At 65.8% G+C, this 54882-nt stretch carries 53 protein-coding genes and 13 pseudogenes (2 of these 66 only partly in view); 30 read left to right on the forward strand and 36 right to left on the reverse strand.

Annotation, left to right across the window (positions count from 1 at the left end; translation table 11 throughout):
• From pheT to KZO24_RS17330, 7 genes are all read right to left on the reverse strand, one after another.
• Nucleotides 1–2144, reverse strand: partial view of a phenylalanine--tRNA ligase subunit beta gene (gene pheT, locus KZO24_RS17300; protein WP_271180781.1) — the 5' portion only. Its footprint begins 247 nt before the window's first position; 2144 of the gene's 2391 nt are visible here — the first part of the coding sequence; it begins with the start codon at nt 2142–2144; the stop codon falls past the left edge of the window.
• 19 nt (nt 2145–2163) lie between these two features.
• Entirely contained in the window at nt 2164–3252 is a 1089-nt protein-coding gene (gene pheS, locus KZO24_RS17305) for a phenylalanine--tRNA ligase subunit alpha (protein WP_271180782.1), read from the reverse strand.
• Between the two features lie 56 nt (nt 3253–3308).
• Nucleotides 3309–3641: a GIY-YIG nuclease family protein gene (locus KZO24_RS17310; protein ID WP_036529909.1), complete on the reverse strand. Its 333-nt coding sequence runs from the start codon at nt 3639–3641 to the stop codon at nt 3309–3311.
• Nucleotides 3642–3863: 222 nt separating this feature from the next.
• Nucleotides 3864–4229 carry a 50S ribosomal protein L20 gene (gene rplT, locus KZO24_RS17315; protein WP_008829612.1) on the reverse strand — a complete coding sequence of 122 codons (366 nt, stop codon included), beginning with the start codon at nt 4227–4229 and terminating at the stop codon, nt 3864–3866.
• Nucleotides 4230–4242: 13 nt separating this feature from the next.
• Nucleotides 4243–4446 carry a 50S ribosomal protein L35 gene (gene rpmI / locus KZO24_RS17320; RefSeq protein ID WP_008829613.1) on the reverse strand — a complete coding sequence of 68 codons (204 nt, stop codon included), beginning with the start codon at nt 4444–4446 and terminating at the stop codon, nt 4243–4245.
• A gap of 149 nt (nt 4447–4595) precedes the next feature.
• Entirely contained in the window at nt 4596–4988 is a 393-nt protein-coding gene (locus KZO24_RS17325) for a gamma-glutamylcyclotransferase family protein (RefSeq protein WP_271180783.1), read from the reverse strand.
• Nucleotides 4989–4991: 3 nt separating this feature from the next.
• Nucleotides 4992–5792: an inositol monophosphatase family protein gene (locus KZO24_RS17330; RefSeq protein WP_486486673.1), complete on the reverse strand. Its 801-nt coding sequence runs from the start codon at nt 5790–5792 to the stop codon at nt 4992–4994.
• 178 nt (nt 5793–5970) lie between these two features.
• Between KZO24_RS17330 and KZO24_RS17335 the strand changes: the two genes are divergently transcribed.
• The gene (locus KZO24_RS17335) at nt 5971–6915 is read left to right on the forward strand and encodes a helix-turn-helix domain-containing protein (RefSeq protein WP_271180785.1); all 945 of its coding nucleotides are present in this window, start codon (nt 5971–5973) and stop codon (nt 6913–6915) included.
• Between the two features lie 152 nt (nt 6916–7067).
• Here KZO24_RS17335 and KZO24_RS17340 read toward each other — a convergent pair whose 3' ends face one another.
• Both KZO24_RS17340 and glpX read right to left on the reverse strand, forming a co-directional pair.
• A complete protein-coding gene (locus KZO24_RS17340) occupies nt 7068–8003 on the reverse strand; it encodes a ribose-phosphate pyrophosphokinase (RefSeq protein WP_008829617.1) in 936 nt (311 codons plus the stop codon).
• A gap of 505 nt (nt 8004–8508) precedes the next feature.
• Nucleotides 8509–9489 carry a class II fructose-bisphosphatase gene (gene glpX / locus KZO24_RS17345; protein ID WP_271180786.1) on the reverse strand — a complete coding sequence of 327 codons (981 nt, stop codon included), beginning with the start codon at nt 9487–9489 and terminating at the stop codon, nt 8509–8511.
• A 231-nt stretch (nt 9490–9720) separates the two neighbouring features.
• Here glpX and KZO24_RS17350 point away from each other — a divergent pair, with 231 nt between their 5' ends.
• Nucleotides 9721–10008: a hypothetical protein gene (locus KZO24_RS17350; protein ID WP_271180787.1), complete on the forward strand. Its 288-nt coding sequence runs from the start codon at nt 9721–9723 to the stop codon at nt 10006–10008.
• Between the two features lie 90 nt (nt 10009–10098).
• Here KZO24_RS17350 and KZO24_RS17355 read toward each other — a convergent pair.
• The 3 genes and pseudogenes from KZO24_RS17355 to KZO24_RS17365 form a co-directional block, all read right to left on the reverse strand.
• Nucleotides 10099–11405: pseudogene (locus KZO24_RS17355) on the reverse strand (homoserine dehydrogenase).
• Nucleotides 11406–11478: 73 nt separating this feature from the next.
• Nucleotides 11479–11718, reverse strand: a complete 240-nt coding sequence (locus tag KZO24_RS17360; protein ID WP_486486674.1) for a hypothetical protein — start codon at nt 11716–11718, stop codon at nt 11479–11481.
• On the reverse strand, nt 11715–12323 hold the full coding sequence (locus tag KZO24_RS17365) for a hypothetical protein (protein WP_486486675.1): 609 nt from the start codon (nt 12321–12323) through the stop codon (nt 11715–11717). The genes KZO24_RS17360 and KZO24_RS17365 overlap by 4 nt, the downstream gene beginning before the upstream one ends.
• Before the next feature lie 365 nt (nt 12324–12688).
• Between KZO24_RS17365 and KZO24_RS17370 the strand changes: the two are divergent.
• The 4 genes and pseudogenes from KZO24_RS17370 to KZO24_RS17385 all read left to right on the forward strand — a co-directional run bounded on the left by KZO24_RS17370 (nt 12689) and on the right by KZO24_RS17385 (nt 15317).
• A pseudogene (locus KZO24_RS17370) lies at nt 12689–13350 on the forward strand (TonB family protein).
• Nucleotides 13351–13430: 80 nt separating this feature from the next.
• On the forward strand, nt 13431–14195 hold the full coding sequence (locus KZO24_RS17375; RefSeq protein WP_271180789.1) for a MotA/TolQ/ExbB proton channel family protein: 765 nt from the start codon (nt 13431–13433) through the stop codon (nt 14193–14195).
• A 131-nt stretch (nt 14196–14326) separates the two neighbouring features.
• The gene (locus KZO24_RS17380) at nt 14327–14857 is read left to right on the forward strand and encodes an ExbD/TolR family protein (protein ID WP_008829624.1); all 531 of its coding nucleotides are present in this window, start codon (nt 14327–14329) and stop codon (nt 14855–14857) included.
• A 25-nt stretch (nt 14858–14882) separates the two neighbouring features.
• Nucleotides 14883–15317: an ExbD/TolR family protein gene (locus KZO24_RS17385; protein WP_271180790.1), complete on the forward strand. Its 435-nt coding sequence runs from the start codon at nt 14883–14885 to the stop codon at nt 15315–15317.
• Nucleotides 15318–15390: 73 nt separating this feature from the next.
• On the opposite strand, the pseudogene KZO24_RS17390 reads toward KZO24_RS17385, so the two are convergent.
• Together KZO24_RS17390 and pgmG are read right to left on the reverse strand one after the other, a co-directional pair.
• A pseudogene (locus KZO24_RS17390) lies at nt 15391–17867 on the reverse strand (ligase-associated DNA damage response DEXH box helicase).
• Nucleotides 17868–17924: 57 nt separating this feature from the next.
• Nucleotides 17925–19342, reverse strand: a pseudogene (gene pgmG / locus KZO24_RS17395) (phosphoglucomutase/phosphomannomutase PgmG).
• Between the two features lie 152 nt (nt 19343–19494).
• Between pgmG and KZO24_RS17400 the strand changes: the two are divergent.
• The 5 genes and pseudogenes from KZO24_RS17400 (at nt 19495) to KZO24_RS17420 (ending at nt 24170) form a co-directional block, all read left to right on the forward strand.
• Nucleotides 19495–21028: pseudogene (locus KZO24_RS17400) on the forward strand (peptide chain release factor 3).
• Nucleotides 21029–21137: 109 nt separating this feature from the next.
• Nucleotides 21138–21842 (forward strand): endonuclease/exonuclease/phosphatase family protein, encoded by a 705-nt coding sequence (locus KZO24_RS17405; protein WP_271180794.1) that lies wholly within the window; start codon nt 21138–21140, stop codon nt 21840–21842.
• 161 nt (nt 21843–22003) lie between these two features.
• Nucleotides 22004–22342, forward strand: coding sequence for a P-II family nitrogen regulator (locus KZO24_RS17410; protein ID WP_008832047.1), 339 nt, complete (start codon nt 22004–22006; stop codon nt 22340–22342).
• 14 nt (nt 22343–22356) lie between these two features.
• Nucleotides 22357–23655, forward strand: coding sequence for an ammonium transporter (locus KZO24_RS17415; protein WP_271180795.1), 1299 nt, complete (start codon nt 22357–22359; stop codon nt 23653–23655).
• 177 nt (nt 23656–23832) lie between these two features.
• Nucleotides 23833–24170 (forward strand): annotated as a pseudogene (locus KZO24_RS17420) (P-II family nitrogen regulator).
• 48 nt (nt 24171–24218) lie between these two features.
• On the opposite strand, the gene KZO24_RS17425 reads toward KZO24_RS17420, so the two are convergent.
• Nucleotides 24219–24644: a protein tyrosine phosphatase family protein gene (locus KZO24_RS17425; protein WP_271180797.1), complete on the reverse strand. Its 426-nt coding sequence runs from the start codon at nt 24642–24644 to the stop codon at nt 24219–24221.
• A 285-nt stretch (nt 24645–24929) separates the two neighbouring features.
• Here KZO24_RS17425 and KZO24_RS17430 point away from each other — a divergent pair, with 285 nt between their 5' ends.
• The 6 genes and pseudogenes from KZO24_RS17430 to queC all read left to right on the forward strand — a co-directional run bounded on the left by KZO24_RS17430 (nt 24930) and on the right by queC (nt 30208).
• Complete coding sequence (locus KZO24_RS17430; protein WP_486486676.1) at nt 24930–25724, forward strand: cold-shock protein; 795 nt, start codon at nt 24930–24932, stop codon at nt 25722–25724.
• Nucleotides 25725–25912: 188 nt separating this feature from the next.
• Entirely contained in the window at nt 25913–27103 is a 1191-nt protein-coding gene (locus KZO24_RS17435) for an aspartate aminotransferase family protein (RefSeq protein ID WP_271180799.1), read from the forward strand.
• Nucleotides 27103–28026 carry an ornithine carbamoyltransferase gene (gene argF, locus KZO24_RS17440; protein WP_370424831.1) on the forward strand — a complete coding sequence of 308 codons (924 nt, stop codon included), beginning with the start codon at nt 27103–27105 and terminating at the stop codon, nt 28024–28026. The genes KZO24_RS17435 and argF overlap by 1 nt, the downstream gene beginning before the upstream one ends.
• A pseudogene (gene hslO, locus KZO24_RS17445) lies at nt 28023–28927 on the forward strand (Hsp33 family molecular chaperone HslO). The gene argF and the pseudogene hslO overlap by 4 nt, the downstream one beginning before the upstream one ends.
• Nucleotides 28928–29033: 106 nt before the next feature.
• Nucleotides 29034–29435, forward strand: coding sequence for a DUF3617 domain-containing protein (locus tag KZO24_RS17450; protein ID WP_036529925.1), 402 nt, complete (start codon nt 29034–29036; stop codon nt 29433–29435).
• A 65-nt stretch (nt 29436–29500) separates the two neighbouring features.
• A complete protein-coding gene (gene queC, locus KZO24_RS17455; RefSeq protein WP_271180802.1) occupies nt 29501–30208 on the forward strand; it encodes a 7-cyano-7-deazaguanine synthase QueC in 708 nt (235 codons plus the stop codon).
• A gap of 146 nt (nt 30209–30354) precedes the next feature.
• On the opposite strand, the gene KZO24_RS17460 is transcribed toward queC, so the two are convergent.
• From KZO24_RS17460 to KZO24_RS17520, 13 genes and pseudogenes are all read right to left on the reverse strand, one after another.
• The gene (locus KZO24_RS17460) at nt 30355–31368 is read right to left on the reverse strand and encodes an OmpA family protein (RefSeq protein WP_271180803.1); all 1014 of its coding nucleotides are present in this window, start codon (nt 31366–31368) and stop codon (nt 30355–30357) included.
• A 189-nt stretch (nt 31369–31557) separates the two neighbouring features.
• Complete coding sequence (locus KZO24_RS17465) at nt 31558–31914, reverse strand: DUF2793 domain-containing protein (protein WP_486487191.1); 357 nt, start codon at nt 31912–31914, stop codon at nt 31558–31560.
• 85 nt (nt 31915–31999) lie between these two features.
• The gene (locus KZO24_RS17470; RefSeq protein ID WP_486487210.1) at nt 32000–32503 is read right to left on the reverse strand and encodes a hypothetical protein; all 504 of its coding nucleotides are present in this window, start codon (nt 32501–32503) and stop codon (nt 32000–32002) included.
• A gap of 60 nt (nt 32504–32563) precedes the next feature.
• Nucleotides 32564–33091, reverse strand: a pseudogene (locus tag KZO24_RS17475) (GTA baseplate fiber-binding domain-containing protein); the annotation flags it as partial.
• A 50-nt stretch (nt 33092–33141) separates the two neighbouring features.
• Nucleotides 33142–34341, reverse strand: a pseudogene (locus KZO24_RS17480) (phage tail protein); the annotation flags it as partial.
• A complete protein-coding gene (locus tag KZO24_RS17485) occupies nt 34244–34657 on the reverse strand; it encodes a hypothetical protein (protein ID WP_271180806.1) in 414 nt (137 codons plus the stop codon). The pseudogene KZO24_RS17480 and the gene KZO24_RS17485, both read right to left, overlap by 98 nt.
• Entirely contained in the window at nt 34654–35475 is an 822-nt protein-coding gene (locus tag KZO24_RS17490) for a DUF2163 domain-containing protein (RefSeq protein ID WP_271180807.1), read from the reverse strand. The genes KZO24_RS17485 and KZO24_RS17490 overlap by 4 nt, the downstream gene beginning before the upstream one ends.
• Nucleotides 35472–37812: pseudogene (locus KZO24_RS17495) on the reverse strand (phage distal tail protein, Rcc01695 family). The gene KZO24_RS17490 and the pseudogene KZO24_RS17495 overlap by 4 nt, the downstream one beginning before the upstream one ends.
• An 11-nt stretch (nt 37813–37823) precedes the next feature.
• Nucleotides 37824–38384 (reverse strand): tail tape measure protein, encoded by a 561-nt coding sequence (locus tag KZO24_RS17500; RefSeq protein ID WP_271180809.1) that lies wholly within the window; start codon nt 38382–38384, stop codon nt 37824–37826.
• 12 nt (nt 38385–38396) lie between these two features.
• Nucleotides 38397–38564, reverse strand: coding sequence for a phage tail assembly chaperone (locus KZO24_RS17505; protein WP_486486677.1), 168 nt, complete (start codon nt 38562–38564; stop codon nt 38397–38399).
• Entirely contained in the window at nt 38561–38869 is a 309-nt protein-coding gene (locus KZO24_RS17510; RefSeq protein WP_271180811.1) for a gene transfer agent family protein, read from the reverse strand. The genes KZO24_RS17505 and KZO24_RS17510 overlap by 4 nt, the downstream gene beginning before the upstream one ends.
• A complete protein-coding gene (locus tag KZO24_RS17515) occupies nt 38866–39273 on the reverse strand; it encodes a phage major tail protein, TP901-1 family (protein WP_271180812.1) in 408 nt (135 codons plus the stop codon). Before KZO24_RS17515 ends, KZO24_RS17510 begins: the two co-directional genes overlap by 4 nt.
• Nucleotides 39274–39410: 137 nt before the next feature.
• On the reverse strand, nt 39411–39920 hold the full coding sequence (locus KZO24_RS17520; RefSeq protein WP_271180813.1) for a hypothetical protein: 510 nt from the start codon (nt 39918–39920) through the stop codon (nt 39411–39413).
• 340 nt (nt 39921–40260) lie between these two features.
• On the opposite strand from KZO24_RS17520, the pseudogene KZO24_RS17525 reads away from it, so the two are divergent.
• The 3 genes and pseudogenes from KZO24_RS17525 to KZO24_RS17535 all read left to right on the forward strand — a co-directional run bounded on the left by KZO24_RS17525 (nt 40261) and on the right by KZO24_RS17535 (nt 41951).
• A pseudogene (locus tag KZO24_RS17525) lies at nt 40261–40895 on the forward strand (YqaA family protein).
• Nucleotides 40896–41022: 127 nt separating this feature from the next.
• Nucleotides 41023–41328 (forward strand): usg protein, encoded by a 306-nt coding sequence (locus tag KZO24_RS17530; RefSeq protein ID WP_271180815.1) that lies wholly within the window; start codon nt 41023–41025, stop codon nt 41326–41328.
• A gap of 77 nt (nt 41329–41405) precedes the next feature.
• Nucleotides 41406–41951 carry an NADPH-dependent FMN reductase gene (locus tag KZO24_RS17535; protein WP_271180816.1) on the forward strand — a complete coding sequence of 182 codons (546 nt, stop codon included), beginning with the start codon at nt 41406–41408 and terminating at the stop codon, nt 41949–41951.
• A 40-nt stretch (nt 41952–41991) separates the two neighbouring features.
• Here the strand turns inward: KZO24_RS17535 and spt are convergent, their stop codons facing one another.
• The 3 genes from spt to KZO24_RS17550 form a co-directional block, all read right to left on the reverse strand.
• Nucleotides 41992–43200, reverse strand: coding sequence for a serine palmitoyltransferase (gene spt / locus KZO24_RS17540; RefSeq protein ID WP_271180817.1), 1209 nt, complete (start codon nt 43198–43200; stop codon nt 41992–41994).
• Nucleotides 43201–43206: 6 nt separating this feature from the next.
• Nucleotides 43207–43446: an acyl carrier protein gene (locus tag KZO24_RS17545; RefSeq protein ID WP_008827771.1), complete on the reverse strand. Its 240-nt coding sequence runs from the start codon at nt 43444–43446 to the stop codon at nt 43207–43209.
• 88 nt (nt 43447–43534) lie between these two features.
• Entirely contained in the window at nt 43535–43897 is a 363-nt protein-coding gene (locus KZO24_RS17550) for a response regulator (protein ID WP_271180818.1), read from the reverse strand.
• 51 nt (nt 43898–43948) lie between these two features.
• Here KZO24_RS17550 and KZO24_RS17555 point away from each other — a divergent pair, with 51 nt between their 5' ends.
• From KZO24_RS17555 to KZO24_RS17575, 5 genes and pseudogenes are all read left to right on the forward strand, one after another.
• Nucleotides 43949–44233 carry a DUF3572 domain-containing protein gene (locus KZO24_RS17555; RefSeq protein WP_271180819.1) on the forward strand — a complete coding sequence of 95 codons (285 nt, stop codon included), beginning with the start codon at nt 43949–43951 and terminating at the stop codon, nt 44231–44233.
• Nucleotides 44230–44891 (forward strand): annotated as a pseudogene (locus KZO24_RS17560) (HAD family hydrolase). Before KZO24_RS17555 ends, KZO24_RS17560 begins: the two are co-directional and overlap by 4 nt.
• On the forward strand, nt 44878–45342 hold the full coding sequence (locus tag KZO24_RS17565; RefSeq protein ID WP_008827775.1) for a RidA family protein: 465 nt from the start codon (nt 44878–44880) through the stop codon (nt 45340–45342). The pseudogene KZO24_RS17560 and the gene KZO24_RS17565 overlap by 14 nt, the downstream one beginning before the upstream one ends.
• Nucleotides 45323–46090: a glycerophosphodiester phosphodiesterase family protein gene (locus tag KZO24_RS17570; RefSeq protein ID WP_271180821.1), complete on the forward strand. Its 768-nt coding sequence runs from the start codon at nt 45323–45325 to the stop codon at nt 46088–46090. Before KZO24_RS17565 ends, KZO24_RS17570 begins: the two co-directional genes overlap by 20 nt.
• Nucleotides 46087–47223: a GNAT family N-acetyltransferase gene (locus KZO24_RS17575; RefSeq protein WP_486486678.1), complete on the forward strand. Its 1137-nt coding sequence runs from the start codon at nt 46087–46089 to the stop codon at nt 47221–47223. The genes KZO24_RS17570 and KZO24_RS17575 overlap by 4 nt, the downstream gene beginning before the upstream one ends.
• Nucleotide 47224: 1 nt before the next feature.
• Here the strand turns inward: KZO24_RS17575 and KZO24_RS17580 are convergent, their stop codons facing one another.
• Entirely contained in the window at nt 47225–47560 is a 336-nt protein-coding gene (locus KZO24_RS17580) for an SEL1-like repeat protein (RefSeq protein WP_036526870.1), read from the reverse strand.
• Between the two features lie 325 nt (nt 47561–47885).
• On the opposite strand from KZO24_RS17580, the gene dksA reads away from it, so the two are divergent.
• The 5 genes from dksA (at nt 47886) to KZO24_RS17605 (ending at nt 51192) form a co-directional block, all read left to right on the forward strand.
• Nucleotides 47886–48344 carry an RNA polymerase-binding protein DksA gene (gene dksA, locus KZO24_RS17585; protein WP_036526871.1) on the forward strand — a complete coding sequence of 153 codons (459 nt, stop codon included), beginning with the start codon at nt 47886–47888 and terminating at the stop codon, nt 48342–48344.
• A 204-nt stretch (nt 48345–48548) separates the two neighbouring features.
• Nucleotides 48549–48923 (forward strand): PilZ domain-containing protein, encoded by a 375-nt coding sequence (locus KZO24_RS17590; RefSeq protein WP_008827780.1) that lies wholly within the window; start codon nt 48549–48551, stop codon nt 48921–48923.
• Between the two features lie 65 nt (nt 48924–48988).
• Nucleotides 48989–50509: an ABC transporter substrate-binding protein gene (locus KZO24_RS17595; RefSeq protein WP_486486679.1), complete on the forward strand. Its 1521-nt coding sequence runs from the start codon at nt 48989–48991 to the stop codon at nt 50507–50509.
• A 70-nt stretch (nt 50510–50579) separates the two neighbouring features.
• Complete coding sequence (locus KZO24_RS17600; protein WP_271180971.1) at nt 50580–50969, forward strand: DUF4112 domain-containing protein; 390 nt, start codon at nt 50580–50582, stop codon at nt 50967–50969.
• A 37-nt stretch (nt 50970–51006) separates the two neighbouring features.
• Nucleotides 51007–51192: a hypothetical protein gene (locus KZO24_RS17605; RefSeq protein WP_430098487.1), complete on the forward strand. Its 186-nt coding sequence runs from the start codon at nt 51007–51009 to the stop codon at nt 51190–51192.
• Here the strand turns inward: KZO24_RS17605 and arfB are convergent, their stop codons facing one another.
• The 4 genes and pseudogenes from arfB to pabB form a co-directional block, all read right to left on the reverse strand.
• A complete protein-coding gene (arfB, locus tag KZO24_RS17610; protein WP_271180826.1) occupies nt 51193–51603 on the reverse strand; it encodes an alternative ribosome rescue aminoacyl-tRNA hydrolase ArfB in 411 nt (136 codons plus the stop codon).
• Complete coding sequence (locus KZO24_RS17615; RefSeq protein ID WP_271180827.1) at nt 51600–52274, reverse strand: RluA family pseudouridine synthase; 675 nt, start codon at nt 52272–52274, stop codon at nt 51600–51602. Before KZO24_RS17615 ends, arfB begins: the two co-directional genes overlap by 4 nt.
• 153 nt (nt 52275–52427) lie before the next feature.
• Nucleotides 52428–53594, reverse strand: coding sequence for a pyridoxal phosphate-dependent aminotransferase (locus tag KZO24_RS17620; RefSeq protein ID WP_271180828.1), 1167 nt, complete (start codon nt 53592–53594; stop codon nt 52428–52430).
• 141 nt (nt 53595–53735) lie between these two features.
• Nucleotides 53736–54882: pseudogene (gene pabB / locus KZO24_RS17625) on the reverse strand (aminodeoxychorismate synthase component I); it runs 649 nt beyond the window's last position.

Here is a 54882-nt window from a genome sequence, read left to right on the forward strand (position 1 = left end):
AGGAACGCATAGTCGCGCGTCACCGCCTGCAGCGCCGGGGGCGCGTAGGAGACGCGGGCGAAGCCGGGCGTGCCCTTCTTGCCGGGAATGGCGTCGAGGAACAGTTCGGCGACCGCCACCGGGCCATCGACGTCGAACTGCTTCGCCGTCTTCGGGTGCAGCATGCCGAAGCGCGCCAGCACCGTCTTGGGGCCGAGGCGCAGCGTCGCCGACTGGCCGGGGTGGAACTGGGGACCAGCTTCGCCCATGACCTGCAGCTTGTCGACCGGGGCGCCAGCCTCGGCCAGCAGCGCCAGCACTTCGGCCTTGGCATCGTAGGCGTCGAACGCCGTCGCCTTGCCGGTCGCCCAGCCGCGCGTGGTCTTCTCGCCCGCGAGGACGACGCCCAGCGTCAGCCGTTCATCGCTCGCCCCGCCGGCACCGCGCAGATAGCGGCGGCCGATCTCGAACAGGCGCAGCGAGGCCGCGCCGCGATCGAGGTTGCGCTTCGCCGCCATCAGCAGGCCCGGCAGCAGCGAGGGGCGCATGGCCTTCATGTCCTCGCTGATCGGATTGGCGAGCACCCACAGCGGACCTTCGGCGAAAGCCTCGGCGGCGGGCTCGGGCAGGAACGACCAGGTGACGGCTTCCTGAAGCCCGCGCGCCGCAGCGGCGCGGCGCACGCGCCGTTCCAGTGCCTGCGCCGGGGTGGCGGTGGGCTTGGCGACGCCGTCGGCGCGCGGCAGCGGCACGCTCTCGACCTTGTCGAGGCCGTGGATGCGCACGACTTCCTCGACGATGTCAGGCGCGCCATCGACGTCAGGACGCCAGCCGGGGACGGTGACGGCCCAGTCGTCAGCCTCCACCACCGAGAAGCCGAGGCTTTCGAGGATGCGCTGTTGTTCGCCGGGGGTGACGGTGACGCCGCCCAGCTTCTCGACCAGCGAGGGCGCGAAGTGGACGATCTTGGGCGTGCCCGGAGCAGCGCCCGCGCGCACGATCTCGGACACTTCGCCGCCGCACAGCTCGACGATCAGGTTCGTCAGCAGCGCAAGGCCGGTGTCGAGGAACTGCGGGTCGATCCCGCGCTCGAACCGCCCGCGCGCGTCTGACGTGAGGTTGAGCTTGCGGCCCGTCTTGGCGATACGCTCGGGATCGAAGTAGGCGATTTCGAGCAGGACGTCGGTGGTGGCATCGCCACAGCCCGAGTGCTGGCCGCCCATGATGCCTGCGATGTCGTGGACGCCACTGCCGTCGGCGATCACGGTCATTTCGGCGTCGAGGGTGTAGGTCTTCTCGTTCAGCGCCTCGACCGTCTCGCCGTCCTTCGCGCGGCGGGCGACGACGGCGCCGGTCAGCTTGGCGAGGTCATAGGCGTGGGCCGGGCGGCCATACGTGAGCATCACGTAGTTGGTCGCATCGACCAGCGCCGAGATCGGGCGCTGACCCGCAGACTTGAGCGCATCCTGCAGCCACTGCGGCGAGGGGCCGTTCCGCACGCCCTTGATGACGCGGCCGTAGAAGGCCGGGCAGCCCTCGGCATCATCGGTGCGCACCTCGACCGGGCAGGGGAAGGTGCCTGCGGCCTCGGGCGCGACGATCGGCTTCAGCGTGCCGAGGCCCGCTGCCGCGAGATCGCGGGCGATGCCGTAGACGCCCATGCAGTCCGGGCGGTTCGGGGTGATCGACACGTCGATGACCGGATCGGCGCCGTGATACTGCGCGAAGGGCGTGCCGACGGGCGCATCCTCGGGCAGTTCGATGATGCCATCGTGGTCCTCGCCCAGCTCCAGCTCGCGGGTGGAGCACATCATGCCGTTCGATTCGACGCCGCGCACGGCGGCAACCTTGAGGGCCATGCCGTTCACCGGCACCACCGCGCCCGGCAGGCCGAGCACGCCGACCAGCCCTGCGCGCGCATTGGGCGCACCGCAGACCACGGTGAGCACCTTGTCGCCGGTGTCGACGGTCAGCACCTGCAGCTTGTCCGCCTGCGGGTGCTTTTCAGCCGTGAGCACCTTCGCCACGCGGAAGCCTTCCAGCTTCGCGGCAGGGTCTTCGATGCCTTCGACCTCAAGGCCGATGGCGTTGAGGGTGGCGGCGATCTGCTCGATCGACGCATCGGTTTCGAGGTACGTCTTGAGCCAGGAGAGCGAGAACTTCATTGTCTAAATCCTTCCCGCCTTATGCCGGCGTACCGACGCCGCCCGAAAGGGTCGGCACGTCGAGGGCGGAGAAACCGTAGTGGGAGAGCCAGCGCACATCGCCGTCGAAGAAGGCGCGCAGGTCGTCCATCCCGTACTTGAGCATGGCAAGGCGATCGACGCCGATGCCGAAGGCGAAGCCCTGCCATTCGTCGGGGTCGATGCCGCCCGCCGCGATGACGCGGCGGTTGACCATGCCTGACCCCAGCACTTCCATCCAGGCGTGCCCCGGCGCATCGCCCGAACCGCCGACCACGCGGCGTCCGCCCTGGCTGGAATAGCCCACGTCCACCTCGATCGAGGGTTCGGTGAAGGGGAAGTAGCTGGGGCGCAGGCGCAGGACGATGTCGTCCCGCTCGAAGAAGGCCTTGAGGAAGGCTTCCAGCGTCCACTTCAGGTGGCCGAGGTGGATGCCCTTGTCGATGACGAGGCCCTCGATCTGGTGGAACATCGGGGTGTGCGTGGCGTCGCTGTCCGAACGGTAGACGCGGCCCGGCGCGATGATGCGGATGGGCGCGCCCTGCTGGATCATCGAGCGGATCTGCACCGGCGAGGTATGCGTGCGCAGCAGCATCTCGCGGCCGTCGTCATTACGGTCCGGGAAATAGAAGGTGTCATGCATCGCGCGCGCCGGGTGGCTTTCGGGCATGTTGAGCGCGGTGAAGTTGTGCCAGTCGTCCTCGATCTCCGGCCCGGTGGCGACCGCGAAGCCGAGGTCGGCGAAGACTTCGGCCAGCTCGTCCATCACCTGCGAGACCGGGTGGACGGCGCCGCGCGGAGTGGCGGGCGCAGGGAGCGATAGGTCGATCGTCTCGGCCGCAAGGCGCGCGTCGAGCGCGGCGGTTTCGAGGGTTTCCTTGCGGGCGGTGATGGCGGCGTTGGCGTCGCGCTGGTAGCCGTTGAACAACGGCCCCATCTCGCGCCGCTCCTCGGGCGACATGCCGCCCAGACGCTTCATCAGCCCGGTGATCTCGCCCGCCTTGCCCAGATACTGAATGCGCAGCGCTTCGAGAGCCTCGAGCGTTTCGGCACCTTCGATCGCCGAGATCACCTGATCAAAATCGAGCACGATACTAAACCCCAAAAACTCGTCATTCCCGCGAAGGCGGGAACCCATCTGATGCCCTATCCCCTGACGATCCGGGGCGGTGGCAGCGGCACGAAGCCGAAATCCACCGCAAGGTCGCGCCAATCGGGATTGGCCTGTTCGATCAGGGCGAGTTTCCACGCCCTGTTCCACGTCTTGATCCGCTTCTCGCGCAGGATCGCGCTTTCAATCGTCGCGTGCCGCTCGAACCAGACCAGTCGATGCACGCCGTAGTCGCTCGTGAACCCTTCGATCAAGCCCTCGCGGTGCTGATGGAGGCGACGAAGCAGATTCGATGTGACTCCGACATAGAGCGTACCGTTGCGATGTGACGCGAGGAGGTACGTGCATGGATCGAAGGTTTCGCGCATCGGAGGGGCCACCAGCTGGGTTCCCGCCTTCGCGGGAATGACTGGGAAGAGTGATGCAGCGGAATCGCTTCAATCGGCAGTTAACACCCTGTCGTCATTCCCGCGCAGGCAGGAACCCAGCTGGTGCGCTATCCCAACACGCGAAAAGGGCGCGGACGGCACATGCCATCCACGCCCTTTGAAATCGCGCGATGAAGCTGAGGAGCTTTACGCGTCGGTGGCTTACGCCGCCGCGGGCAGAGCTGCCTTCGCCTGCGCGATGACGGTGCTGAACACGCCGCCTTCGTTCATGGCGAGGTCGGCCATCGTCTTGCGGTCCAGTTCGATCCCGGCGAGCTTCACGCCATGGATGAACTGCGAGTAGGTCAGGCCTTCAGCGCGGACGGCCGCGTTGATGCGCTGGATCCAGAGAGCGCGGAAGGTGCGCTTCTTGATCTTGCGGTCGCGGTACGCGTACTGGCCGGCCTTTTCGACGGCCTGGCGTGCGACGCGGATGGTGTTCTTGCGGCGACCACGATAGCCCTTGGCCTGGTCCAGAATCCGCTTGTGCTTTGCGCGGGTGGTGACACCCCTCTTGATACGGCTCATTCGTCAGTACTCCTCAGTTGAGCCCGTAGGGCGCCCACTTCTTGATGACCTTGGCATCGGCGTCGGAAATGACTTCGGTGCCGCGGTTCTGGCGGATGTACTTGCCGTTATGGCTCATGAGGCGGTGGCGCTTGCCGGCTACGCCGTGCTTCACCTTGCCGGTGGCGGTGAGCTTGAAGCGCTTCTTCACGCCGCTCTTGGTCTTCAGCTTGGGCATTTTCGTCTCCTTTGATCGGGACACGTCCCGCCGGCCTTGGCAGCCCTTTTCGCCAGGCCGACCCGCGAATCTCCCCAGGGGCAGACTCGACCGTGTCGATTGAAGGACGCGCCCTTAGTGGCTGGATGCAGGAAAGGCAAGCGCGCGGTTCACGAGTAAGCCATGCCGCGAACGCTGCGCAGCCATTCTGGGAAGTCCGGCCCGATCGCCCGGCCCTGCGGCAATCGCCCGCGCCATACATAGACCTGTGCGCTGACCCGCCCTGCGCCGGTACGAACCGGAAGCGCCACCCGCCGGTACTCCCGCCCTTCGTACCGGTCGAGCCGCGCCAGATCGCCGGGTCGCAGCTGCAGTTCGCAAAGCATGCCCCGCACCCGGCCTGTGCCCGGCATCAGCGCCGGATACCAGCCTTGCGCGTCCGGGACCGCGTAAAGCCGCCCCGGCACCTCGCCCGGCTCGGCCACGACCAGCCGCGCTGCGATCCACCGCGCCATCGGCGTATCCGCATCTGGGCGAAGGGTGCCGTAGAAGAACAGCCTCAAGGGTCAGTCGTGGTGATGGCCGTGATGATGGCAGGCCATCGCCTCGATCACGTCTTCCAGCCGCGCGGGGTCGCCGATCGCCAGCACCTCGCCGCCGGACTGAGCGTGAAGGGGCTCGCCGTTCCAGTCGCACATGATGCCGCCCGCGCCCTCGACGATGGGGACCAGCGCGGCCCAGTCGTGCAGCTTGAGCCCCGCCTCGCAGACGAGGTCGATGTGGCCGCTCGCCAGCAGGCCGTAGTTGTAGCAGTCACCGCCGAACATCATGCGCTTGTGGTCGGTCCTGGCCGCCAGCGCCATGAAGTGGGCGCCCTGATGGTCGTCGAAGTACTGCGGGCCGGTCGTCGCCAGCATCATGTCGGAGAGTTCGCGGCAGGGACGAGTGCGCACTTCGCTGCGATTGAAGGTGGTGGCGTGGCCGCTGGCGCCGACCCAGCGCTCGTTCAGGATGGGTTGGTCGATGATCCCCAGTACCGGCCAGCCGTCGACCAGCAGCGCGATCAGCGTGCCGAAGGTCGCGCGACCGCCCATGAACGAGATGGTGCCGTCGATCGGGTCGAGCACCCAGGTGCGGTTCGAGCCGCCTTCCTCGGTGCCGAATTCCTCGCCGATGATCGAATCGCGCGGCACTTCGGCCTTGAGGATGCGGCGCATGGCTTCTTCTGCCGCCCGGTCGGCCACGGTGACGGGCGAGGCGTCGGACTTGCGGTCGGCGGCGAGGCCGGTGCGGAAGTGGGGGCGAATAGCTTCGCCCGCCGCATCGGCAAGGCGGAGCGCGAGGGCGATGTCGTGGTCGAGTTTCATGCCGCCTGCTCTGCCTTCCGGATGGTGATCCGGTCAAGTTCCTTGGGTCAGGGGTATCCGGGGGCATTACCTGCAAGAAAATACTAGGAATCTAACAGCCCTTGTAGATTTTCTCGCATTGCTCCCAAGCCATTGCGCAATTATCGCTTTTCAAGGGCATCTTTAAAACAGGGTAACCATGCAACGCAGGAACCGTCCTGCGGTCGATCCCTCGATTGCGCCGCAGCAAGGCATCACACGTGACGGGCAACCCCTGTCCTACAACCGCGCGCCTGCGCCCGATCTGGCACCCTGGCTGGGCCGCCTCTATGTCACGAAAGTCGATCTGCCCAAGGATTACACGGTGTCCTGCGGACTGTTCAACGACACCGCCTGCGTGCGCGTGCAAATGGCGGGGGACTGGGCGGCGCAGACCGCAGAAGGACCTGTTACCACCCGGCGCGGGGCATTCTATTTCGGTCCTCATTCGCGGCGCATGCCGATTTCGGTAACGGGCAGTTTCGTCAGCGTCGGGTATGTCATCCGTCCCGGGACGGGCACCTCGCTGAAATTGCCGCGCGTGGGAGAGTTTCTCGACAGGGTCGTTCCTACCGACGTGATGACCGCGCCTTCGGATGACTTCCTGCAGGTGCTGGACCCCGGTGCGACGCCGGAGGAATGGCTGCAGTCGATCGAGGGGCTGGTTCGCCGGCAGGTCGAAAGGCTGGGCGGGGCGGAGCCTGACCCCGTCACCGCGCAGTTCGAAGAGATCAGCCTGCGCGATCCGGGCATCTCGGTCAGCGATGCGGCGGCCGAATGTGGGGTCGATCGCCGCAAGCTTGAGCGCGTGGTCAGCCGCGATTTCGGCTTGCCGCCCAAGCAGGTGCTGCGCCGCGCCCGCGCGCTCGACATGGCGAGCCACCTGCGCGGCGTAGCCGATTCGCGCGAGGGAGATGAGATCGCTCTGCGCTATTACGACGAGAGTCATCTTATCCATGAGTTCACCGAACTGTTCGGTATGTCGCCGCGCCAGTTCGTCACGCGCCCGCAGCCGATCCTGACGCTGGCGCTCGAATCGCGTCAGGCGCGGCGTCTGGAAGCGCTGCGCCGGATCGAGCCGGGACAGGCGCGGCCCTGGGAGTAGAGATAATTGTCGCCCACCCCGTCCGGCTAAGCCCTCCGGGCCAAGCCTCCCGGACCTCCCCTTCGACAGGCTCAGGATAAGCGGGAGGGCAAGCAAACGGTCTCATTCCCCTCCCGCTTGCGGGAGGGGGCAGGGTGGTTCTTAGCGACAGCTCAGTCGAACAGGCTCGACACCGAGCTTTCGTCGGCGATGCGGCGGATCGCCTCGCCAAGCAGCGGGGCGATCGGCAGGATACGAATCTTGTCGGAGGCCTTGGCGGCTTCGGTCGGCATGATCGAATCGGTGATGACCAGTTCCTTGAGCGCGGAATTGGTCACGCGGCTCACCGCTGCGCCCGACAGGACGCCGTGGGTGATGTAGGCAGTGACGCTGGCGGCGCCTTCGTCCATCAGCGCCTGCGCGGCGTTGCACAGGGTGCCGCCCGAATCGATGATATCATCGATCAGGATGCAGGCGCGGCCCTTCACATCACCGATGATGTTCATGACTTCCGACTGGCCCGGCTTGTCGCGGCGCTTGTCGACGATCGAGAGCGGCGCGTTGTCGAGGCGCTTGGCCAGTGCGCGGGCACGGACCACGCCGCCGACGTCGGGCGAGACCACCATCAACGACTGATCGCCGTAGCGGGCCTGGATGTCGGCCGCCATGACGGGCGCGGCGAACAGGTTGTCGGTGGGGATGTCGAAGAAGCCTTGGATCTGCCCGGCGTGCAGATCGACCGAGAGCACGCGGTCGGCGCCGGCTTCGGTCAGCAGGTTAGCCACCAGCTTGGCCGAGATCGGGGTGCGCGGGCCGGGCTTGCGGTCCTGGCGGGCGTAGCCGAAGTAGGGGACGACCGCAGTGATGCGCTTGGCCGAGGCGCGGCGCAGCGCGTCGATGCAGATCAGCAGCTCCATCAGGTTGTCGTTGACGGGGTAGCTGGTCGGCTGGACCACGAAGACGTCCTCGCCGCGGACGTTCTCGTGGATTTCCACGAAGATTTCCTCATCCGCGAAGCGGCGGACGGCGGCGTCGGTGAGCGGCAGTTCGAGATACCCTGCGATCGCGCGTGCGAGCGGCAGGTTGCTGTTGCCGGACATGATCTTCATTTGCGAATCCCCGTGACGGTTCCTGGCGGTCGGTCGTTGGGACCGGCCCTGTACCCGGGTGTCGCGGGATTGCAATAGTCGGCGGCCGATTGTCACCGCATCGGCCCGATTTGAGGCATGGTTGCGGGGTGAGGGGGCTGGGATGACGATGGTGTTTAAATGAAGACTTTAGGTAGGAAGTGGCCGTTTTATCCTCCCTGTTCCGCAGGAATGGGGAGGTGGCAGCCCGCAGGGCTGACGGAGGGGTTCCCCCTCCACCACCGACTGCGTCGGCGGTCCCCCTCCCCATCGCTGCGCGACAGGGAGGATCAGGCAATGTCCGCAATGGGGCGCTTTTCGAAGGCCCGCTTTCCTACACGCGGCGCGCTCCGGTACATTGCGCTCATGCCCCGTCCGCCGCTCACCTTCCGTCACAAGGTTACACCACAAGGTGACACTTCACCCTCACAAGGTGACACCTTTCCCCTCTGGACCGTGTAAACCGTGTAAACCCTGTCACCTTACGTCAGATCCGATGCTCGCCCCTGATCCAGCGCACGGTGCCGGAACTGGCGCGCATGACCACACTTTCGGTGGTCATGATGCCGCCTTTGCGACGCTTCACCCCGTCGAGCAGCGAGCCGCTGGTAACGCCGGTCGCCGCGAAGATGCAGTCGCCCTTGGCCAGCTCTTCCAGCTTGTAGATCTTGTCGAGGTCCTTGATGCCCCATTTTCGGGCGCGCGAGCGCTCGTCGTCGTTGCGGAACAGCAGGCGGCCGTTGAACTGTCCGCCGACGCAGCGCAGCGCCGCAGCAGCCAGCACGCCCTCGGGCGCGCCGCCCGAGCCCATGTAGAGGTCGATGGTGGTGTCCTCGTCGGTCACCGCGATGACGCCCGCGACGTCGCCGTCGCCAATCAGCACGACACCGCAGCCGATCTCGCGCAGTTCGGCGATCAGCGCCTCGTGGCGGGGGCGGTCGAGCACGCAGACGATGATGTCCGAAGGCTTCACGCCCTTGGCCGCCGCCACCGCTTCGACGTTCTGGGTCGGGGTCTTCTTGAGGTCGATCACGCCGTCCGGATAGCCGGGGCCGACCGCGATCTTTTCCATGTAGACGTCGGGCGCGTTGAGCAGGCCGCCTTCCTCCGCCGCCGCCAGCACCGCCAGCGAGTTCGGTCCGGCCTTGGCGGTGATGGTGGTGCCTTCGAGTGGATCGAGCGCGATGTCGATCTTCGGACCCTTGCCCGGAGCGCCGCCGACCTTCTCGCCGATGAACAGCATGGGGGCCTCGTCGCGCTCTCCCTCGCCGATCACGACCGTCCCGTCGATGTACAGGCCGTCAAAGGCCTTGCGCATTGCCTCGACTGCGGCATGATCGGCCGCCTTCTCGTCTCCGCGCCCGATGAGGGTCGACGCGGCGATGGCGGCAGCCTCGGTGACGCGCACCATTTCGAGGACCAGAACGCGATCAAGCACATGACTAGCGGGGGTAGTGTTTTCGGACATGTTCACTCCGGATTAATCCAGGGAGGCAAGATTTTCATCGATTAGACAGAGGACTTTGAATTGTCGAGAAGCTGGATATACCCTTTCGCAATCGCAATAATCGCTCCCGTCCCGGCGATTGCTCAAACTGCTTCCGGCGCTTCTGCCGAAGACCGTGCGATCGCCGAAAAGATGCTTGGAACAGGCGGCCGGATCACGAAGGATACTTCGCGCAACGCCTGTCTGCGAACCATGAAACAGGGCGAGATCGTGGTCTGTGCGCCGACGCCGGACCAGTACCGCGTCCCTTCCACCGGAGACGACGACCCGACCGGCGTGGGCGCCAACGATGGGCGGCCGCGCACGCCGGACGTTTCGGGCAACGGCATCTTCAAGGGCAAGGCGACGATGAGCGGCTTATGCATGATCCCGCCGTGCCCGCCCGAGCAGCCCTATATCATCGACTTGTCGACGATACCGGAAGCTCCTGCGGGTTCGGACGCCGACAAGATCGCCAAGGGCGAACTGCGCGCGCCATGAAGGCGGCGTCCCGGAGTGGCGGCTCCGGGAGTGCTCAGGAATAGAACGTACAGGAAGAATGCCTCCGAAGAGGCATCCCCCCGGGCCATCTCAGGCCCCGATGATCTGCATCACCAGCGGCTTCGCGGTCAGGCTGTCCGACCCGTCGAGAATGCGCATCGCCTCGGTGACGGCGCTCTCCGGCCCCGGATGCGTGACGACCGCCAGGATGACCTCGCCGTCCTGATCGGGATCGCCCTTCTGGATCAGGCTCTCGATCGAGACGCCCGCATCGCGCATGGCGGCGGTGATGTCGGCCAGCACGCCCGGGCGGTCCGGCACGGTGAAGCGGATGTAGGAACTGCCGACGCGGTGCCCGGATTCCGCCGGTTCCATCGCTTCCAGTTCGCCCGCGGGCATCGAGAATGCCGCGCCCTTTTCACCGCGCGCGATGTCGATGATGTCGGCAACGACCGCGCTAGCGGTTGGGCCGTCTCCGGCGCCTGCGCCCTGGAACAGCAGGCGGCCCATGAAGTTGCCTTCGGCCACGACCGCGTTGGTCGCCCCGTCGACATGGGCGAGCGGGTGGTCGATCGGCACCAGGTGCGGACGCACGCGCTGGAACAGCCGGGGAGTGCCGCTCGCAAGATCGACACCGGCCATGCCGAGCAGGCGGATGACGTAGCCGAGCGAGCGGGCCTGCTCGATGTCGGCGGCCTTGACGCGGCTGATGCCCATCGTCTCCACCGCGTCGAAGCGAAGCTGCGAACCGAAGGCGATGGCGGCGAGGATCGACAGCTTGTGCGCGGCGTCGATGCCCTCAATGTCGAAGGTCGGATCGGCCTCGGCATAGCCAAGCCGCTGCGCTTCGGCGAGAACGTCGCCGAAGTCCGCGCCGGTGTCCTCCATGGTCGAGAGGATGTAGTTGCAGGTGCCGTTGAGGATGCCGTAGACGCGCTCGATGGCGTTGGCGGCGGCGCCTTCGGACAGGCCCTTGATGACCGGGATGCCGCCCGCGACGGCCGCCTCGAACTTGAGCGCGACGCCCTTCGCCTCGGCGGCGGCGGCCAGTTCCAGCCCGTGATGCGCGATCATCGCCTTGTTGGCGGTGACGAGGCTCTTGCCCCCGCAATCGAGTTGCGGGCGAGGGCGAGGGCCGGGCCGTCCGAGCCGCCGACCATCTCCACCACCACATCGACGTCGCCCCGCGCGGCGAGGGCGGCGGTATCGTCCACCCAGTCGTAGCGCGAAAGGTCGACGCCGCGATCCTTGGTGCGGTCGCGCGCGCTGACGGCGGCGATGCGGATCGGACGGCGAGCGCGGCGGGCGATCAGCTCCGCATTGGTCTCGATGAGACGGACGACGCCGGTGCCGACGGTTCCCAGTCCGGCAAGCGCGATATTCAGCGGTTCGGCCATGCTAGCTCCTTGTTCGGGAGCGCGCACTAAGGCAGGCGGGCGTCAAATTCCAGCACGAACGCCTATCGCGGTGTCACTTAAGTGTCCGCGTGCAGGGTCCGAGCTGGCTCAGGACCATGCGGTAGTCCGCAAGAGCCTGCTGCTGTTCGGCGAAGCTGCCCGAGACATTGGCGCCGGCAGGCGGTGTTCGGGGCAGGAAGCAGGCGAGACGATACCACTCGAGCGTGTCCGGCTCCGGCGGGTGCCCGAGGTCGGCGACAAGCTCGGAGAACGAAACACCCCAGGCCGGGGCCTGTCCTTGTTCGTGCTTCACCGTGATCGAGGCGGCCGAATTGTCGTGGGTGTTGAGGAAGATCTGGGTCTCCCCTGTCCCGCGAGATTGCCGGGAACGAAAAGCATCTCGCGCACGCCGGTGATCTTCGCGGGGGCATCGGGCGCGACGAGGGCCTGGAGAATTGAACGGAGCCGTGCCTCGCGCGCAGGCGTGGAAATCTGCTGTGCGGTCGGCCAGACGAGTTGAAGTTCGCCGGGACGGCCCGGCACGGCGCGTGCGAACAGGAACACGACCTGCTTCTTCAGCTTGGGCGCCTTGCCTTTGCCGTCGAGCGGGAGGTCGACGAGGTAGGTGACCGATTCGCCGAGCGGCGCCTTGCCCACCAGCAGAGCTCTGGTGCGGGCCTCTATATAGAAGCGTCCATGTCCCGGAGTGAGACCGCGAGCCCGTTCATTATCGATGCGGGTCATTTTAACGATCTGGGCCTGGACCACCAGACCTGCCGAATCAGCTAGGTCGGCGATGTCGGCATAAGTGACTTCACCGGGCGTCTCGAGCGGCCCCTGAGCGCTCGCCGCAGGGGGCGCGAATGCGAGATAGGCACACGCCAGGGCCGCTGCAAGGGGGCGCGAAATCAGCGGCATGGACGATAATCTCCGTGGAAATGCGATGGCTTATAGTCAATGAGTGCGGACAACTCAAAATTGGACTGGATCAATTTGAGCTAACCGGGCATGAATCGTGCGTTAACCCCCGCTGGGCCGATAAGGCGTTGCGCGGGGTGGGCTTCAACGTTAAGAAGCCTGCAAAATGGGGCAAAAACAGCAAAAGCTCCTCGGTTCGCCTCCCGTTTCGTATTGTCGTCGGATGGGCAGACTGTTAGCCGTCAGGGTGGGTAATTTGGAGTTTCGTCATGGGTTCCCTCTTTCCGGGGGAGTCCATGGGCGCCCTTGGGCATGTTCTTCCGGGAATTTTTGTCCGGGGCTTGGTAATGGAGTGATGCGTCTGAATGGCTTACGCTGACCAGCAGATGAGCACCAACAAGGTTGTTGCTCTTGTCATTGTCGCCTTGATCCATGTCTTCGTCGGCTATGCGCTCGTCACCGGCTTGGCCTATGAGGCGGCGAAGAAGGTCATCAACAAGGTGACCACCGTGGATATCAAGGAGGAAAAGCCCAAGGAGGAAGAGCCACCGCCGCCTCCTCCGAAGGAAGATACGCCGCCGCCGCCTATCGTGGCGCCGCCGCCGCCGATCAACATCGCCCCGGCCCCGCCGCCGGTGCAGACTGTGATCACCCCACCCCGGCTCCGCCGGTGGTGATCCAGACCGCAGCGCCGCCGCCGGCTCCGCCGCCGCCGCCGCCCGGTCCGTCGAAGGCTCGTGGCGTCAAGCCGAAGGGCCAGGGCAGCTGGGCCGCCCGCATTCAGTCGAACTACCCGACCCGCGCTGCTCGTGAAGAGCGCGAAGGCCGCGTCGGTGTTCGCGTGACTGTCGGTGGCGACGGTAAGGTTTCGGCCTGTTCCGTTTCCGCTTCGAGCGGCAGCCCGGATCTGGATGAGGCCGCTTGCGACGGTATGCAGCGCTATGCGCGCTTCGACCCGGCGCTCGATGCGGACGGCAACCCGATCTCGTCGTCGTACTCGACCGCGATCGTGTACAAGCTCAACTAATCTCCAAGGGATCGGTTCGGGTCATTGGGTAATTCGACCGCTCCGATCACATCCTGCATTCTTCTTGAGAGGTAACTCGCATGCTTATCGTTGACATCCTTGCCGCCGCGGGCGCGCCGCAGAACAAGTTCGGCTTCGCCGAAGCGCTTCAGCAGGGCGGTTTCATCGCTTACGCGACCGTGATCATCCTGGGCATCATGTCCTTCGGTTCGTTCTATATCCTGTTCACCAAGTGGTTCGAGCAGTCGAAGATCCTGCGCCAGTTCGGCACCATCCGCACGACCTTCTGGAAGGCTCCGACCCTGCGTGAAGGCGCTGCCAAGCTCGAGAAGAACAGCGCATGGCGCCAGCTCGTCGAAGACGGCATCGCCGCTGAAGACCAGCACTCGAAGATGACCGACTCGCTCGAAGCCCACGACTGGCTGCACGGCTCGCTGTCGCGTTCGGAAGCGACCATCAACGCTCGCCTCTCCGGCGGCCTGCCCTTCCTCGCCACTGTCGGTGCGACCTCGCCGTTCATCGGTCTGTTCGGTACCGTCGTCGGCATCTACCGCGCACTGATCGCGATCGGTCTCGCCGGTTCGGCCTCGATCGACAAGGTCGCGGGTCCGGTCGGTGAAGCGCTGATCATGACCGCGCTCGGTCTGCTCGTCGCCGTTCCCGCCGTGCTTGCCTACAACTACCTGCAGTCGCGCAACAAGCGCATTGCAGAACTGCTGACCGGCTTCTCGAACGACATTCTCGCGAACATCAACTCGAAGGGTGCCATCAAGCCGACCGTCGCTGTCGCGGCCAAGGCTGCTCCGGCTCCCGCCAAGCCGGCTGCCGCTCCCGCCAAGCCGTAAGAGCACGGGGAACGAAGCGGATCGGCTCATTGGCCCGGTCCGCCCCCGTCGGGGTCAAGAAGAAGGCGGCGGCTCGAAGCATGCGAGAAGTCGCTGCCGACCCCAGGCAACGCAAGGATTAGGATAAGACTATGGCGATATCCACGGGCGGAGGCGGTGCAGAGACACCGATGTCCGACATCAACACGACGCCGCTCGTCGACGTCATGCTGGTGCTGCTCATCATCTTCCTGATCGCGGTTCCGGTCGCGATCCAGACGATCGAGAAGCTGCGCATTCCCGTCATCGTAGCGCAGGAGTCGAAGGACAAGGTGGAGAATCTCCTCCTTACCGTTTCGACCACCGATGCTTCGGGCAAGAGCGCGGGCGAACCCGGTTTCCAGGGTGCGAACCGCGGCGGTGAATGCCGCATCTACATCAACAACGTGACGCCGGTGACTTCCGAGGAACTGCGCGACCAGGCCTTCAAGCGTCTTGACGCGATCGTGAAGCGCGAAGGTGGTCCGCAGGCCCTCATGGCAAACCCGGATCTCATCCCGCAGGTCCACATTCGTGGTGACGTCGAATCGCCTTGGCGTTGCGTCGCCGGTGCGATCTACAACGTCCAGATTTCGGGTTATCCGACGGTTGGCTTCATCACCAACCCGATCGATCCTAACTGACGCGCGGGAACAGGAGTAACATCTCATGGCAATGTCAGCAGGCAAGTCTGATGGCGAGCCGATGATGGAGATGAACACGACGCCGTTGATCGACGTCATGCTCTGCCTCCTCATCATGTTCATCATGTCCATCCCGGTTGCGACGCACTCGATCGATATCGATCTGCCCGTCGCGACCCCTCCGACGGACACTCCGCCTCCGATCGACCCCGTCAAGAACAAGATCGTGCTGACTCAGGACAGCAAGGTCATGTGGAACGGGACCCAGATCGATCAGGGGCGTCTGGTCCAGACGCTCGAAGCCACGACCCGCATGACCCCCGAGCCGGAACTTCAGTTCCAGCCCGAGCCGCAAGCCAGCTACGAGCTGTCGGCACAGGTTCTTGAGGTCATCAAGGCTTCGCAGGTCACGAAGTTCGGCTTCGTCGGCAACGAACAGTTCGCGACTTTCGGCAAGTAAGCCGGTCGTTCAAAAACTGGTCCCGCAAGGGGCACCCAAAGGGGCGGAGCAATCCGCCCCTTTTTGTTTGCCCTCAATCCTCGTTGCCCGAATCAATCCGCATCGCAACCGAGGCCAGGCTTTCCGCCTCTAGTAGCAAGTCGTCGTCCGCTGCCCCCGAAGGCAGGCTTTCGCGACCGATCATTGAGAGCGCCGGCACTGACAACGGGCTGATCCGGTCAAGCACCACGTGATCGATTTCGCGTGCCGCACGGTCGAGTACGTCGGCAATGCGGGCCACGTCGGTCATCCGTGCGCGAGCGTCGGCCCACGCAGCCTCTATCAGCAGGTGATCGGGCTCGTATTTGCGGAGTACATCGTAGATCAGGTCGGTGGAGAAAGTGACCTGTCGGCCTGACTTGCGCTTGCCGGGCTGCTGGCGTTCGACGAGGCCCGAGATCAACGCCACTTCGCGAAATGCGCGCCGGAGCAGGTAGGATTGCTGCACCCAGTCGACGAACTCATGCGTCAGGATGTCGGGGGAAAGCAGCGAAGCAGGATCGTCCACCGCCTTCAGGCCCCAGACCACAAGAGTGTAGTCCGTAGCCACGAAACCCAGCGGGTTTAGCCTGCGATCTTCCATGCGCCTGGTGATCAGCATCCCGAGCGATTGGTTCGCGTTCCAGCCCTCGAATGTATAATAGCTCGTATACGCGAGATTGCGGTGGGGAAGCTTTCGACCAGCAGCCGACCGGGGGCGGGCAAATGCGATCGCCAGTCCTGCACTTCCAGCCACTCGCGCACGTCGTCCGGAAATCGCGCCCATCCCGCCCGATCCGAAAGCATCGCGCGCACCCGATCGGCGAGGTGCGTCGAGATCGGCATGCGCTGGCCCATGTAGCTGGGAATCGTCGCCGAGCGCTTTGCTGCGCGGACTACCAGTTCCAGTTCCTTTAGCGATTCGACCTCAAGGTCCATCCCTGCAAAGCGAAAGGTGTCGCCGGGCTCAAGGCTGGCCCCGAAACCTTCCTCGACTTTGCCCAGCGATCGCCCGTTACGGAAGCGCACATCGAGCATCTCTGCATCGACGATGATTCCGGCATTGAGGCGGTGGCGGGCGGCGTGCTCGGGATGTGTGAGCCGCCATATCCCGTCCTTCTCGCGGACGATGCGGCGGAAGCGGTCGTACGAGCGCAGCGCGTAGCCGCCAGTCGCAACGAATTCCAGCACACGGTGGAAGATCGTCTCGTCCACCCAGGCATAGCTGAGCGAGGAGCGAACCTCGCGCAGCAGGGCTTCCTCTTGGAACGGTCCCGCGCAGGCCATTGCCATCACATGCTGGGCAAGCACGTCGAGCCCGCCCGGACGGAAGGCGTCGCCGTCGCGCTGTCCTTCGCGCACGGCCTGTTGTGCGGCAAAGGCCTCGAGGAATTCGAAGCGGTTGCCAGGCACCAGCACTGCCTCGCTGGGACTGTCGAGCCGGTGGTTGGCACGGCCAATTCGCTGCAGCAGACGCGAAGATCCCTTGGGCGCTCCCATTTGCACGACGAGATCGATGTCGCCCCAGTCTATGCCCAGATCGAGGCTGGCAGTGCAGACCAGTGCCCGCAGTTTCCCGTCAGTCATGGCCGCCTCGACCTTGCGGCGTGCCTCGCGTGAGAGCGAGCCGTGGTGGATGCCGATCGGCAGGTTGTCTTCGTTAGCGTCCCACAATTCCTGGAAGATGTACTCTGCTAGGAAGCGCGTGTTGGTGAAGACGAGAGTCGTGCGGTGCGCCTTGATCTGTTCGATCAGTTGCGGAATGGCCCAAGTCGCGGCATGGCCGCTCCACGGAATACGCTCTTCGCGGGGGAGCAGGATTTCGACCTGGGGTTCGGCGCCTGGCTCGCCCTCGACCAGTTCGACACTATCGATGTCGCCCCATGGAGCCAACCAGCCGCGATACTCGTCGGGATCGGCCAGAGTGGCGGATAGCGCCGCACGCCGGAGGCCCGGCGCTATCGCCTGCAGCCGCGTGAGGGCCAATGCGAGGAGGTCGCCGCGCTTGCCGGTCGCGAAGGCATGGACCTCGTCGACTACGATGCGTTGGAGCCTAGCGAAGAGGCTGGGCGCCTCCGGATAGCTAAGCAGTAGCGATAGCGATTCGGGTGTAGTCAGGAGGATATGTGGTGGCCGCGCGCGCTGCCGGGCCTTGCGGTCCGACGGCGTGTCGCCACTGCGCGTTTCGATGCGGATCGCCAGCCCCATCTCTTCGACCGGCGTGAGTAGATTGCGCTGGACGTCGGTGGCCAGTGCCTTGAGCGGGGACACGTACAGCGTGTGCAGGCCGTCAGCCGGTTTTTCTGAGCCGAGCCGCGAGGGACAGAATGCGGCCAGCGTAGGCAGGAACCCGGAGAGGGTCTTGCCTGCACCGGTATCCGCAACGAGCAGCGCATGCTTCCCTCGATCCGCGGCCGCAAGCATCGCCTGTTGGTGGCTGCGTACACACCATCCTCGCGAGTCGAACCATTCGGCGATCTCTGGAGGTATCTGCCCGGCGGGTGTTGCTATTGCGCGCATCTGGAAAAGCATATCTGCACTATGGGTTAAAAGCACCGCAGCGGATGCAGTTTCACGGTCTCCGTTGATCTATTCCACCATCATCCGGGAAAGCCCTGAGGCAGCAAGCTGATCGTCGATTTGCGCCAGCAGGCGCAGCAGGCCTTCAGGCGTATCGCTTTCGGCTCGCGCGGTCAGGGCTGCCTGAGTGTTCGATGCCCGCAGCAGCCACCAGCCATCCGGTGTATCGACACGCGCGCCATCGATCAGCTCGACTTGTACTCCCGCTTCCGTGAGCCTTCGTACGACGTCCTCGACGACCGCGAACTTGTGTGCCTCGTCCGCCGGGAAGCGCAGTTCCGGAGTACTGATCAGAGCGGGCGTCGCGTCGTGGAGCGCGGTTATGCTCGATCCGAGGCGGGCCGCAGCTGCGATGATACGGATTGCCGCGTAGAGCCCGTCGTCGAAGCCGAACCAATCGTCGGCGAAGAAGAAGTGGCCGCTGGTCTCGCCGCCCAGCAAGGCGCCGGTTCGCTTCATTCGAGCCTTGATGTGCGAGTGACCCGCCGGGGCCATCTCAACGCGGCCGCCCATGGCACGGACGCCATCGAAGACCGTGCGCGATGCCTTGACGTCTGCAATCACGCTTGTGCCGGGGTGGCGGAGCAACAGGTCACGCGCAAAGATGAGCAGCAGTCGATCCGCGTCCAGTACCCGGCCCAAGCTGTCCACGACACCGATTCGGTCAGCATCGCCATCGAAAGCTAGTCCGAAGTCGAGGTTCTTCGCCACGACCAGTTCCCGCAAGTCTGCGAGATTGGCGTCGATCGTTGGATCAGGGTGGTGATTGGGAAACCGCCCGTCCACCTCGGAGAAAAGCAGATGGTGTTCGCCCGGCAATTGCGACAGCAGACGTTCCAGCGCCGGTCCGGCCGCTCCGTTGCCTGCATCCCAACCGATCCGCAGCCGGTCAAGCGAGCATCTATCGCATCCGGCCAGTCCTTCGAGCAGTTGGCTGACGTAGGTTGGGAGGATATTACGGTTTTCGATGCGGCCTCGAATGTTTGCGCGCGGGCAGCCGCCCGTGGCGAGGATGCTTCCGATCCGGATAATATCCGCCCCGAAAAAGGCGCTCCCGCAAGTACCAACTTGAAGCCGTTGTGATCGGCGGGATTGTGGCTGCCAGTTACTTGAATGCCGCCGTTCACCTCTGGAATTGAGGCTTCAGCGAAATAGAGCATCGGTGTCGGGCCAAGACCGACGCGAATGACATTCACTCCCGCGTCGGCGAGACCTTCTACCAGCGCGGTCTCGAGAACTGGCGAGCTTATGCGTCCGTCGCGTCCCACGGCAATCGCACCGGTGTTCCCAATGACTGACCCGAAGGCGCGGCCAAGTGCGTAGGCGTCCTCTTCGAAGAGTGTTTTGCCGAAGATACCGCGAATGTCGTATTCGCGGAGAATGCTGGAATCGAACCGATGATTGAGGGCTGGCGTCGGCTTGGTCATTCTCGCTCTTGTCCTTGTGCAGACCGCCACGCCGCAGTCATGTTTATCCTTAGCGGATAGAGGCGACAGGCCAACCGTCATTGAGATCGTCTGCCGTCGGTGCTTTGGCGCCGGGACTTTCCTTCTTGGCCCTACGCAATTAAAGCGCGCCGATGAGCACTTCGCCCCACCAGTCCCGCCGTACTTTCGCGATCATCTCGCATCCTGACGCGGGCAAGACCACGCTGACCGAGAAGTTGCTGCTGCAGGGGGGCGATTCACCTTGCGGGGCAAGTCAAGGCGCGCGGCGCGGCGCGGCGTGCACGCTCGGACTGGATGAAGATCGAGCAGCAGCGCGGCATTTCCGTGACCAGTTCGGTCATGACCTTCGAGCGCGACGGCATCACTTTCAACCTGCTCGACACGCCGGGTCACGAGGACTTCTCGGAAGACACCTACCGCACGCTCACCGCGGTCGATTCGGCGATCATGGTGATCGACGCGGCCAAGGGTATCGAGCCGCAGACCCGCAAGCTGTTCGAGGTCTGCCGCCTGCGTTCGGTGCCGATCATCACCTTCATCAACAAGGTGGACCGCGAAGGCCGCGCCTGCTTCGACCTGCTCGACGAAGTGGCGGACATGCTGGCGCTCGACGTGTGCCCGATGTCCTGGCCGGTCGGCATGGGCGGCGTGTTCGAGGGCATCCTCGACCTCGCCAGCGGCGGCATCAGCCGCCCCGAGGGCGCCTCCAAGGAATTTCTCGGCAAGATCGACAAGGGTGCGGCGCTGCCGGAGGCCGTCGCAGAGGAACTGGAACTGGCGCAGGCCGGCTATCCGGAATTCAACGTCGAAGCCTACCGCGCGGGCGACCTGACGCCGGTGTACTTCGGCTCGGCGCTCAAGAATTTCGGCGTCATGGAACTGATCGACGCGATCTCGCGCCATGCTCCTCCGCCGCGCCCGCAGCCCTCGGACCAGGGCACGATCGAGCCTGACAACAAGGAAGTGACCGGCTTCATCTTCAAGGTGCAGGCCAACATGGACCCCATGCACCGCGACCGCATCGCCTTCATGCGGCTCGTTTCGGGCACCTTCAAGCGCGGCATGAAGCTGACGCCCTCGGGCCTCGGCAAGCCGATCGCGGTGCACTCGCCGATCCTGTTCTTCGCACAGGACCGCGAGATTGCGGACAATGCGGAGCCCGGCGACATCATCGGCATCCCCAACCACGGCACCTTGCGCGTGGGCGATACGCTGTCCGAGAAGAACGACGTGCGCTTCGTCGGCCTGCCCAACTTCGCGCCGGAAATCCTGCGCCGCGTTGCGCTCAAGGACCCGACCAAGACCAAGCAGTTGCGCAAGGCGCTCGACGACTTGTCGGAAGAGGGCGTCATTCAGGTGTTCTACCCGGAGATCGGCTCGCAGTGGATCGTCGGCGTCGTCGGCCAGTTGCAGCTCGACGTGCTGATCAGCCGTCTGGAGGCCGAGTACAAGGTCGAGGCCGTTCTGGAAGGCTCGCCGTTCGACACCGCCCGCTGGCTCAAGGGCGACGACAAGGCGCTCAGGGATTTCGCTGATTTCAACAAGATGAACCTCGCCAAGGACCGGGACGGCGATCCTGTGTTCATGGCTCGCTCGGCCTGGGATGTCGGCTATCAGCAGGAGCGCAACCCCGAACTGACTTTCAGCGCTACCAAGGAACGCTGAGAGGCACACAATGGCACTCAACGGCACCTAACCGCACCACAATGGTGCGTGAAGGAACCTGACGGCGTTCCGGCGGATTGCTACACAGGCCACCCGCCGGAGCCGTTTCTTGCAGATCACTTTCGCCAGCTACAACATCCACAAGGCCGTCGGCCTCGACCGGCGGCGCGATCCCGAGCGCATCCTCACCGTGCTCAAGGAGATCGACGCCGACGTCGTCGCGCTGCAGGAAGTCGATCGCCGCTACGGCCGCCGCATGGCCGTGTTGCCGCTCGAGGCGATTCATGCCGCGACCGATTACGTCGCCGTCCCCATGTCGATGAAGCCCGACAGTCTGGGCTGGCATGGCAACGCGATCCTCGTGCGCAAGGGCATCGATCTCGTCGAGGCGGCGCCGGTGCCGCTGCCGGTGCTGGAGCCGCGCGGCGCGGTGCGGGCGGATCTCTTGGTGGAGGGCCGGCGCCTGCGGGTGGTGGGCATGCATCTCGACCTTTCCGGCATCCGGCGGCGGCATCAGGTCCGCTCGGTGCTGTCGCACTGCGCCGAATGCGCCGAGCGTGTGCCCACCGTGATGATGGGCGACCTCAATGAATGGGCGCAGCGGGGCGGCTGCCTTCGGGAGTTCGGTGCGGGCTGGCAGGTGCTGGCGCCGGGCCGCAGCTTTCCATCGCGGCGACCGATGGCGTTGCTCGACCGGATCATCGTGTCCACCGAGTGGGAAGTCCTGGGAACCCGTGTGCACCACAGTCCGTTGTCGGCGATAGGGTCTGACCATCTGCCCGTCTTTGCCTCGCTCGCGTTGCCTAAAATTTAGGCAACTGCCCATGAATCGAGCGGCGCGGCGTGCTCCTTGCGCGACCTGCGGTTTATCCGCCTGTTGAATCGGCACCGATTCTTGCCAGTTGGTAAATTGGCATGCCCCTTGCTTAGTCTCGGTTAACCGGCGCTGGGGCCGGTTGCTAACAGGGGATAGGCATGAAGTTCATCATAGCCATCATCAAGCCCTTCAAGCTGGACGAGGTTCGCGAGGCCCTTGGGGGTATCGGCGTCGCGGGCATGACCGTCTCGGAAGTGAAGGGCTTCGGCCGCCAGAAGGGTCAGACGGAGATCTACCGCGGCGCCGAATATTCGACCAACATGCTGCCCAAGGTGAAGATCGAGGTCGCCGCGCCTGACGATCTGGCGCCCAAGATCGTCGAGACGATCCAGCAGGTCGCAAGCACCGAGGCCATCGGTGATGGCAAGATCTTCGTCCTGGACCTCGCTTCGGCCGTGCGCATCCGCACCGGCGAGGCTGGCGACACCGCGCTCTGAGGGGAGCTTTCATGATGAACCGCAAGATTTTCGGTGGAATTGGTGCGACACTCACGTCGCTTGCCGTCTCCACCGCCGCCTTCGCACAGGACGCGACGCCGACTGTCGACAAGGGCGACACCGCCTGGATGATGACCTCGACCGTCCTCGTCTTCCTGATGATCCTCCCCGGCCTCGCGCTGTTCTACGGCGGCCTGACCCGCTCGAAGAACATGCTCTCGACGATGACGCAGATCGGCGCCGCGGCTTCGCTCGCCATGCTTATCTGGGTCATGTACGGCTATTCGATGGCCTTCGGTGAGGGCGGTAATGCCTTCGTCGCCGGCTTCGGCAAGGCGTTCCTCGCGGGCGTCACCCCCGATTCGGTTTCGGGCACCATCCCCGAATACGTCTTCGCCTGCTTCCAGATGACCTTCGCCGCGATCACCGTCGCGCTGGTCCTGGGTTCCACGGTCGAGCGTATCAAGTTCTCGGCGGTCATGGTCTTCGCGGCCGTGTGGCTGACGATCGTGTACTTCCCGATCGCGCACATGGTCTGGGCACCGACCGGTTACTTCTTCGGCCTCGGTGCGCTCGACTATGCGGGCGGCACCGTCGTCCACATCAACGCCGGTGTCTCGGCGCTGGTCGCCGCTATCATCCTCGGCAAGCGCAAGGGCTTCCCGGCCGAGCCGATGCCGCCGCACTCGCTGACGCTGACCATGGTCGGCACCGGCCTGCTGTGGGTGGGCTGGTTCGGTTTCAACGCCGGTTCGGCGCTCTCGGCCAACGGCGCGGCTTCGCTCGCCATGATCAACACTTTCGTCGCCACCGCTTCGGCCGGTCTGTTCTGGATGCTCGCGGAGCGTCTGGCGGGTCACAAGGGTTCGGCCCTGGGCTTCTGCTCGGGCGTCGTCGCCGGTCTCGTCGCGGTCACCCCGGCTGCCGGCAACTCGGGCCCGTTCGGCGCGATCGTGCTGGGCGCCGTGGCTTCGATCATCTGCTTCTTCGCGGTCAGCAAGCTCAAGCCGATGCTCGGCTATGACGACGCGCTCGACGCATTCGGCGTCCACGGCATCGGCGGCATCGTCGGCGCCATCGGCACCGGCATCGTCTATGCCCCGTCGCTCGGCGGCCCCGGCAAGGCGGACTTCGCCATCGGTACGCAACTGGTGATCCAGATCGAGGCGGTCCTCGCCACCGTGGTCCTCGCGACCGTCGGCACCGTGATCGCGATCTTCATCGCCAAGGCAGTCACCGGCCTGCGCGTCACTCCCGAAGTCGAAGCCGATGGCCTCGACATCGGCGAGCATGGCGAGCGCGCCTACAACTAAGAATCTCCAGTTTGGCGGCGGCGGGAACTTCCTCCTCTCCTCCCTCCCGTCGTCGCCAACCGATGTTCCTCCTGCGAACACAACCTTCAAAGGGCCGGAGCCAGCCGCTCCGGCCCCTTTTTATGCATGCGACTTGTGGGATGCTGCGCCTGCGGGGTGACGAGTGGGGGAACGCGCATGAAGTACGTCACGGCCATCATCAAGCCGTTCAAGTTCACCGAAGTGAAGGAGGCGCTGGCTGCTTCCGGCGTGTCCGGCCTGACGGTTTCGGAAGTCAGCGGGCACGGTCGCCAGAAAGGGCAGACCGAAGTTTACCGCGGGGCCGAATATACCTCGAGCATGTTGCCCAAGCTACGGCTTGAGATCGCGGTGACCGACGAGATGGCGCCGCGCATCGTCGAGATCATCCGCGCGCACGCCAACAACGACGAGATCGGCGATGGCAAGATCTTCGTGTTTCCCTCGACCGCGCCGTGCGAATCCGCACTGGCGAACAGGGTGACGACGCGCTCTAGTTGTTGGTAGCGCCCTGATCATGGCCCGTCCGTGCGGGCGTATTCGGCTTATCGTCCGGCGGACAGCATCTCGATCAACTGGCGCACCGGGCTGACGTCATAACCCGCACCGGCTGCCTTCGAGGCGATCACCGCCGGGCTGTCACCGGCCTTGGCGCGGGCCAGCGCCCACAGCAGTGTCGACCGCGTGCCCGAGCGGCAATAGGCGAGCACCGGCCCCTCGATGTCGAGCGCTTGTTCCATCGCATCGACCTGTGCCTGGCTGAACCCGGCATGAGTCACGGGAATCGCGACGTAGTCGATACCCGCTTCCCGGGCTGCGGCCTCGATGGCGTCGCCGGGGGTCTGGTCCTCGCTCTCGCCTTCGGGGCGGTTGTTGACGATGCGGACGATTCCGAGCGCCTTGGCCTCCGCAACCATGGCGGCGTCGATCTGCGGGCTGGCGAAGACGGTCTCGGTAATCTGACGGAACATCTGCGCATTCTCCCGTAGTGGAGCGGCCGGGTGGTGCCGGAAACCGGCCTTCAAGACGCTTCGGAGCGTTGAGGCAAGCCCATTCGTCGCTTAAAAACCGCTAATTCGTCGTGAAGCACTGCAAAGACCTCGCATTTCCGTTCGCCATCGCGTTTGGAGTCGTGTAAGAGTCATGTTCGCAGGAGAGGGTCGGGCCTTAGCCCGGCCGCTTGCCTGACGTTTGGCGTGGATCGTCCGCCCGCCTGACGAATACTTCTGGGGCGCAGCGAAGGTACGCTAGTAGACATGGGTTTTGATAGAGGTCGTCGCGGAAGGGGACGCGACAATAAGCGGGGCGGAGAAGACGAGTTCGATCCGTTCTACGCTGGTGGCGGAGATCGCTTCGGCGGCGGTGATCGCGGCGGCTTCGGCGGCGGCGGCTTCGGTGGCGGCGACCGTTTCGGCGCTGGTGGCGGCTTCGGCGGCGGTGATCGCGGCGGCTTCGGCGGCGGCGGTGGCGGCTTCGGCGGTGGCAACCGTGGCGGCGGCTTCGGCGGCGGTGGTGGCGGCGGCTTCGGCGGCCGTGGCGGCGGCGGCGGTGGCGGCATGCCTGCACAGGTCGTCGGCCAGGGCAAGGGCGTCGTAAAGTTCTTCAACGCAGCCAAGGGCTTCGGCTTCATCCAGCGCGACGAAGGCGGCGACGATGTGTTCGTGCACATCAGCTCGGTCGAGCGCGCCGGCCTCGAAGGTCTGGCCGAAGGCCAGCAGCTCGAATTCCAGCTCGTCGATCGCGGTGGCAAGGTATCGGCAACCGACCTCGTGGTCGTTGGCGATGTGATCCCCGTCGCCAAGCGCGAGCCGGCGCCGCAGCGCCAGCTCACCGGGGAGAAGGCCACCGGCACTGTCAAGTTCTTCAACTCCATGAAGGGCTTCGGCTTCATCACCCGTGATGACGGCCAGCCGGACGCATTCGTGCACATCAGTGCGGTTGAGCGCTCGGGCATGTCCGGTCTCAACGAAGGCGATCAGGTTGAGTTCGACATCGAGGTCGATCGACGAGGCAAGTACTCGGCGGTCAACCTGCAGCCGCGTCAGGGTTGATCCTGCCTGCACTCCTCCGGGCCAGAACTCCTTAAGGACGTTTGACCCGGAGGCTGCAAACATCTAAACGCGCGCAAATGGCGGTCCGGTAGGGCCGCCATTTGTCGTTTGCGATCTTCAAAGCGAGATTTCTCTAAGGCCCGCCAAGACCCGCGTTCTGGGGGCTCGATTCTGCAAGGAATGCCGACATGTCCATTACCCCGCTGATGCCCGTATATCCCCGGTGCGGCGTGCGTCCCGTTCGCGGCGAACACTGCCATCTCATCAGCGAGGACGGTCGCCGTTTCCTCGATTTTGCCAGCGGCATCGCGGTCAACGCGCTCGGCCATTCGCATCCCGGCCTCGTCGGCGCGATCCAGAAGCAGGCCGAGACGCTGATGCACGTCTCCAACCTCTACGGCAGCCCGCAGGGTGAGGCCGTGGCGAAGCGCCTCGTCGACCTGACGTTCGCGGACACGGTGTTCTTCACCAATTCGGGCGCCGAGGCGGTGGAGTGCGCGATGAAGACCGCGCGCGCCTATCACCAGTCGGTCGGCAACGAACAGAAGTACGAGCTGATCACCTTCAACCAGGCTTTCCACGGCCGCACGATGGCCACGATCAGCGCTTCCAGCCAAGAGAAGATGCACAAGGGCTTCCTGCCCCTGCTGCCCGGCTTCAAGTACGTCGAATTCAACGATCTGGAGGCTGCGAAGGCCGCGATCGGTCCGAACACGGCGGGCTTCATGGTCGAGCCGATCCAGGGTGAAGGCGGCATCCGCATCGCCACCGACGAATTCCTGCAGGGCCTGCGCGCGCTGTGCGACGAGCATGACCTCATGCTGATCCTCGACGAAGTGCAGAGCGGCGTCGGGCGCGCCGGGACTTTCTTCGCCTATGAGCAGTACGGCATCGAGCCGGACATCATGGCGACCGCCAAGGGCATCGGAGGCGGCTTCCCGGTCGGCGCCTGCCTCGCCACCGAGAAGGCGGCGCGCGGCATGGTCGCGGGCACGCATGGCTCGACGTACGGCGGCAACCCCTTCGCCATGGCGGCGATCGGCGCGATCCTCGACGTGATCCCGGACGAGGCTTTCCTCGCGGACGTGCGCGCCAAGGGCGAGCGGATCAAGGCCCGCCTCGAACAGTTCATCGGCAACTATCCCGATCTCTTCGAACTGGTGCGCGGGCGCGGCCTGTTCATCGGCCTCAAGATGAAGGTCGAGCCGCGCGCTTTCGTAGCGCACATGCGCGACAACCACGGGCTGCTCACCGTCTCGGCGGGCGACAACGTGGTGCGCGTGCTGCCCCCGCTCGTCATCGACGACAGCCACATCGACGAGTTCATGGAAAAGCTCTCCGCCGCAGCGGCGGACTACAAGATCGAAGCGAGCGTGTGATGAAGGATTTCCTGAGTCTGTCCGATGCGGGCGGCGATACCCTCGCCGCCATGATCAACGACGCGATCGACCGGAAGGCAGCGCGTGCGGGCTGGGCCAAGGGCCGTGCCGACGCCGATGCGCCGCTTGCCGGGCACACGCTCGCGATGATCTTCGAGAAGAACTCCACCCGCACCCGCGTCTCGTTCGACATGGCGATGCGCCAGCTTGGCGGCTCGGCGCTGATCCTGGAGGCAGGTTCCACGCAGATCGGTCGCGGCGAATCGATCGCTGACACCGCCCGCGTTCTCAGCCGCATGGTCGACGCGATCATGATTCGCACCGACGACCACGCCAAGATCGAGGAACTGGCCCACTACGCCGACGTCCCCGTCATCAACGGCCTGACCGACCTGTCGCACCCGTGCCAGATCGTCGCCGACCTGCTGACGATCGTGGAGCACGGCCATGCGCTGCCTGGCCTCCAGCTCGCGTGGCTGGGCGACGGCAACAATGTCGCCAACTCGCTGATCGAGGCGGCGGGGCTGATGAAGTTCACCATCCGCATCGGCGGCCCGGCGGGCTACGAGCCGGACGCCGGTTTCATCGCGCGCTGCCGCGAGGCCGGGGGCGAAGTCATCCTCACCAACGACCCGCGTGAGGCTGTGGCCGGGGCGCAGGTCGTCGTCACCGACACCTGGGTTTCGATGGGCCAGCCGGGCGGCGAAGTGCACGTCGCCGCGATGCAGCCCTACCAGGTCAATGCCGCGTTGATGGCCGCCGCCCGCCCCGAGGCGACCTTCCTCCACTGCCTGCCCGCGCATCGCAATGAGGAAGTGACCGACGAGGTCATGGACGGTCCGCAGTCGGCGGTGTGGGACGAAGCCGAGAACCGCATCCACGGTCAGAAGTCGGTCCTGCTCTGGGCGCTGGGCAAGCTGTGATCGAAGACGACCTGCTGCGCGACGATACCGGCTTCGACCGGGTGCTCGCCTTCACCGTGCCCGCGCGCCACGTGCGCGGGCGCATGGTGCGGCTTGGCCCGGTGCTTGAGACGGTGCTTTCGGCGCACGACTATCCCAAGGTGGTCAAGCATGTGCTGGCCGAGGCGCTGGTGCTGACTGCGCTGATGGGTTCGCTGCTCAAGGACGAGAACGCCCAGCTGACGTTCCAGGCGCAGGCCGAGGGCGGCGCGGTGGACCTGCTGGTCTGTGACTATCGCAACGGGGAACTGCGCGGCTACTTGCGCCACGACCCCGCGATGGTCGGGGCGCTGGAGGAGGAATGCTCGCTCGAGACGATGTTCGGCAAGGGCTTCCTGGCGATCACTTTCGATCTCGCGACCAGCGGCGAGCGCTATCAGGGCATCGTACCGCTGGAGGGGCGTCGCTGGCGCATGCCTGCGAGAGCTATTTCGCGCAGTCGGAGCAGCTGCCGACGCTGATCCGTATCGCGGTCCGCTCGAACGGGCCGCGCTGCGTGGCGGGCGGCATGCTCGTGCAGCATTTCCCGGACGGCGAGGAAGGGCGTGAGCGCCTGCACGTCCAGGAAGACCACCCGGACTGGGAGCACGTCGCGATCCTGTCGGGAACGGTGCAGGCCGCCGAACTGGTCGATCCGGTGCTGACGCTGGAGGAACTGGCGTGGCGCCTGTTCCACGAGGAAAGCGAAGTGCGCGTCGAGCCGCTGCTGCCGCTGAGCCGTGGCTGTCGCTGCACTGTCGAGCATTATCTCTCGATTCTGTCCAAGTTCCCCGAGGATCAGCTGGAGGACATGCGCGACGACGATGGGCACATCCCGGTCGATTGCGCGTTCTGTTCCAAGGTGCTGCGCGTCCCGGCCTGAGTAGCACAAGCGAGCGTCATACTCTCGCCACACCTATGGGTGACTTGAAATCCGGGGCGCCCCTGCCGATGTTGTAAGCGGCGGGACGTTTTCAGGGTGCGACGGAATGTTTTCGAAGTCTTCTCTTGCGGTGTTTGGACTGGCCGCCTGTGTAGCGGCAGCGCTGCCGGCTTACGCGCAGCAGCAGTCACTGGGCATGCTCGATGCATTGGCGCACGGTGGCTGGGAACTGCGCGAGCGCGGTGGTCCGGTGCGCAACATCTGCCTCGACAGTGGACGTCGGCTGATCCAGCTGCGCCATCCGGGTGCACCGTGCAGCACTGTCGTGGTCGAGGACAAGGCCGATCAGGTCACCGTGCAGTATACTTGTCGCGGACAGGGCTATGGCCGCACGCAGATCCGGCGCGAGACCGATGGCCTGGTGCAGATCGACAGCCAGGGCATCGTCAACGGCCTGCCTTTCGCGTTTTCCGCCGAAGGGCGGCGCACGGGCGATTGCCGCAGCTGAGTCTGCCGAAGACCTTGCGCATTTGATCGTTGTCGTCCCGGCGTCAGGGGCGTAGCGGGGCAGTCATGCATGAAGAGACAACTCCGCAGCCGGGCTCGGCTGCTCCGCAGGCCGTGGTGCTGCTTTCCGGCGGCCTCGATTCCATGGTCTGTGCCGGTATCGCGCGTGAACGCGGCTTCGCGGTCAATGCGCTGACCATCGACTACAACCAGCGGCACCGGCGCGAACTGGACGCGGCGGCCGAGATCGCCAGCTTCGTCGGGGCGCAGCGTCATGTGGTACTGCCGCTCGATCTGCGGCGCTTCGGCGGCTCGGCGCTGACCGACGACATCGCCGTGCCCAAGGACGGTGTCGGCGAGGACATTCCGGTCACTTACGTGCCCGCGCGCAACCTCGTGTTCCTGTCGCTGACGCTGGCCTGGGCGGAGGCGATCGGCGCCAACGACATCTTCATCGGCGTCAACGCGCTGGACTACTCGGGCTACCCCGATTGCCGCCCCGAATTCATCTCGGCATTCGAGAACATCGCCACGCTGGCGACCAAGGCCGGGGATGAGGGGCAGACGCTGCGCATCCATGCGCCGCTCCAGTTCATGAGCAAGGCTGACATCGCCCGGGAGACGGACCGTCTGGGCCTCAATCCCGGCATGAGCTGGTCGTGCTACGATCCCCAGCCGGACGGGCGTGCTTGTGGTCTGTGCGACAGTTGCCGCCTGCGCAAGGGTGGCTTCGAGGAAGCCGGGCTCACCGATCCGACGCCTTACGCGGCCTGATCTTCAAGCCCCGTACAAAAGAAAGCCCGGCGAGCGATCTTGCCGGGCTTTTTCGTGTCTGGAAGGGGAAGGCGGCTCGCGTAACGCGGGCAAAAGAAAAGGGGCCGGATTGCTCCAACCCCCGATCTTGTACCGTTGCCGGTCGCTTACATGCCCGAACCCGGACCGTAAGTGATCTCGACGCGACGGTTCTGAAGCTCGCGCACGCCGTCCGCAGTCGGAACGCGCGGGTTGGCTTCACCGAACGCCTGGCTCGAGATCGAGCCGTCGGGGATGCCGTGGCTGGTCAGGTACGAACGGACCGAAGCGTTACGACGCTCCGACAGGCCCATGTTGTACTTCGGCGTACCCGAACGGTCGGTGTAGCCGGCCAGCATGATCGGCACGCTGTCGCAGTTCGCGTAGGCGCTGACGGCGCTGTCGAGAATGGTCGACGCTTCCGGCGTGATGTCCGACTTATCCCAGTCGAAGAACACGATGTACGGACCCTTGTTGCAGACCGGAGCCGGCGGCGGGGGCGGAGGAGGCGGCGGCGGGGGCGGCGGGGGCGGCGGCGGGGGCGGCGGCGGAGCAGCCGGTTCGCCGAAGTTGTACGCCAGGGTGCCGAGCAGCGAGTGCGAACGCCAGCGGGTGCTGATGTTCTCGCCGGCCGGGCCGACCAGGTCGACGTTCGACACGTTCATGAAGCGATACTTCAGACCCACATCCCAGTGCGAGCTGATCGGAGCACGGATGCCCGCGATTGCCTGCCATGCGAAGCCGCTGTCCGAATCGTCGATCACGTCAGCGTGGACGCGAGCGACACCGGCACCGCCGCCGACGAAGCCCTGAAGGCCGTCGTCCGGACCGAAGTCCAGAAGGCCGTTGACCATGAACGACAGGTTGCTGACGTCAGCACCGCCGGAGTTCTTGATCGCAGCCTGGCGATAGCTGGCTTCGGTTTCGAGACGGAACGGACCGAAGTCGTAACCGAGCACGCCGCCGCCGTCGAAGCCCTTCTTGAAGTCGATCGTGGTGCTGGTACCGTCGACGACAGTGTCAGCGTCTTCGACGATCATGCCGCCGAAATCGAGTTCAAGATACCACGACTTGTCGCGCGCCAGCGCGGGAGTGGCGAAGGCGGTCGAAGCCAGCGCCAGTCCAAGGACGAGTTTCCTCATACGTTTCCCCTACAAAGAGATTTGGAGCCACCGAGTGCGAGAGTGTCTAACCCCTTGGCTTTACGTGTGCAAGCGCACATTAAACGCGACTGTTGCAAATTTGTCGCGTTTGCGGGAGCTTGGGAGGTGGTTGCGCCCTCACTATCCAGAATCTGCAACACCCCTGAAACCCCTGTTTCCTTGCACCCGTCAATCCGAAGGTAGAATACCCAAGGCTTGGAGAGCCGAGACCAGATCGCTGATCGCGGTCCGAGCCTCCCCATCAACACTCGTCCCTCCAAGTGGTTCCACGGGGAGCGAAGCTTTTCTCCAGAAACCGAAAAACAGCATCTCGGCGCCGCGTGATGCATCGAAAACGCGTAAGCCGTCGCGAGGTGTGACGAACGCCCAGCCTGCGCCGCGACGCAACGCAACGGAGTCTTCCTGGCCCGCCCACGCGCCGATTGCGTCCTGAGCAACTATCCAGGCGTCGTTTTCTACGGGGTTTTCCGGTGGAGCGTCTGCTTCGCCGAGCACCAGGCAGTGCATCAATGCATCACTCAGCATGAGAGCTTCGTTGACGAAGATCTCTTTCTGCGCCTGACCGGCATGAAGCAGGGGAGGGCGAAACGCGGGCTGGAATCGGCGAAATTCAGCTGTTCGGGCATGGAGGTTCTCCGTGAGGTCGATCGGGGAGCAGCGGTTCAGGCCAGGGGGCGAGCGAAAGGGGAAGCGAGAGCGCATGCGTACCCTGTTGACGAACTTGGAACATCGCGCCGGCTTTGGAGGAATAACGGGCGAGGACTGCCGCCTCGATGCGGATTTCCGGTGTTTCGGTCGTCCAAAAAGCTATGGGAGCATCGAGCGGCCCGAGGGTCACGAGGTAGCGTTCGGCCTCTTCGACGAGTGGCACGTCCACGCCATCCCGCCATGACCAGCCGCCGCGTGCCCGGCGCGCCCACGTGAACGTCCATGAACCGTCGGTCGAGATGATACGGCGGCCATGGGCGGGTGAAAGCGGGCGCAGGGTGATGCCTGCGAGATGGACCGGGGAAGCCACCGGTTCGGCATCCGCGCGCCCGAGCGCAAGGACCTGCCGGTTTGGAGCGGAGCCGAGCATTCCTGTATCGACAGCAGCCAGTTCGGAAGCCATCATTACGAATGCCTCTCCTTCAGCATGGGACGCGATGGCGTGTTCGGTGCCGCCACGGCCGCGCAGCAGGCCTTCGAGCCGCCAGCGTCCTTGGCCGAGCGGCGTCGCGAACAGGAACTGGACGATTTCCTCGCCGACGAGCGCCAGGTTCGCACCCTCGCCGAGAAGGGACGTATCGATGCTCGCCAGTTGCATAGCTGGATCGATGAGCTGGACTTCAAGCTGGCTGCCGCGATCGAGGAGCAGTGGATCGCAGGGGGCAGGGTCGACAATGCCGCGCCCATGACTGCTCGCGTTCGGCCACTGGCGCCGAGTGGCAGCAGAGCGCCGTTGCCCCGGTCGGCATAAAGTGCGGCACCGTTCCATCCTGCGGCCGGCGAGGAGACGGCGGCGAGCGTGCGAACCGTGTCGGGCGAGCCCGCGGTCGGATCGAATGGCAGTTCGAATGCGGTGATGCGGGTTTCGCCGGAAGGGAAATCGGGCGCGGGATTGCCGCGTCCGGGGTCGGAAGCGAGCGCCGGAGGCGTCGCGGCTCCTGCCGGCAGGGCGCGTTCCAATGACAGTTCGACTCCGCAGTCGCGCCATTCCCATTCGCGGATGCGCCACTGTCCGGCGATGCCCGGCAGCATGACGAGCGCGCCGGGGGCCATTTGCGCGTCGAGTTCGCAGGTGCGCCACGATATACGGTCGCGGGTCCAGTCGATGCGGCGCGCGGTCCGCTCGATCAGGGCGCGGGCGGTGGCCGCGTCGAGGGCGGCGGGGAGATCGATGGCGCCGGGTTCGCCGGCAACGGGCCGTCCGGTGGAACGCTGGAGGCTGGCCTGGTAGTCGCGCTCCACATCGTAGTAGCGCAGGATCGAGGGCGGGTTCACGCCCGGCGCCGCGCGGTGGCGGGTGAAGCCGGTCCGGGCGCCGAAATCGTCGTCTCCGGTCGTTACGGCGGCCTCCGGCAGTGCGATGGCGGCGGACTGTCGCCGGTCGCGGGCGATAACGAGATCCTCGCCGGAAGCGTCCAGTTCGAGGGGCATGATCTGGGCAAAAGTCTGCAAGTCGGCGGCGGGGGTGCTTTCGCTGGTGTAACCGACGACGCCGGTGAGCGGGATGGTGCAATCGACCTCGTCGATAACCTCTCCGACGATGTCCTGCAGTGAGAAGTCGTCGTCGGCGATGATCTCGAAGGTCAACGAGGGGATGCGGTTGTAGAAGCCCGACAGATCCAGGTCTTCGAATACCACGTAAGCAACGCCCCGATAGGCAGGACAGCGATCCGCACCTTCGGCCGAGGCGATCAGCGGGTCCGCCGACTGGTCACCGGTGCCGGTGTGGATGCGCAAGATCCCGGTGGCCTTCAGCTCTCCGTCGATGCCGCGCAGCAGCTGCCCGTCCGCCCATATCCGGCCGAGCCCGCGGATAGGTCGACTGGCGAGGGCGACGGCGAAATTGGCGGAGTAGCTATAGGTCGTCACCGAGGGGCTGGCCTTGCCGGTGCCCTGAACTTCACTGCGCTCGACGAGATCGGTCGCCCAGATGACCGAGCCCGCCGTGCGCATGCGCCCGAAGTGGCGGGGAATGACTTGCCCATAGGTCGAGGTGGTCACCACGAGGTCCTTGAGGCGCGGTCCTTCGCGGCCGGTCGCGCCGAACAGGGCAGTGTCGAACTGGCGACCCACCAGCGAGCCGACGGCTCCGCCGAGGGGGCCGCCCAGCATGGTGCCGAGACTTCCGAAAACGAGCGTGGCCATGTCAGTTTCCCGGATTTGAGGTGAGGCGCCAGTGGTGCAGGCGCGGCCATTCGGAAGGCAGACCGCCGTGAACCACCCGTCGCAGCCCCGCATGAGCATGGACCACGCGCGCGGCGCAGGTCGCGATGGCGAGGTGTAGCTGGCAGGCGGAAGGGCGGATCATCAGCACGTCGCCGGGGACAAGTGCCCCGTCGACCGGCTCCAGCCCAAGGCTCGCGAGAGCCGTCCAGGCAGAAGGAGCCGTACGATTGCGCAGCGGATAGCCGTTGGCGAGGCGGACCCTACGACCGGCCCGTGCGAACGCGGCCTCGATGACGCCGACGCAATCGAGGCCGACGCCTGCCTCGCGCCCGTGCAGGCGAAAGGGCGTCCCGACTAGCGCCAGGGCGGCCGATGCGAGTTGCGCCCCCGTCATTGAACCGGTCCGGGATAGCGGGTGAGCATGTCGTTTCCGGGCAGGAACGGTTCGCCTCGAAAGTTCACGGCGTTGCCGAAGCGCTGGGAGCAGGTGTCGAGCGTGTGGTCGCAGCCTTCGCGCAGCACGGCGCGGGTGCCGGGCTCAAGCGTCTCGGCGAGGGGGACGTCCAGGATCAGGCCGCTCGCATCTCCTCCCATAACGTCCATCGCGATGCCCGCCTGGGGGCCGTCGAGCCAGCGCAGGCTTCCGCCTGCGTGATTGGCGGCTTCGGGCGTACCTTCGAACAGCGCGGCATTGGCGGCGGTATATATGCTGACGAGGCGTACTTCGCGTGTGAACTTCTGTGGGTTGAGGTTGCAGCCGGGGGCGCAGAAACCGGCGCGGCAGGCCGGGCTGGTGCGCGGTGTGGGATCGCGCCACAGTTCGGCCTTGCGCGAGACGAGTTCGGCGGAAAAGGCGCCGTCGTCCTCGCTGACCGTGCCGATGGTTCCGGCGTAGAGTACCTCGTGCTCCAGCGTCTCCCAGTCGATGAGGCCGATGCGCACTTGCGCGCCGTCGAAGCGTCCGGCGGCGAGGTCGGCGCTGTCGATCGCTTCATGGGTGAGCGAGCCGCGCACTTCGGCGCTGTCGGGCTCGAACTCGGCACTCTTGCGGATGGCGCTGGGCACCATGCCGGGCGAGGCGCGGTGGAGCACGCCGTCGAACCACAAGTCGCGGTCATGCGAAGTGAACCCCAGCGCCACCCCGTCGCCGCGCAGGATGCGCCAGAAGGTGGCGACGGTTTCGAGGTCGTCGGCGAACCAGCGGCGGGTCATGACGCCTCCCGGATTTCGACGACGGGCACGCTGGGCGCCTCGCCTGCGGCGAAGGCGGCGCCGGAGACTTCGAGGCTGTCTTCGGCGAAGCGGACGGGGACGTCGAACAGGAAGCCCGCGCGGATGTCCGCGCCGATGGATGGGGCGTCGTCGAAGGTGACGACGCCATGTTCGGCCAGAGTCCAGTTGCCGACCTGCAGCGCCCCGTCGATGGAGACGAGAACCGTTGCGAAATCGGGCCGGGTGATGCGGCGGACTTGCGCGTCCTCGCCCTCGCCGTAGCGCTTGATGAGCGGGAACCCGGCCTTGATGCCGTCGCCGGTGCCGAGCGGCTGGTCGAGCGGGCCGGGCGCGGCGACCATGCCGCTCGAACTGAAGTCGCTGGGATCGCGCAGCCGGAACCCGCGAGCGGGACCTCGGCGGGCGCGGAAGAAGGCGATGAGTGCGCCCAGTTCCGCCTCGGAGCGCACGCCCGGGCCGACGTCGAAGCGCAGCCGGGCGTTGGACCACAGCGAATTGCGCCGCTCGAAGCCGGAGGCGGTCACCGAGACGCTGGTGGAGAATTCGGGCACCACCGTCGCGTCGCGGCCGAGTGCGAGCGGGTAGAGCACGTCGTCGAAGGCCTGCATGGGGTCGGCTCCTGAGGTTGGCGGCGGGGGAGGCGCACGTATCCGTCGCGCGCGACCTGGGGCAGCGCCCAGACTACGACTTCGTGGGGGGCGCGGGTCAGGGCTTCGTCGATCCCGGCGTCGATGCGGAGCCACTGGTCGCGCTGGTTTGGCCTGAGGACGAAACCGGCGAGGTAGTCCTGTTCCTGCGCCGGATAGCCGAGGCGGGCATCGACTTCGGCATGGGCTTTGCGGCGGTGGGCGTCGGCACCGGCGGTGAGCCAGTCGTAGTCTTCCACCTGCAGCCGGTCGAACGCGGGCGCGGCCCAGCCGGTCGGCAGGTTGGCGCGCTTCAGTTCGGGCATGTCGGGCGCGAGCAGGGTGGGGGTGAAGACCAGCGCCAGCGCCTCTACCGGCGCGGGTGCGATCGCCGTGCGTACCGCCGCGACGAGGTCGGCGGTCGATTGCGCCAGCAGCGCGCCTGCTTGATCGAGCATCGCCGTCTGCGCTGGGGAGAGCGGTGCGCGCATGTCGGGAATGGCGGCGGGCGACCCGCCGAATGCGGCCCTGGCTGCATCATCGTAGAGGCAGATGCGCCCGTCGCCGAAGGTCCACCACCATGGCTCACCGATCTGAAAGCGGACGGGTGCGCCCACCTCGGCGAGCGATCCGGCGAACGCCGCGCTGACCGTCTGCAGCCAGGCCATCGCCTGCGAATTCGCGGGCGAGAGCAGGGTGGAGGGCGGATCCCAGCCGGTCAGCGCCGGGTTGCCGCCCAAGTCGCGCTGCTTCCAGTCTTCCGGGCAGTGCTGGTCGAGCAGTTCGTAGGATAGTGAGGCCATCGGGCTGAGGCCCGCCGCGAGGCACTCGGCGAAGAAGGCGCGGTGCCAGCTACGGGTCGGGCCGTTGAGCGGATCGCCGCCCTGCCCGGCGAGGTATCGGCCGCCGTTCGCCGCGAGCCGGAAATAGTGGCTCATGCCGAGGTAATGCACCACCGATCCGCGATAGCCGAGCTGGCGCACGGCGCGGATCAGGCGGGCCGGGGTCTGAATGCCCTGATCGTCATAGCCGGTGGCGATGGCGAGGCCGTTCGCGGGCATGACGACGTCGCCGATCTCCAGCATGGCGCGGGCGCCGTCGGTGGCGATTTCGGTCATCTCGAACCAGCCTTCGGTCTCGGCGGGGAGCGGGTCGGGGCTGGCGTCGTCATAGCCGGGCGGGGCGAAGGAGATGAACATTCGTTCGATCGCGCCGGGCCAGATTCGGTCGGCGTCGGCGGGCAGGGCGTAGCCGCCGTCGAGCGCCGAGAAATCGAGCGTGACGACTGCGTCCTCGCCCGTCCCCTCGGCATAGTTCCAGAGGCGCACGTACCAGGTATGCGACGCGCCCGCTTCGTCGCGGCCCTCGATGGTGAGGGTTGGGCCGTTGATCGCGTCGAGCGGGATCAGCCCGCCCGACCGCCAGCGGAACCGCAGCGAGGTATGCGCATAATCGCGGTCGGTGCGGTAGGCGAGCAGGGGTGGTCGAGCGCATCGACGCTGTCCCAGATCAGCCCGCCAAGGTCGGTCTTGCGCAGGAACGAGGCTTCCACGCGCAAGCCATCGGGGGCGGTGGACACCACCGTCGCCACCATCGGGCGCGGGAAGTTGAGGGTCCAGAAACGCGGGTCGAAGCGCATGAGCCAGTCGCTCGCCTGCCCCTCGCGCTTGCTGGCGAGCCAGAATGCCATGAGGTCTCTCCTCAGTTCGAGAGGGCGCGGCGCACGGCGCTCGCGACCTGGCGGCTGGAGCGCTGCAGCGACTGCGGCGCGCTGGAACCGCGCGGGGCCGAGAGGTTGATCGCCACGCGCACGTCGCGGCTGGTCGAACCGCCGGTCTCGATGCGGCCTGCGGACGTCGGCACGAACAGCTCCGGCCCGCGCTCGCCCACGACATAGCCGCGTCCGGGCGCGACGTTGCCACCGGTGGCGCGGCCCGGCAGGCCGAGCGCGCCGGTCAGCAGGCCGGAGAGGTCCAGCCCGCCGCCCGCGCCGCTGCCGCCGACCAGCGCCGAGGCCAAGGTCTGCGCGGCCTGTCCAGCGATGGCGTCGAGCGTCGAGGCGGCGGTGCGCTTGAGGTCGTCGAAGCCCAGGCTGCCTTTGCGGATCGCGCCGGACAGGCCCTTTTCCAGCGCGTCGCCTGCGCGGGTGAAGCCGGAGACGAGGTCGCCGTCCACGGCCCCGCGCATTTGCGCGATGTCGCGGGCGAAGCCGTCGGTGCTGGCGCGGACCTCGACGAGGAGGCTGTCGATTTCATCGTCCATGATCGGTTTCCATCAGCTTGACGAGGGTGTCCCGGTCGAAGCCCGCAGGCGCACCGGGGAGAGCAGGCCGAGCGCGGCGGCCAGTTCGGCCGGGGTGGCCGCCCAGAACTCGGCAGGCCGCCACCCCAGCGTGCGCGCGGACAGGCCGCAAAGGGCCAGCGCGGCGGCCGCGAAAGTCACGCGCTGCCCTTGAGCACTTGCGCGAGCAGCACCCGCAGCGGCGCGGCGCAGGCGGCGAGGCCCTGGGCGACGATCGCCGCGCCCACCGTTTCGCGGCTTGGCCGGTCGGCTTCGGGCAGGCAGTGCCAGAACAGCGTGGCCATCTCGGCGAGGCGAAGTTCGCCCGCGCCCGCCCGCTCGACGAGGGCGAAGAGGGGACCGAGTTCCTCCTCGGCGGCGACGAGCGCGGTGAAGCTGGGGCGCATCACGTAGGCGCCGTGGCCGATGGCGATGGCCGCCTCGCCGCGCAGGGGGTTGGGCGTCATGCCGGGACCACCTCGCCCGAGCTTTCGAGCTGGAGCGTGTAGTTGCGCTCGCCGTTGAAATCGCCCGCGTAGTCGAGGCGCTGGACGAGGAACTTGCCGCGCAGCCGTTCGCCGTCCTCGAAGCTGAGTTCGTAGTCGGCGAGCGTGCCCGCCATGGCGTTGGCGCGCACCTGTGCCTCCGCGGCGCTGCCGAGGAAGATCCCCGCCGCGCTCACCGAGACCGAGCGCACGCCTGCTCCGGACAGCAGTTCGCGCCAGCCGCCGCTGTCCTTGGAAGTGACGACGACGGCGTCGCCGGTGACCGACATCTGCGTGGTGCGCAGCCCGGCGACGGTCTGGTAGGCGGCGGGGACGCTGCCGTTGGAGATCTTGAGGAGGAAGGCGCTGCCTTTCTGGGCGGGCATGGTGAGGCTCCTTTGGTGAAAGAGAGGGGCGCGCCCAGAGATTCCAGTGCCACGTCCATTCGCGGCGATGCTCCGGATCGAGCGCGGCGATATGCTCCTCGATCTCGGCTTCGGTCGCCTCGCGCAGCCAGTCGTAATCAGCCATTCGCGGCGTCCTTCGTCTCCGCGCTGCGGCGGGCGACGACCTGGCGGCGCAGCTGTTCCAGCTTGGCGTCGATGGCGGCGCGCACGACCGCGACGTCTTCGTTTTCACGCATTGCCCTTTCGCGCGCCACGTTCTCGCGGTGGAGGCCGAGCAGGCGCAGGGCATTGGCGTTGTCGAACTTGACCGCGCCATCCTTGGCCTCGCCGAAGCGCAGGCGGTAGAGCACTTCGAGTTCGAGGTTCTGGTAGCCTTCGAGCAGCGCGGTCTGCCACTTGCGGGCGAACTCCGGGTCCAGCCGGCGCACCTTGTAGGCACGGCTGGGGTGAGCACCGGCGATGGCGGCCGCGGCGGTGACGTTCGAGGTTTCGGCCAGCGCGGCAAGGAAATACTTGCGCCAGTGCTTGTTGAGGTCGCCCTCTTCCTCTTCCATTAATGCGGCGCTGATCTTGGTTCGCGGACGGCGCGTCTTCGCGCCGGGCGAAGCCTGCTTCGGCTCGACCATGGGGGGATCCTGTACTGGAGAGGCGGGCACGTCCGCGAACCGGAGAGAGCGGCGGGACGACTCGGGGGTGTCTGCGTTGTTCCTGTTATGTACCCAAATGGTGGAACAATGTCAACAAAAATAACCAAATTGGTTTTCGTGTTGATGCTTGCCGCGATGCAGCGCGGCTTCTAGATCACGATAACTTTACCGCGAACTCGTCATTGCGAGCGAAGCGAAGCAATCAAGGGCGTTCTGCACTGCCCTTGATTGCTTCGCTTCGCTCGCAATGACGAGGGTGGTTGGATCCTATCATCGCGCCCTGACCAGGGTGCCGACTGTCTCCCGGGGGAATTCTCGAATGCTGCGCGGCCTCTACGAATGGACCATGGCCAAGGCCTCGCACCGCCATGCCGGCTGGTGGCTGGCCGCTTTCGCCTTCATGGAGGCGAGCTTTTTCCCGTCCCGCCGCACCCGCTGCTGGGCCTGATGTGCCTGGCCGAGCCGAAGAAGGCGATTCGCTATGCCGCGATCGCCACGGTGGCATCGGTGGCGGGCGGATTGCTGGGCTATGCGATCGGCCACTTCGCCTATGCCGCTTTCGGCGAAGCGCTGCTGCACGCGCTGCACTTGTCGGAGAGCTTCCCCAAGGCCGCCTGCTATCTGCGCGACTACGGCGCCGAGATCATCATCGTGAAGGGCGCGACGCCGATCCCGTTCAAGCTGCTGACGATCACGGCGGGCTTCATCGGCATGAACCTGCTGGTGTTCGTGGGCGCCTCGATCGTCTCGCGCTCGATCAGTTTCATGATCGTGGGCGTGCTGTTCCGCCTATTCGGTGCGCCGATCAAGGCGGTGATCGACAAGCATCTGGGCAAGGTGACGGTGGGTTTCGTGGTGCTGATCATCGCCGGGTTCCTCGCCGTCTCGCTGCTCGGCGGCGGATCGAAGCAGACCGACGAGAAGTGCGCTTCGGCGGTGGTGCAGACGGTCTGAGAGGCACACGACGCCGGCGGCCCATCATCTACGGAATTTTCCGCCCTTCGCAGTGACTTGACGGCTGTAACCATTGTGTCATCCTCTCCGTGCTGCACCGCAAGGTAGCGGTGCCGGAAGGAGGGCTATGGCTGGTCTACCGGTTGGAGCATCGTCGGATTTCCGCGCTTCCGCGGATTTCCTCAGGCAGCTTGAGGGCTATGGCCTTACGACTGTCGAGATCCACTATTTCCTGCCCGACCATCCCCGGTTCCTGCAGCTCTTCGCTTTCCAGCAATACGACGTGGCGCCGCGCTTCCCGGTGCTGCGCGATTTCCTCGACTACTGGACGCGCGAGATCGAGGGGCCGCTCCATTCGGTGCGGATCGCCCACAATCATCTGATCGGGCCGCAGGAATGGCGCGCGGTGGACGGGATCATCTCGATTCACTGACAGACCGGCCACTGACGGGGTCTTGCTCCTGACATGCTGCGGGTGGATACCCGGCGCATCCGCAAGAGGAGACAGCCATGTCCAAGATCGCCGTCGTCGTCGGCAGCCTGCGCGCCGAATCGTTCAACCGCAAGCTGGCCGAGGCGCTGATCCGCCTGCCCGCCGCCGAGGGGCATGACTTCACGTTCGCCGACATCGGCGCGCTGCCGCTCTACGATCAGGACGACGATGGCGATCAGGCGGAGAGCGTCAAGGCGCTGAAGGCGCTGATTTCGGGTTCGGACGGGGTGATGTTCGTGACGCCCGAATACAATCGCTCGATGCCGGGCGTACTCAAGAACGCGATCGACAATGCCTCGCGGCCTTATGGGCAGAGCGCCTGGGCGGGCAAGCCGGCGGGGGTGATCGGCGTATCGGTGGGCGCGATCGGGACGGCGCTGGCGCAGCAGCACTTGCGCAACGTGCTGGCCTATCTCGACATGCCGACGCTCGGCGCGCCCGAGGCGTTCCTGCAGTGGAAGGACGGGCTATTGAACGAGGACGGCACCGTGGGCGCGCAGTCGGCCGATTTCCTCGGCGGCTGGATGACGGCTTTCCTGAACTACGTGGCCATCCATAGCTGACGTAGTTCCTCCCCGAGCTTGCTCGGGGAGGAATGCGAGGTCAGATGATCCCCACCGCAGTCCCGGCGCGGGTGAACATGCCGATGATCTGCTGGACCTGCTCTGCCGAATGCTCGGCGCAGAGCGAGCAGCGCAGCAGCGTCATGTTCGCAGGCGTCGCCGGCGGGCGCGCGAGGTTCACGTAGAGGCCCTCGTGCAGCAGCGCTTCCCACATCATCGCGCCGCGTTCCAGATCGGGCATGATGACCGAGATGATCGCGCTCTGCGGTTCGGTGGTGCCGAGCTGGAAGCCCGCGTCGGTCAGGCCCTTGTGCAGCGTGCGCGAGCTGTCCCACAGATGCGCGCGCTTCTCGCCCGCGTTCATCAGCTTGCGGATCGAGGTGGTCGCGGTGGCGACGACGCTCGGCGGCAGGCTGGCGGTGAACACGTAGGGGCGGCAGACCAGGCGCATGATCTCGAACTTGGGATGGTTCGAGACGCAGAAGCCGCCGACGGTGCCGACCGACTTGGAGAACGTGCCGATCACGAAGTCGACGTCGTCGAGGCAGCCCTGCTCTTCGGCCACGCCGCGCCCGTTGGGGCCAATGAAGCCCATCGAGTGCGCCTCGTCGACCAGCACCATGGCGCCGTACTTCTTGGCGACCGCGATCATTTCCTTGAGCGGGGCGATGTCGCCCAGCATCGAGTAGACGCCCTCGAGGATCACCAGCTTGCCGGCGCCCTCGGGAATGCGCTTGAGGCGCTTTTCCATCGCCTCGATGTCGTTGTGCTTGAAGGGCACGACTTCGGCGTCGCCCATCTTGCAGCCGTCCCAGATCGAGGCGTGGCTGTCGATGTCGAGGACGATGTAATCGCCCTTGCCGGCGATGGTCGAGATGATCCCGAGGTTGGCCTGGTAGCCGGTCGAGAACACCATGGCGTGGTCCATGGCGTAGAAGTCGCAAAGCGCCTCTTCTACCGCCTTGTGGCCCGCGTAGGTGCCGTTGAGTACCCGGCTGCCGGTGGTGCCCGAGCCGAAGTCGTCGAGCGCCTGCTTGCCCGCCGCGATCACGTCGGGGTCGAAGGTCATGCCCATGTAGTTGTAAGTGCCCAGCAAAATCGTCTCGCGCCCGTTGCACAGGGCGACGGTGGGCGAGATCACCTTCTCCATGACCAGCCCGAACGGATCGGTCACGCCGGTGGCCAGAAGGTCGCTCCGCATCTTGATGAGCGGATCGAACTTGCTGAAAAGATCAGTAGTATCAGACATTTGCAATCAGCCCTTGAGCTTGACCACGGCATCGACGAGCTGGCCGTAGTTCTCGATCTCGGCCTGGGCATTCATCGAAATGATGATGTCGAACTCGTCCTCGATCGCGGCGACGAAGTCCATCACCGTCAGGCTGTCGAACTCCAGGTCGTCGGTGAAACGGGTGGCATCGGTCACTTCGACGCCCTTCTTGTTGAAGGGCTCGATCAGCGCGGCGATGCGGGCCGAAGTCTCTGCGCGGTCCATGGGTATCTAACTCCGAAAGCGTCGGGCGGCTCTCTGGCCGGGAATTGCGGCGCAAAAGCGGCGCGGGTGTAACATGTCAAGGGCGCGCTTACAGCAGCGCCCGTACCGCCTGCATGAACGGGCCGATCGAAACCGGCTTCGCCAGATAGCCTTCGGCGCCTGCCTCGCGGATGCGTTCCTCGTCGCCCTTGCCGGCGTAAGCGGTCACCGCGAGTACGGGAATCGTGCGCAGGACGGGGTCCTTCTTCGCCGCCTCGATCAGGTCCAGCCCCGAGACATTGGGCAGCTGGATGTCCATGATGACGAGATTCGGCACGAATTGCCGCGCCTTGTCGAGCGCATCGAGGCCATCGGCGCACGGCTCCACCGCGTAGCCCTGACTGCGAAGCACGTCGCAAAACAGCTTCCGGTTGAGATCGTTGTCCTCGACAATGAGGATTCGCTTTGCCATTCGACGCCCTGATGACCATCTGGGGTAATATACCCCGTCTATTCCGTCCGAGTGAGACTGACAATTCTTCGAGAGCCCTCATCCCCATCCGATCCGCAGGCGCTGGCCCTGAATGCCCTCGGCTGGGTCCTGAGCGATCAGGACCGTGCCGAGCGTTTCCTCTCGCTCACCGGCCTGATGCCGGAGGAACTGCGCGCCTCGCTGGGTGAACCCTCCACGCTGGGTGCGGTGATGGATTTCCTGTGCGCGCACGAGCCGGACCTGCTGGGCGCGGCCGATGCGCTGGGCGTCCAGCCCGAGGTGCTGGTTGCCGCACAAAGGAAGCTGGGCGCATGACGAAACCGCTGCTCATCACCGACTGCGATGAAGTGCTGCTCCACATGATCAAGCACTTCCGCGACTGGCTGGCCGAGGAAGAAGGCGTCCACTTCGACATCGAGAACGGCGAGTTCTACAAGTCGATGCGCCGGATCGGCAGCGACACGCCGCTGGAACAGGCGGAGATGTGGACGCTGCTCAACGGCTTCTTCGATCTGCAGATGCACCGCCAGACGCCGATCGAAGGCGCCGTCGATGCGATCGCCGCGATCCGCGAGCACGCCGACGTGGTGGTCCTCACCAACCTCATGGATTTCCGCCGCGAGGCGCGCGAGGCGCAGCTGATCGAACACGGCATGCCGCTGCGCGTCTTCACCAACCAGGGGCCGAAAGGCCCGGCGCTCCAGGCGATCCTCGACGAGTACCGGCCCAGCCGTGCGGTCTTCATCGACGACCTGTCGCAGCATCACGGGTCGGTCTTCGAGGTTTCCCCCAAGTTCGCCGACTGCACTTGTGCGGTGAACCGAAGATCGCCCCCAACATCAAGTGCGCTCTCCAGCTCGGCCACGCCCACGCGCGGATCGATGACTGGAAGACCGCGCTCCCCTGGCTGCTGACCAATCTTACGGCCCCCAGCCTGACCCGCGAAGAAGAGGAATTCCATGAGCAAGATTGATGACCGTCTCGCCGAACTCGGCCTGACCCTGCCTGCGGCGGCGGCCCCGGTTGCCGCGTACGTTGCCGTGGTCGAGGCGGGTGGCCTGGCCCACGTTTCCGGCCAGTTGCCCTTCGTGGACGGCAAGCTCGTCACCGGCCGTCTGGGCGAGGACGTCTCGATCGAGGCGGGAACCGAGGCGGCGCAGGCCTGCGGCGTGATGATCCTGGCGCAGCTCAAGGCCGCGCTCGGCTCGCTCGACCGGGTGGAGCGGATCGTCAAGCTGGGCGGCTTCGTCAATTCCACCGGTGATTTCACCGACCAGCCCAAGGTCATCAACGGCGCCTCCGAGCTAATGGTCGCGGTATTCGGCGATGCGGGCAAGCATGCGCGCAGCGCGGTCGGCGTGCCGGTGCTGCCGCTGGGCGCCGCCGTCGAAGTGGACGCCATCGTTGCCGTTCGCCCTGCTTGATCGCTGGCGTGCACCTGCACCCGATCCGCGCAAGGTCGCGTGGATCGGGGCGCAGGACTATGCCCATCGCGGGCTACACGGTTCGGGCGTGCCGGAGAACTCGCGGGCGGCCTTTGCCAGGGCCATCGCGGCAGGCAACGGCATCGAACTGGACGTGCAGCGTTCCGGTGATGGGCAACCGGTCGTCTTCCATGACGATACGCTCGACCGCCTGACCGGCGAGAGCGGCCCCACCGAGCGCCGCAGCGCCGCGCAGCTGGGCACGATAACTCTGTCGGGCACGGCAGAGACCATTCCGACCCTGCGGCAGGTTCTGGCGCAAGTCGGCGGCAGGGTGCCGGTGCTCATCGAGATCAAGTCCGACCGCAAGGCGCGCATCGCCGCGCTGTGTCTGGCGGTGCGCCGGGTGCTGGAGGGCTATACCGGCAACCATGCCGTCATGAGTTTCGACCCGCGCGTATCGCGCTGGTACTGGCGCCATTCGCCCCACACCGTGCGCGGCCTCATCATTTCCGAGGGTGAGGATCGCGCGTTGGCGGGCAAGATCCGTCGCCGTCTGTGGCTCTGGCATGCGCGGCCGGATTTTCTCGCCTACGACGTGCGCGATCTGCCGAGCCGCTTCGCCGCCACCCAGCGCCGCCGGGGCCTGCCGGTCGCGACCTGGACGGTGCGCGCGCCCGAGCACGACGAGCGCGCCGCCGCTTACGCCGATGCGGCCATTTTCGAGATTCGCGAAGGGGACGCGTGAGCGAGGGCGCCTTCACCGCCCGCCTGCTCGGCGCCGTGGGCGATCTGCCCGCCGATCAGTGGGATGCGTTGACTGATGGGGCGAATCCCTTCGTCGCTCACGCCTTCCTCACTGCGATGGAGGAATCGGGCAGCGTCGGCGGCCGCAGCGGCTGGACGCCATTACCGCTGGTGATCGACGGTCCTGACGGCAGCCTCGCCGCCGCGCTTCCGGCCTACCTGAAGGAGCACTCGCAGGGCGAGTACGTCTTCGACCATGCCTGGGCCGATGCCTGGCACCGGGCCGGCGGCTCGTACTATCCCAAGCTGCAGATTGCGGTACCTTTCACCCCGGCCACCGGCCCGCGCCTGCTGACACCGCATCCCGAACTCATGCTGCCGCTACTGCGCGCGGCGGAGACGCTGTGCCGTGACAATGGCCTCTCCTCCGCCCACGCGACCTTCATCGAACCGGCGCAGGTCCCCGTGTTCCAGAACGCCGGGTGGCTGCTGCGCGAGGACATTCAGTTTCATTGGGAGAATCGCGGCTACGCGACTTTCGACGATTTCCTCGGGCAACTGTCGTCGCGCAAGCGCAAGGATCTGCGCAAGGAACGGGAGAAAGCGCAGGAGGGCGTCGAGATTCGCGCTCTGTCAGGCGAGGAGATCACCGAGGCGCACTGGGAAGCGTTCTGGGATTTCTACCAGGACACAGGCGCGCGCAAATGGGGACGCCCCTATCTTACGCGCGAGGCGTTCAGCCTGCTGGGCGAGACGATGGCCGATCGCATCCTGATGGTGCTGGCCTTCCTAGACGGGCACCCGGTGGCGGGCGCGCTGAACTTCATCGGCGAGGAGGCGCTGTACGGACGCTATTGGGGCGCCGTCGTCGACAAGCCGTTCCTGCACTTCGAACTGTGCTACTATCAGGCGATCGATGTCGCGATCCGGCTGGGCCTAGGCCGTGTCGAAGCGGGCGCGCAGGGCGGGCACAAGCTGGCGCGAGGATACGAGCCGGTGCGCACGATCTCAGCGCACTACATCGTCCACGACGGCCTGCGATCCGCGATTGCCGAATATCTCGAGCAGGAGCGGGCAGGGATCGCCACCGACCAGCTCCGGCTTGGCGGGCATTCGCCCTTCCGCAAGGCCTAGCTCAGGCAGCCTTGCGGACCGTCGCGCCCAGCCACTGGCGCGCGCGGCGCTGGGCTTCGGCGATTTCACGGGCCGTCATGTCGTCGGCGACTTCAGCGCGGCAGACGGTAGCTTCCTCGTGCCCGCCCACGGCGGCGAGGTTGAACCACTTGTGCGCTTCGATGAGGTCGCAGGGGGCGCCGTGGCTGCCGGTCGAGAAGGCGACACCGAGATCGAAATAAGCCGAGGCATCGCCCTGCGCGGCGGCGGACAGCGCCTCGGCGATGAGCATGTCGCCTGCGAAGTCGTTCGCGGCGGCCGGCGTGGCGAGATCCTGGTTAATCCAGACAGTTTCCATCGTAATCCCCGTGCCTTCAAAAAGGGTTGTGACCGCGTGGACCTCAATCGTTTGCAAATGGCCCCTGCGTTCGATTTGGCCAATCTGTCCGACGGCGATCAAGAAATGGTTAACGGCGACTGCGCGCAGGCCCTTCCTGCGGATTAACTCTGTGTCACCCGGAGACGGCGTTAAGAATTTTGTGGATCGCCACGGATATACGCTTGTGCGGTCAAGAGTGCGGAATTATAGGCCGCCTCAACTGCGGATCGTTGTACGGTTACCGGAAAAAATTCGGGGCTGCAGGGCGTTGGCGATCTGTGGAAGCACTGCGGAGTTTCTCTGGATGGCAACGGCCCTAGCTGACGAAATCGATGTACTCGCCAAGGCAAAGCGTGCAATTGGCGGCGCCTACATTTCCGAACCTGACGAAGAATACATGAATGAGGCACAGCAGGATTATTTCCGGCGGCTGCTTCTGGCATGGAAAAAGTCGATCCTCGATGCGGCAGCGGGCACGCTGCAGCAGTTGCAGGACGGCCCGATTCGCGAACCCGACCTCAACGATCGCGCCTCGAGCGAGACCGACTGGGGTATCGAACTGCGCACCCGCGACCGCCAGCGCAAGCTGATCGCCAAGATCGATTCGGCCATGCGCCGCATCGAGGAAGGCGAATACGGCTACTGCGAGGTCACCGGCGAGCCGATCGGCCTCGGTCGTCTCGAAGCCCGTCCGATCGCGACGATGACCGTCGAGGCGCAGGAAGCGCACGAGCGTCGCGAAAAAGTCTCGCGCGACGACTGATTGTTGGAATCGCGGCACCGGTTTGGGCCGGTGGCGCAATTCCGCACGATCAGGTCAAGACCCGGCTCCGATCCTGTCCGGAGCCGGGACATTAAGCCTTTGTTTGCCATTGGCGGCTAGGATTATAGGCCAAAGCACGGTAGTTTGCCGCGCAATGGCGGCACGATCGTGACGTGCATTTCGAAACGCCCGGACGAAGATCGCATGAACCAAGGTGAAAATCGGCAGATCGCGCGCGACAGCCTGTTCCTCATGGCTGACCTTCGCGTGGACGGTCTCGACGGCGATTTCCGGATCAAGGTGCGCAACCTCTCGGCCGGCGGCATGATGGGCGAAGGCAACGTGCGCGTCGTGCGCGGTACCGTCGTCTCGGTCAACATCCGCAATATCGGCTGGGTCGAAGGCTCGGTCGCCTGGGTGCAGGAAAGCCGCTTCGGCGTCGCTTTCCGCGAGGACATCGATCCGCGCCTCGCCCGCGCTCAGGCCGGCCAGGCCGGGCAGGTCGAGCATATGACCCCCGATTACTTGCGCAACTACCAGGCCCCGACGACCGACGCGACGCTCCTGCGCAAGATCTGAGAGGGAAAGCGGAAAAATCCCGCGCGCCGGTTGCGAGGCGCGGGAAATCGGCTACTCCCTGTTCCATGCTGTCCAAGCGCCAAGCCTCGCGGGTGCTGGCCGTTGCGGCCGCCTTCATGCTCGTCTCCTGCAGTGGCTACGACAATTCGGCCCTGGGCGTTGCCGTGGTCGGGGAGCCGGATGATCCGTTTTCCGAAAGCGCCGGTCTGTCAGCCGGAGCCGTACTGGTTCGCGCCTCGACGGTGGAGGGGCTGGTTGCCTTCGACGATGCGGGCCGTGTCATCCCCGCCCTTGCGGATCGCTGGATCGTCACGGACGACGGCCAGAGCTACATCTTCCGCCTGCGCGACGGCAACTGGGCGACCGGAGAGCCTATAACCGCCGAATCTGCGCGCCGTGCGATCAATGCTGCACTTAAGGCGCTCGATGACGGGCCGCTGGCGCACGACCTTGCGGGCATCGACGAAGTCCGCGCCATGGCCGGGCGCGTGATTGAGATCCGCCTCACGCGGCCGATGCCTTACCTGCTCCAGCTTCTCGCCCAGCCGGAACTGGGGCTTTACCGCAAGGGGCAGGGCACCGGCCCGATGAGCGTGACCCGATCGGGCAGCATCGCCACGCTCAGCGCGATCGATCCGGCCAAGCTGGGCCTGCCGCCGATCGACAAGTGGGCCGAGCGCACGCGACAGATCCATTTGCACGCGCTGCCGGGCGCGCAGGCCGTGGCCGCGTTCAACGACGGCAGCGTCGATCTCGTGCTCGGCGGACGCATCCAGGATTTCCTGCAGACCCGCTCGGTCGGTATCCTGCGCGGGACGATCCAGCTCGACCCGGTGGTCGGTTTGTTCGGCCTGCACGTGATGAACGACAAGGGCTTCCTGTCCGAGCCCGCCAACCGCGAGGCGCTGGCCATGGCGGTGGACCGGGAGGGGTTGATCTCGCCTTTCGGCCTCGGCGGCTGGTCCGCGACCACGCGTATCGTTACCCCCAGCCTCGATGGCGACCTTGGGACCATCGGCGAACGCTGGGGCGAGCAGACGCTGGATCAGCGCCGCGCGATCGCGGCCGCGCGGGTGAGATCATGGCACGGGCCGGCGGGGACACCGTCCCAGGAGCGTGCGCCGGGCGCTCGACAGTCAGGAGCCCACCACGTCCGCTTGAGGGTCTGGCTTCCCGAGGGGAGTGGAGCCACCGTCCTGTTCAATCGACTGGTTGCCGACTTCGCGACGATCGGCGTCGGTCTCGATCGGGCGAAGGATGCCGATGGTGCCGATCTTGCGCTCGTCGACGACGTCGCCCGCTATCCGCGCGCGGGGTGGTATCTCAATCGCCTTTCGTGCCAGGCGGGCCGGGGGCTCTGCTCGCAAGAGGCCGATGCGCGCGTGGCCGAGGCTGCGAGCGCCGCCACGCCTGCCGAACGCGCCGCCCTGCTGACCGAGGCCGAGGCGGAACTGACCGGTGCCAACGTCTTCATCCCCTTCGGCACGCCGATCCGCTGGTCGCTGGTGCGCGGCAGCGTCGACGGGTTCTCGGTAAACCCGTGGGGCTGGCATCCCTCGATGCCGCTGGCCTGGCTCACCAAATAAGCGAAAGCGGCTCGTGAAGTCGCGGTTCGACAAGAGGCTGGAATACGTGGTCAACCCATCGGCGCGGCGCATGGATTATGAGCTTCCGTTCGGCAACGATCCGGTATCGGTGCGCCGCCGTGTGGAAGCGTTGGAGCGCGTGTTGGAGCGGGCCTTCACGGTGCCGGGCCTCCGCCGCCAGGTCGGTCTGGACGCGGTGGTCGGGCTGGTCCCGGTCGCAGGTGATCTCGTCGCGGCGGCCATGGGCCTCTACCTCGTTTGGGAGGCGCGCAATCTCGGCATGTCGAAATGGCAACTGGCGCGCATGACCGCCAATGTCGGGTTCGATACGCTGGTCGGCGCAATCCCCGTGGCGGGCGATCTGTTCGATTTCCTGTTCCGCTCGAACAGCCGCAATCTCAAGATCATCCGCAAGCATCTCGACAAGCATTACCCGCATACCCGGGTCATCGACGTCTGACGATCGAACGGCTATGGGCGGAAGCATGAGATCCGCCTTGTCCGCCATGGCCCTGCTTGCACTGGCCGCCTGTTCCAAGTCCGACACCGCGCCCGGTCCCGGCGGCGTGACGATGGGCGAGGCGCGCGCGCTCGACGAAGCCGCTGCGATGCTGGACGAGCGGCGGCCGCCTGTAGAGGCTGTCGCACCCTCCGAGGGGCAGGCTACAGAGGCTGCTCGATAGTCAGTCGAAGCTGACTTTGCCGCGCCCGGCCTTGACCGAGCCGCGCAGCTTCTTGCCTTTCAGGCGCTGTTCCTTGCCGACGCGGTTGAGGCGACTCTTGGCGCGTTTTTCAGGCAGCTTGTGGGCCTCGGTGATAAGGTCGGCGAGGCGTTCGCGGGCATCGGCGCGGTTCGCTTCCTGCGTGCGGAAGCGGCGCGCGGTCAGCACCAGTTCGCCGCGCGCTGTCATGCGGCTGCCGGCGAGTTCCTTGAAGCGGGCGAATACCGGCGGAGTGAGGCGCAGGGCGTAGACGTCGAGGCGCAGTTGCACCGCCGTCGCCACCTTGTTGACGTTCTGCCCGCCCGGGCCGGTCGAGGCGATGAAGCTCTCGGTCGCGAGAGCCCAGGCGCGCTCGACGACCTCGTCGCTCATTCGGGGGCTGCTTCCGGGGTTACGTCCTCGAAACCGAGGGCGGCGAAGTCGGCAGGCAGGGGCGCGGCCGCTACGATCGGGGCCTTGTCGCCGCGCGGGACGGTCAGGCCGGCCGCGTGAAGCATGGTGCGCGGGGCGCCGCCCTTGGTGCCGTAGACCGGATCGCCCAGCAGCGGGAAGCCGAGGCCCGAGGCGGCATGGACGCGAATCTGGTGGGTGCGGCCAGTCTCGGGGCGGAATTCCACGAGGGTCAGGCCGTTCCGTACATCCAGCTTGCGCCAGTGCGTGACGGCGGGCTTGCCCTTGCGCGCCGGGATCATGCGCCAGCCGTCCTTCGCGGTGCTGACCTTGGAGAGGTTCAGCGCGATGGTGCCTTCGTCCTCGCTGACCTCGCCCGCAACTACGCCGAGATAGCGCTTTTCGACTGTGCGCTCCTCGAAGGCGGCGGAGAAGCGCTTGAGCGCCTTCGGGTTGCGCGCCAACAGCAGGCAGCCCGATGTGTCGCGGTCGAGGCGGTGGACCGGCGCGGGTTCGCGGTGAAAGCCGAGCTTGAGTTCGTCGAGCCGGTCTTCCAGGCACTGGCCGCCCGCGCGGGGACGGTCGAGCGGAAGGCCCGCAGGCTTGTCGATGACGAGCGCTTCGCCGTCTTCGAAGAGGATTTCGAGTTGCATGGTGCTTTCTTTCATCGTCCCGTAATCTGCAGGACCATTCGCTTGATGCGTCTTTAGCCTAAATGTTCGTCATTGCGAGCGCAGCGAAGCAATCCAGGGCGGTTTGCTCGACTCTGGATTGCTTCGCTGCGCTCGCAATGACGAAGGAAAGGATTATCCCACCGCCTCGGCAATCCGCCTGCAGGCCTCGACCAACTGGGCCTCGTCGGCCGCGAAGCTGATGCGGAAGCCATCCTTCCCGCCGAAAGCCGAGGCCGGGACGATCGCCACGCCGTGGTCCAGCAGGTGCAGCGCCAGCTTCGCGTCGTCGCCGAAGCGCTCCATCAGCGGCGCGGCATCGACCATGCAGTAGAACGCGCCGTCGGGCACCGGCGTCGACAGGCCGGGGATCGCATTGATCGCCGAAACCACCAGGTCGCGCCGGGCGCGGAAGCGTTCGCACCATTCGGCGAGAAATTCCTGCGGTCCCTCGAACGCGGCCACGGCGGCGGCCTGACTGATCGAGCAGGGGTTGCCCGAGGAGTGCGACTGCAGCCGCTCCATCGCCTTGATGAGCCACTCCGGCCCGGCGGCGACGCCGATGCGGAAACCCGTCATCGCGTGGCTCTTGGAGACGCCCGAGACGGTCAGGATACGCTCGGCAAGGTCCGGGCACAGGTTCGCCAGCGTGGCATGCGGGCCGCCCGTATAGTTGATCGGCGCGTAGATATCGTCCGACATCACCAGCACGCGCGGATGATGGCGCAGCACCTCGCCGATGCCGAGCAGCGTTTCCGCGGGCAGGCAGGCGCCGGTCGGGTTGCCGGGGCTGTTGAGCAGCACCCACAAGGTATTCGGCCCGATCTGCGCTTCGAGGTCGGCCGGGGTGAAGCGGAAGTTGTCCTTGGCGTGCGTGTGCAGCGGGACCACCTTGCCACCGGCGAAGCGCACGATTTCCGGATAGCTGACCCACCATGGGGCTGGGACGATCACCTCATCGCCCTCGCTGATCGTGGCGAGCATGGCGTGGAAGATCGCTTGTTTGCCGCCCGCGCTGACAGTCACTTGCGACGTCGGAACCTCGATCCCGAGGTCGCGTGCGAAGTGCAGCGCGGCGGCCTGCTTGAGCCGCGAGGTGCCGCCCACGGGGGTGTACTTGGTCTGCCCGCCGTCGAGCGCGGCCTTGGCGGCTTCCAGCACATGCGGCGGGGTGGCGAAGTCGGGCTCGCCGACCGAGAGCGAGATGATGTCGCGCCCGGCTTCGCGAAGCTGGGTGGCGCGGTCGGTCATCGCCGTGGTCTGCGACGGGGCGATGCGGGAAAGGGCGGTGGACAGGTGCATTGTGGGGCGTCTCTTAGAACAGGAGCCGAGGATCGCAAAGCATCGTCCGGCGGGGGCTTCGACAAGATCAGCCTGAGCGGAATTTAAAGACCTGCTCTCAAAACCGCTCAGGCTGAGCTTGTCGAAGCCCCATCAGGCCATTTACAGCAGCCGCGCGGGGATCAGCCCACGCAGGGCATTGCCGATGAAAAACCCACCCGCCAGATCGTCCAGCGTCAGTTCGGCTTCCACCGCTCGGCCCGCGTCCAGCAGCGAGCGGCGCAGCACGCCCTGCAGTAGGCCCAGCGTCGCGGGCGGGGTCAGCAGCGTGCCGCCGCGCTCGACGAACAGGTTGGTGAAGCAGCCCTCGGTCACCAGGCCATCGTCGCGTAGCAGGATCGCCTCGTCAGCACCGTTCGCGCGCGCCACTTCGAGACCCTTGTCGTAGAAGCCGCGATCGGTGGTCTTGTGGGCGAGGCGCCAGTCGCCGCTGTCCACTGGCAGGCGCAGCACAGCGACGGTCGCGTGCTCGGCGAGAGTGTCGGGCAGATCGGTCAGTTCCAGCGAGAACGCCCCGGTACGACCGACGACGAGGCGCAGCTTCGACGGAGCTTCGGCCTCGAAACACAGCGCCTGGATGGCGTTGCGCACCGCATGCCGGTCGAACCCGAAGCCCAGCGCGGCGGCGCTCGCGGCGATGCGTTCGAGGTGCAGTTCGAGCAGCGCGATGCCCGCCTCGGGCGTGAAACGCATCGTCTCGATCAGATCGAAGCTTGCAGGCGACACAACTTCCCCGGCAACCTGCACTTGCGACTCTCGCACGAAACCCCTTTGACCAGGCATTCCCGCCATTCGGGAAGCGCTTGCGAATCCGCGACCACGGCGGACCCGACCCCTAGGACAGCGCGACCGTCACGGTCGAGACGCAGAGTGCGGATTGCCACATTGAAAGCCGCATCGCCAGAGGGTTCGATATAGCCGATGGAGCCGCAGTAGACCCCGCGCGGTGTCCGCTCGACCTCGGCGATCAGTTCCATGGCGCGGATCTTGGGCGCGCCAGTGATCGAGCCGCACGGAAACAGCGCGCGCAAGAGGTCGAGCGCGCCGCGCCCCTCGGGCAGGGTGGCGCGCACCGTCGAGACCATCTGGTGGACGGTCGGATAACTTTCTATGGTGAAAGGATTTTCCACCCTTACACTGCCCGCCTCGGCCACGCGCGACAAGTCGTTGCGCATGAGGTCGAGGATCATCAGGTTCTCGGCGCGATCCTTGGTGCTGGCGGCGAGATCGACGGCGAATGCGGCGTCCT

It is taken from the genome of Novosphingobium sp. NFX11 (assembly GCF_057376415.1).

What these genes read in the sequence shown, in the direction of transcription:
- KZO24_RS17310 (WP_036529909.1), bottom strand. Translation starts at nt 3,641, where the DNA reads ATGCGCGAAACCTTCGATCCATGCACGTACCTCCTCGCGTCACATCGC.
- rplT (WP_008829612.1), bottom strand. Translation starts at nt 4,229, where the DNA reads ATGAGCCGTATCAAGAGGGGTGTCACCACCCGCGCAAAGCACAAGCGG.
- rpmI (WP_008829613.1), bottom strand. Translation starts at nt 4,446, where the DNA reads ATGCCCAAGCTGAAGACCAAGAGCGGCGTGAAGAAGCGCTTCAAGCTC.
- KZO24_RS17330 (WP_486486673.1), bottom strand. Translation starts at nt 5,792, where the DNA reads ATGAAACTCGACCACGACATCGCCCTCGCGCTCCGCCTTGCCGATGCG.
- KZO24_RS17335 (WP_271180785.1), top strand. Translation starts at nt 5,971, where the DNA reads ATGCAACGCAGGAACCGTCCTGCGGTCGATCCCTCGATTGCGCCGCAG.
- KZO24_RS17340 (WP_008829617.1), bottom strand. Translation starts at nt 8,003, where the DNA reads ATGAAGATCATGTCCGGCAACAGCAACCTGCCGCTCGCACGCGCGATC.
- glpX (WP_271180786.1), bottom strand. Translation starts at nt 9,489, where the DNA reads ATGTCCGAAAACACTACCCCCGCTAGTCATGTGCTTGATCGCGTTCTG.
- KZO24_RS17350 (WP_271180787.1), top strand. Translation starts at nt 9,721, where the DNA reads ATGAAACAGGGCGAGATCGTGGTCTGTGCGCCGACGCCGGACCAGTAC.
- KZO24_RS17365 (WP_486486675.1), bottom strand. Translation starts at nt 12,323, where the DNA reads ATGCCGCTGATTTCGCGCCCCCTTGCAGCGGCCCTGGCGTGTGCCTAT.
- KZO24_RS17375 (WP_271180789.1), top strand. Translation starts at nt 13,431, where the DNA reads ATGCTTATCGTTGACATCCTTGCCGCCGCGGGCGCGCCGCAGAACAAG.
- KZO24_RS17380 (WP_008829624.1), top strand. Translation starts at nt 14,327, where the DNA reads ATGGCGATATCCACGGGCGGAGGCGGTGCAGAGACACCGATGTCCGAC.
- KZO24_RS17385 (WP_271180790.1), top strand. Translation starts at nt 14,883, where the DNA reads ATGGCAATGTCAGCAGGCAAGTCTGATGGCGAGCCGATGATGGAGATG.
- KZO24_RS17410 (WP_008832047.1), top strand. Translation starts at nt 22,004, where the DNA reads ATGAAGTTCATCATAGCCATCATCAAGCCCTTCAAGCTGGACGAGGTT.
- KZO24_RS17415 (WP_271180795.1), top strand. Translation starts at nt 22,357, where the DNA reads ATGAACCGCAAGATTTTCGGTGGAATTGGTGCGACACTCACGTCGCTT.
- KZO24_RS17425 (WP_271180797.1), bottom strand. Translation starts at nt 24,644, where the DNA reads ATGTTCCGTCAGATTACCGAGACCGTCTTCGCCAGCCCGCAGATCGAC.
- KZO24_RS17430 (WP_486486676.1), top strand. Translation starts at nt 24,930, where the DNA reads ATGGGTTTTGATAGAGGTCGTCGCGGAAGGGGACGCGACAATAAGCGG.
- KZO24_RS17435 (WP_271180799.1), top strand. Translation starts at nt 25,913, where the DNA reads ATGTCCATTACCCCGCTGATGCCCGTATATCCCCGGTGCGGCGTGCGT.
- argF (WP_370424831.1), top strand. Translation starts at nt 27,103, where the DNA reads ATGAAGGATTTCCTGAGTCTGTCCGATGCGGGCGGCGATACCCTCGCC.
- KZO24_RS17450 (WP_036529925.1), top strand. Translation starts at nt 29,034, where the DNA reads ATGTTTTCGAAGTCTTCTCTTGCGGTGTTTGGACTGGCCGCCTGTGTA.
- queC (WP_271180802.1), top strand. Translation starts at nt 29,501, where the DNA reads ATGCATGAAGAGACAACTCCGCAGCCGGGCTCGGCTGCTCCGCAGGCC.
- KZO24_RS17460 (WP_271180803.1), bottom strand. Translation starts at nt 31,368, where the DNA reads ATGAGGAAACTCGTCCTTGGACTGGCGCTGGCTTCGACCGCCTTCGCC.
- KZO24_RS17465 (WP_486487191.1), bottom strand. Translation starts at nt 31,914, where the DNA reads ATGCTGAGTGATGCATTGATGCACTGCCTGGTGCTCGGCGAAGCAGAC.
- KZO24_RS17470 (WP_486487210.1), bottom strand. Translation starts at nt 32,503, where the DNA reads ATGATGGCTTCCGAACTGGCTGCTGTCGATACAGGAATGCTCGGCTCC.
- KZO24_RS17485 (WP_271180806.1), bottom strand. Translation starts at nt 34,657, where the DNA reads ATGACGGGGGCGCAACTCGCATCGGCCGCCCTGGCGCTAGTCGGGACG.
- KZO24_RS17490 (WP_271180807.1), bottom strand. Translation starts at nt 35,475, where the DNA reads ATGACCCGCCGCTGGTTCGCCGACGACCTCGAAACCGTCGCCACCTTC.
- KZO24_RS17500 (WP_271180809.1), bottom strand. Translation starts at nt 38,384, where the DNA reads ATGGACGATGAAATCGACAGCCTCCTCGTCGAGGTCCGCGCCAGCACC.
- KZO24_RS17510 (WP_271180811.1), bottom strand. Translation starts at nt 38,869, where the DNA reads ATGACGCCCAACCCCCTGCGCGGCGAGGCGGCCATCGCCATCGGCCAC.
- KZO24_RS17515 (WP_271180812.1), bottom strand. Translation starts at nt 39,273, where the DNA reads ATGCCCGCCCAGAAAGGCAGCGCCTTCCTCCTCAAGATCTCCAACGGC.
- KZO24_RS17520 (WP_271180813.1), bottom strand. Translation starts at nt 39,920, where the DNA reads ATGGTCGAGCCGAAGCAGGCTTCGCCCGGCGCGAAGACGCGCCGTCCG.
- KZO24_RS17530 (WP_271180815.1), top strand. Translation starts at nt 41,023, where the DNA reads ATGGCTGGTCTACCGGTTGGAGCATCGTCGGATTTCCGCGCTTCCGCG.
- KZO24_RS17535 (WP_271180816.1), top strand. Translation starts at nt 41,406, where the DNA reads ATGTCCAAGATCGCCGTCGTCGTCGGCAGCCTGCGCGCCGAATCGTTC.
- spt (WP_271180817.1), bottom strand. Translation starts at nt 43,200, where the DNA reads ATGTCTGATACTACTGATCTTTTCAGCAAGTTCGATCCGCTCATCAAG.
- KZO24_RS17545 (WP_008827771.1), bottom strand. Translation starts at nt 43,446, where the DNA reads ATGGACCGCGCAGAGACTTCGGCCCGCATCGCCGCGCTGATCGAGCCC.
- KZO24_RS17550 (WP_271180818.1), bottom strand. Translation starts at nt 43,897, where the DNA reads ATGGCAAAGCGAATCCTCATTGTCGAGGACAACGATCTCAACCGGAAG.
- KZO24_RS17565 (WP_008827775.1), top strand. Translation starts at nt 44,878, where the DNA reads ATGAGCAAGATTGATGACCGTCTCGCCGAACTCGGCCTGACCCTGCCT.
- KZO24_RS17580 (WP_036526870.1), bottom strand. Translation starts at nt 47,560, where the DNA reads ATGGAAACTGTCTGGATTAACCAGGATCTCGCCACGCCGGCCGCCGCG.
- dksA (WP_036526871.1), top strand. Translation starts at nt 47,886, where the DNA reads ATGGCAACGGCCCTAGCTGACGAAATCGATGTACTCGCCAAGGCAAAG.
- KZO24_RS17590 (WP_008827780.1), top strand. Translation starts at nt 48,549, where the DNA reads ATGAACCAAGGTGAAAATCGGCAGATCGCGCGCGACAGCCTGTTCCTC.
- KZO24_RS17595 (WP_486486679.1), top strand. Translation starts at nt 48,989, where the DNA reads ATGCTGTCCAAGCGCCAAGCCTCGCGGGTGCTGGCCGTTGCGGCCGCC.
- KZO24_RS17600 (WP_271180971.1), top strand. Translation starts at nt 50,580, where the DNA reads ATGGATTATGAGCTTCCGTTCGGCAACGATCCGGTATCGGTGCGCCGC.
- arfB (WP_271180826.1), bottom strand. Translation starts at nt 51,603, where the DNA reads ATGAGCGACGAGGTCGTCGAGCGCGCCTGGGCTCTCGCGACCGAGAGC.
- KZO24_RS17615 (WP_271180827.1), bottom strand. Translation starts at nt 52,274, where the DNA reads ATGCAACTCGAAATCCTCTTCGAAGACGGCGAAGCGCTCGTCATCGAC.
- KZO24_RS17620 (WP_271180828.1), bottom strand. Translation starts at nt 53,594, where the DNA reads ATGCACCTGTCCACCGCCCTTTCCCGCATCGCCCCGTCGCAGACCACG.